At 38.5% G+C, this 57,671-nt stretch carries 57 protein-coding genes, 1 riboswitch and 3 other annotated features (2 of these 61 cut by a window edge); of the genes, 23 read left to right on the forward strand and 34 right to left on the reverse strand.

Translation table 11 applies throughout. The features are described from left to right. Together H5S41_RS08880 and H5S41_RS08885 are read left to right on the forward strand one after the other, a co-directional pair. Positions 1-903 carry the 3' portion of a LysM peptidoglycan-binding domain-containing protein gene (locus tag H5S41_RS08880; RefSeq protein WP_182603022.1) on the forward strand. Its footprint begins 819 nt before the window's first position, so only the last 903 of its 1,722 coding nucleotides appear in the window; the start codon falls outside the window, past its left edge; its stop codon occupies positions 901-903. Positions 904-1,065: 162 nt separating this feature from the next. After that, positions 1,066-1,383 (forward strand): ArsR/SmtB family transcription factor, encoded by a 318-nt coding sequence (locus H5S41_RS08885; protein WP_076460125.1) that lies wholly within the window; start codon positions 1,066-1,068, stop codon positions 1,381-1,383. Positions 1,384-1,484: 101 nt separating this feature from the next. Here H5S41_RS08885 and H5S41_RS08890 read toward each other — a convergent pair whose 3' ends face one another. From H5S41_RS08890 to H5S41_RS08910, 5 genes are all read right to left on the reverse strand, one after another. Continuing rightward, positions 1,485-1,721, reverse strand: a complete 237-nt coding sequence (locus tag H5S41_RS08890; protein ID WP_182603023.1) for a hypothetical protein — start codon at positions 1,719-1,721, stop codon at positions 1,485-1,487. A 105-nt stretch (positions 1,722-1,826) separates the two neighbouring features. After that, positions 1,827-3,809 carry an ABC transporter ATP-binding protein/permease gene (locus tag H5S41_RS08895; RefSeq protein WP_182598528.1) on the reverse strand — a complete coding sequence of 661 codons (1,983 nt, stop codon included), beginning with the start codon at positions 3,807-3,809 and terminating at the stop codon, positions 1,827-1,829. 96 nt (positions 3,810-3,905) lie between these two features. After that, positions 3,906-4,601, reverse strand: coding sequence for an ABC transporter ATP-binding protein (locus tag H5S41_RS08900; RefSeq protein WP_182603024.1), 696 nt, complete (start codon positions 4,599-4,601; stop codon positions 3,906-3,908). A gap of 13 nt (positions 4,602-4,614) precedes the next feature. Further along, positions 4,615-5,673 carry an ABC transporter permease gene (locus H5S41_RS08905; protein ID WP_182603025.1) on the reverse strand — a complete coding sequence of 353 codons (1,059 nt, stop codon included), beginning with the start codon at positions 5,671-5,673 and terminating at the stop codon, positions 4,615-4,617. Between the two features lie 10 nt (positions 5,674-5,683). After that, a complete protein-coding gene (locus tag H5S41_RS08910) occupies positions 5,684-6,196 on the reverse strand; it encodes a TetR/AcrR family transcriptional regulator (RefSeq protein WP_182603026.1) in 513 nt (170 codons plus the stop codon). A 153-nt stretch (positions 6,197-6,349) separates the two neighbouring features. On the opposite strand from H5S41_RS08910, the gene H5S41_RS08915 reads away from it, so the two are divergent. Beyond that, positions 6,350-9,271 (forward strand): LTA synthase family protein, encoded by a 2,922-nt coding sequence (locus H5S41_RS08915; RefSeq protein ID WP_182603027.1) that lies wholly within the window; start codon positions 6,350-6,352, stop codon positions 9,269-9,271. 80 nt (positions 9,272-9,351) lie between these two features. On the opposite strand, the gene H5S41_RS08920 is transcribed toward H5S41_RS08915, so the two are convergent. Then, a complete protein-coding gene (locus H5S41_RS08920) occupies positions 9,352-10,362 on the reverse strand; it encodes a zinc-dependent alcohol dehydrogenase family protein (protein WP_003665087.1) in 1,011 nt (336 codons plus the stop codon). A 522-nt stretch (positions 10,363-10,884) separates the two neighbouring features. Between H5S41_RS08920 and H5S41_RS08925 the strand changes: the two genes are divergently transcribed. The 4 genes from H5S41_RS08925 to H5S41_RS11975 all read left to right on the forward strand — a co-directional run bounded on the left by H5S41_RS08925 (position 10,885) and on the right by H5S41_RS11975 (position 16,006). Beyond that, positions 10,885-12,525: an Nramp family divalent metal transporter gene (locus H5S41_RS08925; RefSeq protein ID WP_182603028.1), complete on the forward strand. Its 1,641-nt coding sequence runs from the start codon at positions 10,885-10,887 to the stop codon at positions 12,523-12,525. A gap of 265 nt (positions 12,526-12,790) precedes the next feature. Continuing rightward, positions 12,791-13,483, forward strand: a complete 693-nt coding sequence (locus tag H5S41_RS08930) for a hypothetical protein (RefSeq protein WP_182603029.1) — start codon at positions 12,791-12,793, stop codon at positions 13,481-13,483. 326 nt (positions 13,484-13,809) lie between these two features. After that, complete coding sequence (gene thrS, locus H5S41_RS08935) at positions 13,810-15,615, forward strand: threonine--tRNA ligase (RefSeq protein WP_182603030.1); 1,806 nt, start codon at positions 13,810-13,812, stop codon at positions 15,613-15,615. A 256-nt stretch (positions 15,616-15,871) separates the two neighbouring features. Beyond that, positions 15,872-16,006 carry a hypothetical protein gene (locus H5S41_RS11975; protein ID WP_259395117.1) on the forward strand — a complete coding sequence of 45 codons (135 nt, stop codon included), beginning with the start codon at positions 15,872-15,874 and terminating at the stop codon, positions 16,004-16,006. 56 nt (positions 16,007-16,062) lie between these two features. Here H5S41_RS11975 and H5S41_RS08940 read toward each other — a convergent pair whose 3' ends face one another. Then, positions 16,063-16,899 carry an AraC family transcriptional regulator gene (locus tag H5S41_RS08940; RefSeq protein WP_182603031.1) on the reverse strand — a complete coding sequence of 279 codons (837 nt, stop codon included), beginning with the start codon at positions 16,897-16,899 and terminating at the stop codon, positions 16,063-16,065. 234 nt (positions 16,900-17,133) lie between these two features. Here H5S41_RS08940 and H5S41_RS08945 point away from each other — a divergent pair, with 234 nt between their 5' ends. Then, entirely contained in the window at positions 17,134-19,107 is a 1,974-nt protein-coding gene (locus H5S41_RS08945; protein WP_182603032.1) for a sugar MFS transporter, read from the forward strand. A 76-nt stretch (positions 19,108-19,183) separates the two neighbouring features. Here the strand turns inward: H5S41_RS08945 and H5S41_RS08950 are convergent, their stop codons facing one another. Next, positions 19,184-20,431 carry an MFS transporter gene (locus tag H5S41_RS08950; RefSeq protein WP_182603033.1) on the reverse strand — a complete coding sequence of 416 codons (1,248 nt, stop codon included), beginning with the start codon at positions 20,429-20,431 and terminating at the stop codon, positions 19,184-19,186. Positions 20,432-20,435: 4 nt separating this feature from the next. After that, a complete protein-coding gene (locus H5S41_RS08955) occupies positions 20,436-21,728 on the reverse strand; it encodes an alkaline phosphatase family protein (protein WP_182603034.1) in 1,293 nt (430 codons plus the stop codon). Positions 21,729-21,954: 226 nt separating this feature from the next. On the opposite strand from H5S41_RS08955, the gene H5S41_RS08960 reads away from it, so the two are divergent. Continuing rightward, positions 21,955-23,331: an APC family permease gene (locus H5S41_RS08960; protein WP_182603035.1), complete on the forward strand. Its 1,377-nt coding sequence runs from the start codon at positions 21,955-21,957 to the stop codon at positions 23,329-23,331. 54 nt (positions 23,332-23,385) lie between these two features. On the opposite strand, the gene H5S41_RS08965 is transcribed toward H5S41_RS08960, so the two are convergent. Further along, positions 23,386-24,342 carry a ketopantoate reductase family protein gene (locus H5S41_RS08965; protein WP_182603036.1) on the reverse strand — a complete coding sequence of 319 codons (957 nt, stop codon included), beginning with the start codon at positions 24,340-24,342 and terminating at the stop codon, positions 23,386-23,388. 56 nt (positions 24,343-24,398) lie between these two features. Beyond that, positions 24,399-24,634: a binding site (T-box leader), on the reverse strand. A 120-nt stretch (positions 24,635-24,754) separates the two neighbouring features. Then, positions 24,755-25,018: a binding site (T-box leader), on the forward strand. An 81-nt stretch (positions 25,019-25,099) separates the two neighbouring features. Between H5S41_RS08965 and H5S41_RS08970 the strand changes: the two genes are divergently transcribed. Then, on the forward strand, positions 25,100-26,236 hold the full coding sequence (locus H5S41_RS08970) for a 5-methyltetrahydropteroyltriglutamate--homocysteine S-methyltransferase (protein WP_182603037.1): 1,137 nt from the start codon (positions 25,100-25,102) through the stop codon (positions 26,234-26,236). 96 nt (positions 26,237-26,332) lie between these two features. Here the strand turns inward: H5S41_RS08970 and H5S41_RS08975 are convergent, their stop codons facing one another. The 5 genes from H5S41_RS08975 to H5S41_RS08995 all read right to left on the reverse strand — a co-directional run bounded on the left by H5S41_RS08975 (position 26,333) and on the right by H5S41_RS08995 (position 28,650). Further along, positions 26,333-26,578: a cytochrome b5 domain-containing protein gene (locus H5S41_RS08975; protein ID WP_182598513.1), complete on the reverse strand. Its 246-nt coding sequence runs from the start codon at positions 26,576-26,578 to the stop codon at positions 26,333-26,335. 18 nt (positions 26,579-26,596) lie between these two features. Next, positions 26,597-26,815: a cytochrome b5-like heme/steroid binding domain-containing protein gene (locus H5S41_RS08980; RefSeq protein ID WP_182603038.1), complete on the reverse strand. Its 219-nt coding sequence runs from the start codon at positions 26,813-26,815 to the stop codon at positions 26,597-26,599. A 123-nt stretch (positions 26,816-26,938) separates the two neighbouring features. Beyond that, a complete protein-coding gene (locus H5S41_RS08985; RefSeq protein WP_182603039.1) occupies positions 26,939-27,379 on the reverse strand; it encodes a GNAT family N-acetyltransferase in 441 nt (146 codons plus the stop codon). Between the two features lie 174 nt (positions 27,380-27,553). Continuing rightward, a complete protein-coding gene (locus tag H5S41_RS08990) occupies positions 27,554-28,210 on the reverse strand; it encodes an NAD(P)H-binding protein (protein WP_182598510.1) in 657 nt (218 codons plus the stop codon). 128 nt (positions 28,211-28,338) lie between these two features. Then, positions 28,339-28,650: a winged helix-turn-helix transcriptional regulator gene (locus H5S41_RS08995; protein ID WP_182603202.1), complete on the reverse strand. Its 312-nt coding sequence runs from the start codon at positions 28,648-28,650 to the stop codon at positions 28,339-28,341. A gap of 103 nt (positions 28,651-28,753) precedes the next feature. Here H5S41_RS08995 and H5S41_RS09000 point away from each other — a divergent pair, with 103 nt between their 5' ends. Continuing rightward, positions 28,754-29,356, forward strand: coding sequence for a nitroreductase family protein (locus tag H5S41_RS09000; protein ID WP_182603040.1), 603 nt, complete (start codon positions 28,754-28,756; stop codon positions 29,354-29,356). 65 nt (positions 29,357-29,421) lie between these two features. Further along, entirely contained in the window at positions 29,422-29,859 is a 438-nt protein-coding gene (locus H5S41_RS09005; protein ID WP_182603041.1) for a winged helix-turn-helix transcriptional regulator, read from the forward strand. A gap of 9 nt (positions 29,860-29,868) precedes the next feature. Here H5S41_RS09005 and H5S41_RS09010 read toward each other — a convergent pair whose 3' ends face one another. The 3 genes from H5S41_RS09010 to H5S41_RS09020 form a co-directional block, all read right to left on the reverse strand. After that, a complete protein-coding gene (locus H5S41_RS09010) occupies positions 29,869-31,182 on the reverse strand; it encodes a hypothetical protein (protein WP_182603042.1) in 1,314 nt (437 codons plus the stop codon). Positions 31,183-31,193: 11 nt separating this feature from the next. Then, entirely contained in the window at positions 31,194-32,375 is a 1,182-nt protein-coding gene (locus H5S41_RS09015; protein WP_182603043.1) for an MFS transporter, read from the reverse strand. Positions 32,376-32,530: 155 nt separating this feature from the next. Beyond that, the gene (locus tag H5S41_RS09020) at positions 32,531-33,853 is read right to left on the reverse strand and encodes a C1 family peptidase (protein WP_182603044.1); all 1,323 of its coding nucleotides are present in this window, start codon (positions 33,851-33,853) and stop codon (positions 32,531-32,533) included. 218 nt (positions 33,854-34,071) lie between these two features. On the opposite strand from H5S41_RS09020, the gene H5S41_RS09025 reads away from it, so the two are divergent. From H5S41_RS09025 to asnS, 6 genes are all read left to right on the forward strand, one after another. Beyond that, positions 34,072-34,713, forward strand: coding sequence for an NAD(P)H-binding protein (locus H5S41_RS09025; protein WP_182603045.1), 642 nt, complete (start codon positions 34,072-34,074; stop codon positions 34,711-34,713). Between the two features lie 149 nt (positions 34,714-34,862). Further along, a complete protein-coding gene (locus H5S41_RS09030) occupies positions 34,863-37,400 on the forward strand; it encodes a M1 family metallopeptidase (protein ID WP_182603046.1) in 2,538 nt (845 codons plus the stop codon). A gap of 117 nt (positions 37,401-37,517) precedes the next feature. Then, positions 37,518-37,613, forward strand: a riboswitch (THF riboswitch). 55 nt (positions 37,614-37,668) lie between these two features. Next, on the forward strand, positions 37,669-38,226 hold the full coding sequence (locus tag H5S41_RS09035; protein WP_182603203.1) for a folate family ECF transporter S component: 558 nt from the start codon (positions 37,669-37,671) through the stop codon (positions 38,224-38,226). 4 nt (positions 38,227-38,230) lie between these two features. After that, positions 38,231-38,632, forward strand: a complete 402-nt coding sequence (locus tag H5S41_RS09040) for a GNAT family N-acetyltransferase (protein ID WP_182603047.1) — start codon at positions 38,231-38,233, stop codon at positions 38,630-38,632. Positions 38,633-38,687: 55 nt separating this feature from the next. Beyond that, positions 38,688-38,942, forward strand: a binding site (T-box leader). A 63-nt stretch (positions 38,943-39,005) separates the two neighbouring features. Further along, a complete protein-coding gene (asnA, locus tag H5S41_RS09045) occupies positions 39,006-40,016 on the forward strand; it encodes an aspartate--ammonia ligase (protein WP_182603048.1) in 1,011 nt (336 codons plus the stop codon). Positions 40,017-40,035: 19 nt separating this feature from the next. Next, entirely contained in the window at positions 40,036-41,334 is a 1,299-nt protein-coding gene (gene asnS / locus H5S41_RS09050; RefSeq protein ID WP_182603049.1) for an asparagine--tRNA ligase, read from the forward strand. Positions 41,335-41,484: 150 nt separating this feature from the next. Here the strand turns inward: asnS and H5S41_RS09055 are convergent, their stop codons facing one another. Beyond that, positions 41,485-42,405: a helix-turn-helix transcriptional regulator gene (locus H5S41_RS09055; protein WP_182603050.1), complete on the reverse strand. Its 921-nt coding sequence runs from the start codon at positions 42,403-42,405 to the stop codon at positions 41,485-41,487. A gap of 78 nt (positions 42,406-42,483) precedes the next feature. Between H5S41_RS09055 and H5S41_RS09060 the strand changes: the two genes are divergently transcribed. Further along, positions 42,484-43,125, forward strand: a complete 642-nt coding sequence (locus tag H5S41_RS09060; RefSeq protein WP_182603051.1) for an FMN-dependent NADH-azoreductase — start codon at positions 42,484-42,486, stop codon at positions 43,123-43,125. A 145-nt stretch (positions 43,126-43,270) separates the two neighbouring features. Here the strand turns inward: H5S41_RS09060 and H5S41_RS09065 are convergent, their stop codons facing one another. From H5S41_RS09065 to H5S41_RS09075, 3 genes are all read right to left on the reverse strand, one after another. Next, a complete protein-coding gene (locus H5S41_RS09065) occupies positions 43,271-43,945 on the reverse strand; it encodes a type 1 glutamine amidotransferase (RefSeq protein WP_182603052.1) in 675 nt (224 codons plus the stop codon). Between the two features lie 100 nt (positions 43,946-44,045). Beyond that, positions 44,046-44,408, reverse strand: a complete 363-nt coding sequence (locus H5S41_RS09070) for a HesB/YadR/YfhF family protein (protein ID WP_182603053.1) — start codon at positions 44,406-44,408, stop codon at positions 44,046-44,048. 49 nt (positions 44,409-44,457) lie between these two features. Then, complete coding sequence (locus tag H5S41_RS09075; protein ID WP_182603054.1) at positions 44,458-45,072, reverse strand: DUF7679 family protein; 615 nt, start codon at positions 45,070-45,072, stop codon at positions 44,458-44,460. Between the two features lie 99 nt (positions 45,073-45,171). Between H5S41_RS09075 and H5S41_RS09080 the strand changes: the two genes are divergently transcribed. Next, the gene (locus H5S41_RS09080; protein ID WP_182603055.1) at positions 45,172-46,161 is read left to right on the forward strand and encodes an asparaginase; all 990 of its coding nucleotides are present in this window, start codon (positions 45,172-45,174) and stop codon (positions 46,159-46,161) included. Positions 46,162-46,248: 87 nt separating this feature from the next. Here H5S41_RS09080 and H5S41_RS09085 read toward each other — a convergent pair whose 3' ends face one another. From H5S41_RS09085 to H5S41_RS09130, 10 genes are all read right to left on the reverse strand, one after another. After that, positions 46,249-47,052: an SDR family NAD(P)-dependent oxidoreductase gene (locus H5S41_RS09085; protein WP_182603056.1), complete on the reverse strand. Its 804-nt coding sequence runs from the start codon at positions 47,050-47,052 to the stop codon at positions 46,249-46,251. A gap of 150 nt (positions 47,053-47,202) precedes the next feature. Next, positions 47,203-47,604: a phosphate-starvation-inducible protein PsiE gene (gene psiE, locus H5S41_RS09090; RefSeq protein ID WP_163705114.1), complete on the reverse strand. Its 402-nt coding sequence runs from the start codon at positions 47,602-47,604 to the stop codon at positions 47,203-47,205. Between the two features lie 21 nt (positions 47,605-47,625). Next, a complete protein-coding gene (locus tag H5S41_RS09095) occupies positions 47,626-48,627 on the reverse strand; it encodes a DUF1002 domain-containing protein (RefSeq protein ID WP_182603057.1) in 1,002 nt (333 codons plus the stop codon). Between the two features lie 99 nt (positions 48,628-48,726). Beyond that, on the reverse strand, positions 48,727-49,326 hold the full coding sequence (locus H5S41_RS09100; protein WP_182603204.1) for an NAD(P)H-binding protein: 600 nt from the start codon (positions 49,324-49,326) through the stop codon (positions 48,727-48,729). A 2-nt stretch (positions 49,327-49,328) separates the two neighbouring features. Further along, positions 49,329-49,874: a PadR family transcriptional regulator gene (locus H5S41_RS09105; RefSeq protein WP_182603058.1), complete on the reverse strand. Its 546-nt coding sequence runs from the start codon at positions 49,872-49,874 to the stop codon at positions 49,329-49,331. 43 nt (positions 49,875-49,917) lie between these two features. Next, complete coding sequence (locus H5S41_RS09110) at positions 49,918-50,457, reverse strand: phenolic acid decarboxylase (protein WP_182603059.1); 540 nt, start codon at positions 50,455-50,457, stop codon at positions 49,918-49,920. A 106-nt stretch (positions 50,458-50,563) separates the two neighbouring features. Next, positions 50,564-51,421, reverse strand: coding sequence for an alpha/beta hydrolase (locus H5S41_RS09115; protein ID WP_182603060.1), 858 nt, complete (start codon positions 51,419-51,421; stop codon positions 50,564-50,566). Next, positions 51,422-51,928 carry a DapH/DapD/GlmU-related protein gene (locus tag H5S41_RS09120; RefSeq protein ID WP_182603205.1) on the reverse strand — a complete coding sequence of 169 codons (507 nt, stop codon included), beginning with the start codon at positions 51,926-51,928 and terminating at the stop codon, positions 51,422-51,424. 182 nt (positions 51,929-52,110) lie between these two features. Beyond that, positions 52,111-52,596 carry a flavodoxin gene (locus tag H5S41_RS09125; RefSeq protein ID WP_182603061.1) on the reverse strand — a complete coding sequence of 162 codons (486 nt, stop codon included), beginning with the start codon at positions 52,594-52,596 and terminating at the stop codon, positions 52,111-52,113. Between the two features lie 83 nt (positions 52,597-52,679). Further along, positions 52,680-53,126, reverse strand: a complete 447-nt coding sequence (locus H5S41_RS09130) for a MerR family transcriptional regulator (protein ID WP_182603062.1) — start codon at positions 53,124-53,126, stop codon at positions 52,680-52,682. Between the two features lie 142 nt (positions 53,127-53,268). Here H5S41_RS09130 and H5S41_RS09135 point away from each other — a divergent pair, with 142 nt between their 5' ends. Next, positions 53,269-54,060 (forward strand): Cof-type HAD-IIB family hydrolase, encoded by a 792-nt coding sequence (locus tag H5S41_RS09135; protein ID WP_182603063.1) that lies wholly within the window; start codon positions 53,269-53,271, stop codon positions 54,058-54,060. 31 nt (positions 54,061-54,091) lie between these two features. Here H5S41_RS09135 and H5S41_RS09140 read toward each other — a convergent pair whose 3' ends face one another. Together H5S41_RS09140 and H5S41_RS09145 are read right to left on the reverse strand one after the other, a co-directional pair. Then, positions 54,092-54,955, reverse strand: coding sequence for an aldo/keto reductase (locus H5S41_RS09140; protein WP_182603064.1), 864 nt, complete (start codon positions 54,953-54,955; stop codon positions 54,092-54,094). A gap of 14 nt (positions 54,956-54,969) precedes the next feature. Beyond that, on the reverse strand, positions 54,970-55,851 hold the full coding sequence (locus H5S41_RS09145) for an aldo/keto reductase (RefSeq protein WP_182603065.1): 882 nt from the start codon (positions 55,849-55,851) through the stop codon (positions 54,970-54,972). Between the two features lie 123 nt (positions 55,852-55,974). On the opposite strand from H5S41_RS09145, the gene H5S41_RS09150 reads away from it, so the two are divergent. Both H5S41_RS09150 and H5S41_RS09155 read left to right on the forward strand, forming a co-directional pair. Next, positions 55,975-56,841 carry a LysR family transcriptional regulator gene (locus H5S41_RS09150; protein WP_182603066.1) on the forward strand — a complete coding sequence of 289 codons (867 nt, stop codon included), beginning with the start codon at positions 55,975-55,977 and terminating at the stop codon, positions 56,839-56,841. Positions 56,842-56,988: 147 nt separating this feature from the next. After that, a protein-coding gene (locus H5S41_RS09155) for an ATP-binding protein (RefSeq protein WP_182603067.1) crosses the window boundary here: on the forward strand, positions 56,989-57,671 show its 5' portion. The gene runs 505 nt beyond the window's last position; 683 of the gene's 1,188 nt are visible here — the first part of the coding sequence; its start codon is at positions 56,989-56,991; its stop codon lies off the right edge, out of view.

The following is a 57,671-nucleotide window of genomic DNA, read 5'->3' on the forward strand; positions in this document are numbered from 1 at the left end:
AGCACCTTAATTCGCTTTGTTCAAACTTACAATTTAAACCAACTAGATGCTGTTGCTCTTTCTGGTAAGGTTGTTACAAACAAGCAAACAAACAGTGCTCAAAATCCAGAAACAAATGTAAATGTTTCCTCAAATACAGGTTATTATACTGTTAAGAGCGGTGATACTTTATCACGCATTGCTGGTGAATTTAGCACAACGGTTAATAAGTTAGCTTCATTAAATGACATCCATAATGTAAACCGGATTTACGTTGGTCAACGGCTCTTGGTTCGTCAACCTGCTGCAACCCAACAGACTTCAACAACTGCACCTGCTAAGCAAGCTGAATCTACAAATACTAACAGCAATACCAATACATACACTGTTCAAAACGGGGATACTCTTTCCGGTATTGCAAATAAGTTTAATACTACTTACACACACTTAGCTCAAGTTAACCACATTAGCAATCCTAATTTGATCCGCGTTGGTCAAGTGTTAACTATTCATCAATCAACTTCAAACCAAAGCAGTAACGCTGCTTCAACTGCACATCAAACAAGCAGTAATACCACAACTAGTCACGGTACTTACACCATTCAACGTGGTGACACCCTTTCTGCTATTGCTGTACGGTTCAACACTACAACAGCTGCTTTAGCTTCAGCCAACCATATCGAAAATCCAAACTTGATTCGGGTTGGTCAACAATTACAAGTTAACGGTACAACAAATTCAACAGTTCGCGTTCGTTCAAACAATAATTATTCAACGGCTAACCGTGGAAGCTACGTTGTACAAAGCGGTGATTCATTATCTAAGATTGCTGCTTACCATGGCTTAAATTGGCGGGCAATCGCTGCTAAGAATAACTTACAAAGTCCATATACTATTTTTGTAGGGCAACACTTAGCACTATAAAACTACCGATAACCCATTTATATTATATAAAGCAAAAGGTATAAGAAAATCTATGCTTTTTGCTTTTTTGTTTTAAAAAAAATATTTTATGTTTTAGAATAAGAGTAAGCAGTTTATTGTTAATATTCACGAACTAATATTTAGGGAGTTTATAGAAAGTAAGTGGTATTTATTGTGGTAAACCGTCGAACGACTGATATTCCAAACGTTAATAAGATCAGCCAACTATTTAAGCTATTGGGTAATCCCAAAAGATTACAACTATTATATTTGCTTATTCAACATTCAATGAGCGTTTCTGAAATTAGTATGAAGTTGAACTGGGAACAATCGGGGGTTTCCCACCAACTGCAACTATTGCGAAAATATAATTTAGTTCAACAACGGCGAGAGGGAAAGACCGTCATCTATCATCTGGAAGATCCACAGGTAATGACCCTAATCGCTGATGTTTTAAGTCATGCTGAAAAAATTATCTAATTTAGTGAATATTAATTGGGATCCCCCAATTGCTATAAAAGAAAGGCGTTTAGAACTCATGCTAAGGCAAACTTAGTAATGACTTCTAAACGTCTTTTTCGTTAATCTATAAATTGAATCTTAAACCGTTCATTTTCTAAAACGCCTTTTACAATAAGCGACTTACCATTATGAAATTGCTCTTTATCCAGCCAAAAGCCCAGATGAGCATGACTGTAAAACTTAAAACTATACCGCGGTGCAACATCAATATTACTAATCCGCATCACACCCTGCGAACCATCGGAACAAATAACTGCCTGTGATTGATTATTATTGTGAACATATACTGTTGTCACTTTTAACACCTCCATAATAATTATACACTATATTTTGGTATGCCTAAAATATTTTTTAAAGAAAAAGTATCAATTTTCAAAAGAATTGAAAACTGATACTTTTGCTTAGTCAGCTGCTAGGGCATCAATTGGGTTTAAATTGGCAGCTCGACGTGCCGGTAGTAAGGCAGCAACAAATGAAATCACAATTGCAATTACAATCGCGAAAATAACGTTGCCAACCGTAATCTGAACAATATTATATTTGATTAAGCCATATAAAGCATGGTTGAGAAGCAATGCCACAATTCCGACAATTACCAATGCCAGTATTGCGGAAAAGAATCCGATAAAGACTGATTCGGACGTAAATAAGCGGCGAATATCTTTTTTCCGTTCTCCAAGTGCTCGTAAGATTCCAATTTCCTTTGTTCGCTCTGACACTGACATATACATTGTCACGATAATCATTAATGCGGAAACAAGTAATGAAATACCAGCTATTGCAGCGAGAACAGTTGAAGCAAGGCTGACATAAGTATTAACGGTCTTCAGAATTGACCCGACAGTAATTGCACCCATCACACGTTTATTGTTAGTGTCACGAAGATTATCAATCTTAGCAGCTACGTCTTGCACATTATCCAAATTATTTACATTAACAGTTGCAAAGTTCGCTGCCGTTGATGCATTAGCTTTATTTAGGCGTTCCACCATTGTTGCATAGGTAATAGCAGTCACACTGCTTGCGCCCTCTGAAATCCCTGAAACCTTAAACCGGCCTTGAACAGGGACTGGGTTATTATTCTTATCAACCCAATTAAATGAAACATCGATAGTTTTACCGATCATTTTCTTATAATTCTTCGCACTGGAAAGTTGAATAGCCTGCTGTTTGGCGAGGACAATTTCACCGTTTCCCGGTTTATGTCCTTGTTTTATCGAACTGCTGGTTACCGATTTGCTCCACGTTTGTAACGATGTTCCGCTTTGCTTATTTCCGTTATACGTTGCCTGATAGGCGCTTACTGTTATTCCCGGTTCAACTGACGAAACGTTCTTAATTTTACTAAGCCGCTTCAAATTATGATCACTTAACGTCATCGACTGTGGATCTGTTGCCATCGTTCGTCCTAATGACGATTGAATCTGTTCTTGCGTCATTTTTTTACCGGTTGGATTTTTAAATACCGTGACAGCTTGCGGATTTGCCAATGAGTTTATCTGATTTTGAATATACCCATTTATTCCATTTCCTAACCCGCTAAATAGCAGCACAGCAAAAATACCGATTGCGGTTCCCAGCATAATTAATGAGTTCCGCCAAAAATTATATATAAAATGCTTAAATGCGGTTCGGTAGCTCGCCATTGCCGGAAGAACACGCGGCGTTATCTTAGTAGGATCATCAGGAATCGGATAGGCGGGATGCAATCGAGTATCACCATCAATCTTTCCGTCCGCCAAGTGAACAATTCGCGTCCCGTTATCGGCCACTTCTTGCGAATGCGTAACCGCAATTACTAATTTACCATCACGGGCAATCTCATCTAATAATGCCAAAACTTCTTTTGTATTTTGGGAATCAAGAGCTCCGGTCGGTTCATCAGCGATAATGATTTGCGGATCACTAGCTAAAGCCCGCGCAATTGCAACCCGTTGCTTTTGCCCCCCTGATAAGTGATTAGGATGCTTTTTTACTTGCTCGCTTAGCCCAACCTTATCGAGAAGCGTCAGTGCTCGTTTTTTTCGCTCTTCTTTCGTTAAAGTGGTCATGTCAAGGGCTACTAAAACATTATCCAGAACTGTCAAATGCGAAATCAGGTTATAAGACTGATAGATATAACCAACTGTTGCTCGTCGATAACTATCAAGCTGCTTTTCTTTCTTATGATCAAGCAGCTTGCCATTCACTAAAACTTCACCTTCAAAATTACGGTCAAGCCCACCAATAATATTCATTAAAGTCGACTTACCACCACCGGATTCACCGAGAATTGATACAAATTCTCCCCGGTTAAATTGAAGATTAATTCCCTTGAGTACCGGGAATTCTTCTTTATCTAAATAATATGATTTATGAATATTTTTCAGTTCTAAAAAAGCCATCTTGTCCTCCTTTTATCATCCGCAAATAGTTAGTTATCTAACTATATCAGGAATAGCTCTAAGTAACAAGAAGTTTTACTAATCCTTTACTATTATTTAGACTATTGCCGGCGATACTTTACTACGTTCTGTAAGCTGACCATCTGCTAATTCATAGATGTGATCCGCATACTTCCTTAAACGTAAATCATGAGTAACAACAATTACGGCCTTTCCCTCATTTTTCGCCATATCTTGAAATAATTGACCAACTGTCTTTACTAAGTTACTATCAAGGGCCGCAGTAGGTTCATCAGCCAGGATTATCTGCGGATCAGTATATAATGCGCGGGCAATAGCTACCCGCTGATTTTGACCACCCGATAGTTCAGCCGGATACTGCTTTAGTAGGTTTTTTATATCAAGTTTCAGTAATAAGTTTTCAAATGCTTTCCGAGAAATATTACCCTTCTTTTTAATTCGATCCACCAACTTAAATTGGTCTGCAATGTTTAAATATGGTAACAGATTATAGGATTGGAGAATAAAACCGATTTTCCTAAGTCTTAACTCGTCCCGTTGCTTAGGAGATAAATGCAGAAGATCCAAACCGTCAATTAGAACTTTCCCAGTTGTCGGTGTTTGTAAGCCACCTGCAATCGTTAAAAACGTACTTTTCCCTGATCCGGACGGGCCAAGAATAAGATTCATCTCGCCAGCATTTGCTTTAAAATTAACATCTTTAAGGACATGAACACGACCAATCCCTTGACCGTAATATTTATTAACATTTTTTAATTCCATCATTGCCATAACTATTACCTCCTTAATTCAATGCTCGGGCTGGATCAATCTTGATAATCATACGTACCGGTAAAAGCGAGCCTAACATTCCTAGTACAATTAACCCGACCGCCATTAAAGCAATTATTGGCCAATTCATAATAACCGGAACGCTCATCGGAACAACTAATTTCGTAATAAACGTTAATAGGATTCCACCAAGAACTCCACTAATCATCAGAATTATCGATTGGGTAATCGTTGCTAAGACTAGGTGACGGGCCGGTATCCCTTGAGCACGCATTACAGCATAATGACTAATTTTTTGCATTGTTAAGATATACAAGAAGACTGCAATAACAATTAACGAAATTACCATTAGGAAGCCAATCATAAAGGTAAAAGTATTATTTTGTGCGGAATAACCCGGTAGCTTATTAATGTATTCCTTAGCAGTATAATGCTGTAATTGGGGATAAGCATCCTTGTCAAGATTGTGGTCAGAGAATACCCCACTGGCAACCGCCTCGTTATTTAATCCACGTAATGCCCGCCAAACAGATATGTCACCGTACACAACCGGTGCAACACTCAGCTTCGCATCATTCACGAATCCAACAATTTTATATTTTTCATTTTGGGAATTGATCGTTACTTTATCCCCTAAACGATAGCCATCTTTTTTCAAGCTCTCATCAACGACAATCTCATTGCTTTTATTTACTTTATGACCACTTGTAACCTTAACCTTTTCCCGGGAAATAAATTGTGACGGTTCCAAGCCAATGAACTGCGCGCTTTCTTTACTAGCACCCTTTGCTTTCAATACAACCGGTGCCTGCCCAACAAGAGCGGTATTTCCCTGTTCTTTGGTTGGAAGCTGATCACGGGTAATTAATGATTGACTGAGGTTATCATTACTATTTTTATTTAAGAAAACTGTCTCTGTCCCCCATTCTTTAATCGCTGCATCGTTTTCGTTTTGCAGTCCTAACATCATGCCCATCAAGAAAAACATCAGATAACTTATCAGAACAATCATTGCAATAATTAATCCATAGTGTAGCTTCTCATGTTTCATTTCTTTTAATGCTAAAAACATATTTTGCCTCCTACTGCAATAAAGCAATCAGTACTTTGGATAACCTTTCAATTGCCTCAGTTTGTTTATCAGGCTGAAGAAGGCAATCTTTAATCGTTTCATGGCTCAAAACCATTACACTCCATTCACGGGCATTATGCGTTTTAATTTGCGGGTTTGTATCATCCCTTAGTAGTCCTTCATTTGTTTGAAAATGCAATCGCATAAAATCACGATATTTACTTCCATTAATCTCATCTACAAAAGACTTAATCTGATTAATATACTCACTAGCTGCTAACATGTGATTAGAACGGGTAATTGGTGTATGAATTTCTTGAATCGCAACTTGGTAAAGATACGTATAAGCTTCGGTTAAGTCTGTAAAGTACTTATAAAATGCTCCACGCGCAATTCCCGCTTGTTTTACAATTCGTGCAACCTGCGCACTTGCAAGGCTATGGTGACTAAATTCTGCTAATAAGGCAGCCGTAATAACTTCTTTTTTCTGTAAATTCAAATTTTCAAACGTTGCACTTGACATTTTTATTCCTCCAATTTTAAGTGACACCGTGTCACCGTTAATTGTAGTTTAAACACTATCATCAAAGTGACACCGTGTCAATAAAGAAATCATTAAATTATATTTAGCGTTATACTTTAATTAGCTTAATTATATTTAGGGGTGCTTTCATTAATGAAAAGAAATATCCATTATCTCTCATGGTCACTGTTAGGGGTCGGTTGGCTATGGGCAGTTAACACGGTCATATGGTCACCAGAATTGCCATACCTTAACTTCAACCATCTCAATTCCCAAATGATGCTTATTCAATTAAGCCATAGTCTTACTATTCTCGGAAGCATAGTAGCGCTATTGATAGTTGGTAATCAGCTCGGACGAAATACTAAACCGCTATTGCCTACTACAATTAAGTATTGGCTATACACGGTCGGCATCTTGTTACTGACCCTCAGCGTTGTCTGGCTGCGTTTCAATCGCTTTATTTATCATGACTTCTATCATGCAATTCTTCCACTAGCAGGTAATACCGTCCCGCTTGCCGGTGCAATTATCATTGGTTCCCTTGTGCTCCCACTGATCAAACCTGTCATTTTACGTGCTCCTCTCAGCTGGAGTACAGCAGTTTTTGTTATCTTGGCAATTGTTACTTTCTTTAATCATGATTCATTTGGTCTCTTAAAAGGTGAGTCGATAACTTACTATCTTCTTATTATGAGTTTAGGGGTCGCCGCAAGTGAACTTAAATTAAAAAAAGCCACTGTTTTGAAATGGACGTTGAGCTTCCTAATCGTTAATAGTTATCTGGTTAGCATTATGCCGGATGCTTCCTTCTTTACCAGGGGAAATTTAGAAACTGCTAATCGTTTTACTACCCCGGCTTCATTCACAATGGTTGCGGCTGCACTGGGCTTCTATCTTCTCATTCACCATAATTGGCAATCATTTTTCAATAAGCTGCATCATCGCATTTACTTTTTACTAACGATTGCATTGCTTATCCAAAATCCGGTCAGTCTTAACATCGCAGTACGCTATGCAAATCACTCATCACTTTTATGGAAACAATTGTTATTCATTACCGGATGGTTTATTTGGATCCTTCTTTTTGCATTTATTCTGCCGCCAGTTTTTAATTACCTGCAATGTCGTTACGCCCTAAATAAACGGCTCACTCGATTTTGGACAACTGACCCTGCTATGCCCCTTGACCAGCGAACTGTAATTCTTGCTCAACGAGTTGAAAATTGGCTCTGGTCTAAGTGGGCGAATATTCTAGCTTTTGGCTGTTCATATGGGCTTGCGCTTTGTTCAATTTATTTAATGGGACGCCCTTCTGTTTTCGTTAAACAATCAATGCTATGGGTTAATACTTTTTTGATTTTTTGTATTTTTAAATTCATCCAAGGCATCTGTAATCGTTACTGGGCTTCGCTTTTCTTAACTGTTATTCTTAACTTTATTTGGATTATTGCCAACATGCAGAAAATGGCATTCAGAAATGAATCAATTCTTCCTTCTGAAACTACAATGATTAATAATATTCCTGCCCTCTTGAAGATGGTCAGCTCTCAATTAATTATTGTCAGTCTGCTAATAATCATTGGCCTAGTCATTTTAATGATTATTCTAGAACGAAAGATTAAGGGACCGCATTTAACCCTTCGGCAACGGTTAATATGGCTCATTATTCCGCTTTGTGTCTTTGGAAGTTCTTTCTTCTGGAATCAACCTCACTCCCGAATTAATACTTTCGTGCGCGGATGGGGAGATATTCCCCACTTTATTCACCAATCAGCCGGTGCATTGCGAAACGGGCCGCTTGTTCAATTTTTAAATAATATTGATATTACGATTATGAACAAGCCAACTGATTATTCGGCCAGTGAAATGAAGCGAATTAGTAAACGATATACTACGGTCGCTAATCAAATTAATCGCCATCGTACCAATGAGCTTAAAAACCAAACAATCATCTTTAATCTTAGTGAGAGTTTTGCTAATCCCAACCGTGTTCCCGGCGTTAAACTTAAAAACAACCCCATTCCAAATATCGAAAAATTAAAAAAGAACACAACATCGGGAATTATGCTCAGTTCAGGGTATGGCGGCGGTACGGCTAACATGGAATATATGGCTTTAACCGGGTTTGCAATGTGTAATTTCGCCCAAACCCTCTCTACTCCATATACACAGCTCGTTCCATATTTACGTCATAATCCAACGATCATCCAAAGTTTTAACTATGCCATTGCCATTCATCCCTACTCAAGTAAGTTTTACGATCGTGGAATTGACTATCCTAAGTTTGGGTTTAATAAGTTCTTTTATCTTGGGAACAAAAAAGCACCAATTACTCAACAAAAGAAAATCGGTGCTAATTCATATTTATCTGATGAAACTGCCTATGACAATACTTTAAATCAGTTAACCCGCCATCCTCAGGGTCAATTCATCAACTTAATTACTATGCAAAACCACTTGCCTTATAATCACCTTTATCATCACATCAGTCACTATAAAGCCACAGTACCAGCAAATGGTACGATTGCGGCTCAAGTTGAAAATTATGCAATGGGGATTCATTATACCGATCAAGCAGTAGCAAAGTTTATCAAAAAAATTGATAATATTGACCGTCCTATTACCCTTGTCTTTTATGGCGACCACCTTCCAGGTATCTACCGTAATAGCATGAAAAAGGATGGCCTCAAACTTCATGAAACGGACTATTTTATTTACTCCAATCCAGCGGCACAAAGGCTGGGGGCAAAGAATCTCACAAAACATAACCATTACGTCGGGCCCAATGATTTTATCGCCATGACAGCCCAACAAACCAACTCAAAGGTTACCCCTTACCAAGCACTTCTTACCCAGCTTTATCAGCAACTACCAGCATATACTGTCAATACCCAAACTAATGGAACTAATTCTTATAACTCCGCGCCAGAATTCATTAATCAACACGGAGAAAAAGTAGATTATGCCAGCTTTACCGCTAAGCAAAAGCAACTCTGGCATGACTACCAACTTGTTCAATACGATTTAACAGCTGGCCATCAATACTTACTTAAATATAAAATGATGCATTAAAAAGAAAAATCCAAGAATCGGCTAAACAGTCAATTCTTGGATTTTTTTACAGCTATTATACTGTGTCAATTTTAGTTAAATTAAGCTTCTTCGCCGCCAACCTTAACAACAGCTTTTGAAACCTTACCTAACTTACCGCTAACAAAGTCTTCAACACCATCAAGATCTAATTCATGGGAGAAGAGTGGTAATGGATCAACAACACCAGAAGAAAGAAGTGCAATTGAATCTTCAAAGGTGTAAGGGTTAATGAAAGCCCCTTGGATTGTAAGCTGCTTTTGGAATACATCGTAAGTGTTTACTGAGAACTTGTCATCAGGGTTACCAACACCAAACATTAATACTTGAGCACCACGAGCCGCAGCTGCAAGTGCTTGTTCTTGAGTAGCTGGTAAACCAACAGCTTCAACAACGATGTCATATGCGTCAGCAGGGATTTCTTCTTTTGTAGTGTTAATAGTTTTAACGCCAAAGTGCTTACGGTTGTTTTCCAACTTTTCGTCTGAGCGACCGGCTAAAGTAACTTCGTGAATACCACGAGCCTTTAAAATTTGAGCGAATAATTGACCTTCAAAACCATCACCTAATACTAAAGCCTTTTGGTATGGGTGAGTTTCAAGCAAGTCAACACCGTGCATTGCACATGAAATTGGTTCAACAACTGCAGCAGCCTTTAATGAAACATCATCAGGAATTGGGTAAACAACCTTTGCAGGAGCAGTGAAGTATTCTTCAAAACCACCATTACGGGTAACACCAACAGCATCAAGGTGTTCACATAATTCTGGGCGTTGAGTCCGGCAATACTTACATTGACCACAGTAGATGTTAGGGTCAACAGTTACCCGATCACCTGGCTTAACGTTAGTAACTTCTGAACCAACCTTTGTAACTACACCTGAGTTTTCGTGGCCTAAAACAATAGGAGGAACAGCAGATGCGGATCCTGGAAGACCAGCATAGAGCGCCTTATCGGTACCACAAATACCAGCGTAGGCAGTATGAATTAAGACTTCATCAGGCTTAATTTCAGGTTCTTTAATATCTTCAATTTCAAGTTGCTTTTTGCCTGTTAAAACAAGTGCCTTCATATTAAAATACCTCTCTTGTGAATTCAATCATTTGTCAAGTGCTAGTATAGTGTGAAAACGCCTTAATTGTCAAACGTCCAGCAATTAGCTCACATTCTTTTAATCATACTAAAACGTTAAACTTCACAAATTAGAAAGGCTAGAAACATTGGTATAAAAGCATTTAAATAAAAATATAAAATTTTTAAGATTTTTTTCTTCACTAACTTTTTCACCTAATCATAAATGGTTTTACCTTTTCTTTCTATACTCAATTTAATTTCACAAAGCTATCCTCAATTTACCTAGTTATTGTTTATTATCCTCAAAGAAAAATTCCTACTATAAATGTATAAAGAACATTACTAATATTTTTAAATTTTTATCAATTTTTCTTGTAAGCGGTTAACTCCTATTAGGCACGCCAAAGTTTATCCCCAACCATTCCTCAATCTACTCAAGGAAGCTGATATAACGGCGATTTTCCATTGCGGGATATATTTTTTTATGTTACCCTAACAAAGTATTCTAACTAAGTTAATTATGATTTCCAGTCTAATTAACAAAAATCAAACGAAAGGTGGATTTGGCGTGGACGACACAAAAAATCAACACCGTAAGCATAAACTAATTGAATATGCAAACGGTAAATCACTAGAGGAAATTAACGGAACAGTTGAAGTTCCTCGTGGAAAAGGTTTCTGGCGAACATTATTCGCTTACTCCGGTCCGGGTGCACTGGTTGCCGTGGGTTACATGGATCCAGGTAACTGGTCAACTTCAATTACCGGTGGACAAAGTTTCCAATATACCTTAATGACTACTATCTTGATTTCAAGTTTGATTGCGATGTTACTTCAATACATGGCGGCTAAACTCGGAATCGTGAGCCAAATGGACCTTGCTCAGGCAACACGGGCACGTACCGGTAAAGCATTAGGTATTATTTTATGGATTATGACTGAGTTAGCAATTATGGCTACTGATATTGCGGAAGTTATCGGTGCGGCCATCGCGTTAAACTTGCTTTTCCATATTCCGTTGATCCCATCTGTATTTATTACTGTCCTTGACGTTTTAGTATTGCTATTATTGACAAAGATTGGGTTCCGGAAAATCGAAGCAATTGTTGCTTGTTTAATCCTGGTAATCTTATTCGTTTTTGCTTACCAAGTCGCATTATCCAACCCTAACTGGGGCGGGGTATTTATGGGTCTTCTCCCATCTGCAAAAGCAATTGCTCAACATCCAGAAATTGGTGGAATCACTCCATTGACTGGGACATTAGGTATTATTGGTGCCACTGTTATGCCCCACAACTTATACCTTCACTCAGCAATTTCTCAAACTCGTAAAATTGACCATAACGATCTTGATAGTATCCGTCAAACGGTTCGTTTTACCACTTGGGATTCAAATATTCAGTTATCCCTTGCTTTCATCGTTAATTCCCTTCTTTTGATCATGGGGGTTGCGGTATTCAAGACTGGTGCTGTTCAAGATAGTTCTTTCTTCGGTTTGTATGATGCTTTGAATAATACGTCGATGCTTAGTAATCCGGTTCTAATTGCCGTTGCTAAGTCTGGTGTCCTATCAACCTTATTCGCTGTTGCCTTACTTGCTTCCGGTCAAAACTCAACTATTACCGGGACATTAACTGGTCAGGTTATCATGGAAGGGTTCATTCATATGCGGATGCCACTATGGGCTCGACGGTTAGTTACTCGGATTATCTCTGTTATCCCGGTTATTGCATGTGTTGCCATGACTAGTGGTGAAAATACAATTCAACAACACACTGCATTAAACCTTTTGATGGAAAACTCACAGGTCTTCTTAGCCTTTGCCCTTCCATTCTCAATGTTGCCATTACTGATGATGACAAACAGTGAGGTTGAAATGGGTGAATTCAAGAACCGTGGCTGGGTTAAGTTCTGTGGTTGGATTTCAGTAATTGCTCTTACTTTCTTAAACCTTTATAACCTTCCTGCAACTTACGAAGGTTTTGATATTTGGTCAAAGGGAACCTCTGACGTCCTTGCCTACGCTACTATCATTATCATCCTTGCCCTCTTAATCTGGACATGTGTTGAACTTTATAAAGGCGACAAGCGCTTTGCTGCTGAAGGTAAAGGATTTGGTCAACGTGAAGCCAAAATGAAAGATTCGGCAGTTGAAGATTAAAATGAAAGGCTGGAATTTATTTCCAGTTTTTTTATTTTTGTAACGGTTCTTTCACAAAATGTTCATACTTGAACGGTATAGTATAGATAATCCCTAATATAAATAAACCCCTATTTTTCTTCTATACTATCCCCCTCAAAATAGCTATGAAGAAATACGAAAAGTGGTCGGCCCGTAATGAGTCGACCATTTTTTAATTCTTCGATGATCTCCATGGTATAATAAGAAATTAGATATATTACTCATTAAGTATGAGGTGAAATCATTGAATAATAAAGATAATAACCAAAATAATAATAAACGTCGGCCAACACGGGTTGAGCTTTATGATACTCCTAAGCCAGGGGAAGAAAAGAAAAAGCGGTCCTTCTTCAGTCGTAAGCCAAAGCAGCCTACACCAAGTCCTAAGCACAAATCTGCGTCCCCGCAAAAAACAGGTACAAAGAAAAAGAATCGATATGGCATTTCTCGGCGGATGTTTAAAGTCATTCTCGGTTGCCTACTAGTAGTTCTAATTGCTACAATTGTTATTTTCCTTGTTAAACAACAGGACCCTGTTAATGTTGATTCTAATGATACTACTGTTTCAACTAGTACTTCTTCCCATAAGAAAAAACATAAAAAGAGCAGTAGTAGTCATAAACACCGTTCTAGTTCTAATAATACTAACGATAGCGATGATATTCAGGATTCTTATAGTTCTCCATCACCATCACATTCAAACAATAACAATAATTCACAAAATAACCATTCAACTAGTCAACAACCTACTGCTGGATCATCATCGGCTCCTCAGCCAAGTCAACCATCATCTGAGAGCCATCATGACCAAGGAAACCAAAACAATAACCAGCAACAATCAAGCAATCAACCATCGTCTAATTCTGGTTCCCAATCTAGTCCAAGTCAAAATAGTTCGCAGGCAACTCCTGTGACACCACAAAATAATAACCATTAATTTACTATAAGGGGTTGTCAATTGAAGTGGGCGTGCTATAATCAAGACAATTGATTGAAGGATATGCACTTTCAACATCCTCTACAGAGAGCGAGTGCCTAGAGTGGAAGCACTTGTGAGTGATAATGACTGTTGTACCACCTTCCCTTATTATTAGCCGACATAAGGCTAGTCGGATCGTGTCCGTTACCGCACCTTAGAGAGGACATTACTAGTGTGTCCTAAAGATGGGTGGAACCACGCTAATTACTGTTAATTAACGTCCCTGATGCTTTTTAGATAAAGGCATCAGGGACGTTTTTATTTATATTAAAGGAGAGATTGATATGGCTCAAGTTGCTGTTATGTCCCCAGATGGATCAGTTAAAAAGATTGATCGGGATTCTCAAGAAGGTTTAGAAGCATTACGTAAGCTTTCAGCATTAATGTTAAAAGCTGCATTAAAGCAAGAATTTAAAGGTATTCGTCTTGGAGAAGCTGTCGCTGATGAAGATGGTTTCCATGTTGATTCTGACAAAGATGACCAACAAGTTTCTGCTGATGAATTAACTGCTCTTGAAGATGTTATTAAGGGTATGGCTAAGGATGACGTTAAGGTTGAATTTGTTGAAGTTCCTGTTGACGACGCCCTTGCCGAGGTTAAAGATGATCGTTTTTCTACTGAATTAATCAAAGAAAACGCTAAAGACGGCAAAGTTGCAATGTATCAACTCGGTGATGTTAAAGCCGTCGCTGATGATGACATTCTTTTATATGGTAACGTTGTCAAAAACTTCCGCCTTCTTTCCGTTGCCGGTGCCTACTGGAAAGGAATGTCCTCAAATCCAATGCTCCAACGGATTTACGGAACTGTCTTCTATAAGAAGGATGCATTAGAAGAAGATTTGAAGAAACGTCAAGAAGCTAAGGAACGTGATCACCGGGTTATCGGTAATCAATTAGACCTCTTCTTCGTTGATCCAAAGGTTGGTGCCGGATTACCATACTGGATGCCTAAGGGTTCTACCATTCGACGGACAATTGAACGTTACATCATTGACCGGGAAGTTGCCGATGGCTACAAACACGTTTACACTCCAGTATTGATGAACCTTGATGCTTACAAGACTTCTGGTCACTGGGAACACTACCGCGACGACATGTTCCCGCCTATGGACATGGGTGACGGTGAAATGCTTGAATTACGGCCAATGAACTGCCCAAGCCATATTCAAATTTACAAGCACCATATCCGTTCTTACCGTGACCTTCCATTGCGGATTGCCGAACTTGGGATGATGCACCGTTATGAAAAATCTGGTGCCCTTTCTGGTCTTCAACGGGTTCGTGAAATGACTTTAAACGATGGTCATACATTTGTTACCCTTGATCAAATTCGTTCTGAATTCGCTAAGATTTTGAAGTTAATCATGAGTGTTTACGAAGACTTTGATATTACTGATTACAGTTTCCGTCTTTCTCTCCGTGACCCTAAGAACGTTAAGAAGTACTACGCTAACGACGAAATGTGGGAAAAGTCTCAATCCATGTTGAAGTCAGCCATGGACGACCTTAACCTTGATTACTACGAAGCAGAAGGTGAAGCTGCATTCTATGGTCCAAAGCTTGATATTCAAACTAAGACTGCCCTCGGTAATGATGAAACAATGTCCACTATTCAATTGGACTTCATGCTTCCAGAACGTTTCGGCCTTACTTATGTGGGTCAAGACGGTAAAGAACACCAGCCTGTTATGATTCACCGTGGTGTTGTTGGTACTATGGAACGATTCATTGCCTACTTAACTGAAATTTACAAGGGTGCTTTCCCTACTTGGCTATCTCCAGAACAAGTTCACATTATTCCAGTTAACGAAGATGCTCATGGCGAATATGCTGATAACCTCGCTAAGAAGATGAAGGCTGCTAATATTCGTGCTGTTGTTGATCATCGTAACGAAAAGATGGGTTACAAGATCCGTGAAGCTCAAACACAAAAGGTTCCATACACTCTTGTTGTTGGTGATGATGAAAAGAATAATAACGGTGTTTCTGTACGTAAGTATGGTGAAAAGGATCAAAACGAAATGAGCCAAGATGCATTTATGAACGAAATTCTTAGTGATATCGCATCCTACTCCCGTGAAAACTAATTAACAAAAAATGGCTTGAATCACTTTGTGAAAGCCATTTTTTTGTTTTAATTTTTTCAAACGTGAAAAAATTATCATTGCCTCAACCACCACTAATAAACCGTTTTCTATCCATTCGTGAATTTTTGGACAGCCTAAAATTAGTGATTGACACTGTTTCCTAAAGGCTTTATAGTAATAAACGCTCGCTTTTGAGCTACTAAATTAACAACTAATTATTCTAAAAACAAAATTACTTATTTTGGAGGTATGGATAATGTCAACTATGAACGATTTATTCAAGGCAATGAACAAAGCTACAGAAAGCCGCCACACTAGCGGTCTTTCATTTGAAACTAAGAATGATACACCTGCTGGTATCGGCCAGGGAATTCTTAACGTTCGCAAGTAATTATAAAATAAGGAAGGGTAACCTGGTAATCATCCTTGATTACCGGTATCCTTCCTTTAATTTTTTCTAATATTGTTACGAAACATTTGCGGACTAAACCCATCGTAACGCTTAAATGCTTTGGAAAACGTAAATTCATCCTTATACCCGACCCGGTGAGCAATATCCTGGATCGGGTTATTTGAATTTAATAGTAATTGTTTAGCATCCTCCATCCGTAACTGCGATAAATACTTCTGCGGGGACAGGTTCATTTCCCGTTTAAATATCGTATAAAGGTAGCTACGTGAAATATTAATATGATGGCATAAGCTGGTAATCGTACAGTCACTATTCCGATAGTTTTCCTGAAGATAATAGATGGCAAGCTGCATTTGTTTATTAGCCTCACTACTATCCTTTTCCCGCTTATTTGGATACTCTGTCACCAAATTATAAAACATTTGGTAAGTCAATGATTCAATAAGAATATCATTGGGCAATGAGCTCGGGGCGCGTAACGCATCATAGAGTTTTCGCAAGCTTGTATAAAAACTACTCTGTTGAACCTGTCGCAGGTAGCGTTTCTTTGCTAATGTTGATCCCTTTAACATCGTGTTTATTTTTGTACCCGAGAAACCAATCCAAAAATATTTCCATGGGTCTTCACCATCAGCCTGATAAAAACACGGAACTCCTTTGGGTAAAATAAATACATCTCCTGCCTGTAAGCTAACCGTATTGTGGTTGGCTGAAGAAAAGCTTCCCTTACCTTCTTGAACGTAATGAATAACGTAATTCTGCCGAACATTATTACCACGATAAAAATAATTTGGTGGACAATCATCCTGACCAATAAATAGAATATTGCTTTCTAAACTTTTCCACGAAATACTTTTATATTCACTATCCATTTTCTTCTCCAATACTTTATGACATTTCAGATGGATATTTGTTTTTACTTACAAAATAAAAATCATTAATCTCAAGCATTCTGAAACTGTAAGATGTCAATATGTTTTATAACGATAATAACAAAAACTAGGTAAAGAAGTCCATGGTTTGACAAACGCTTAGCAAATATAATAGCAATTAATGAAAGCGAATACATAAACTTTTATTGCTATTCAGAGAAAGAAGGAAAAATTATGGGTACTGAGGGAAAAACTAAAATGACCATGCGTGAGCGCCTTGCTTACAGCTTTGGAGCTTTTGGGAATGACTCTTTTTATGGTCTGCTATGCGGATACCTAATTATGTTTATCACATCGCACTTATTCGATACTGGTAACAAAGCTTTAGATAATAAGATGATTAGTATTGTTACCTTAATCATTATGCTTTTGCGGTTTGTTGAATTATTTATCGATCCTTTTATCGGAAATGCAATTGATCGTACTAAGACGCGATGGGGACACTTCCGCCCATGGGTTGTTATTGGTGGGACAATTTCTGCTATTATTCTTCTCCTGCTTTTCACCAATTTAGGCGGCCTTTATAAGAAGAATGCCATTGCATACCTCGTTGTTTTCGGCATCCTATACATCACTATGGACATCTTTTATTCGTTTAAAGATGTTGGTTTCTGGTCAATGCTGCCATCATTAACAACTGATTCTCGGGAACGTGAGAAAACAGCTACTTTTGCCCGGGTTGGTTCGACTATCGGTGGTGGAATGGTCGGAATTATTGTTATGCCAGCAGTCATCTACTTCTCTGCCACTAACACTAGTACCGGTGACAACCGCGGATGGTTTATGTTTGCCTTAATTATCTGTTCACTTGCAATGCTTTCGGCTTGGGGCGTCGGACTTTTTACACGCGAAGTTAACAGTGATATTCGGAAAAATAAAAAGGATACAGTTGGTGTTGTTGGAATTTTTAAAGCTCTTTCTGGTAATGATCAACTGATGTGGGTTGCGTGCGCCTATCTCTTTTACTGTGTGGGAATTAATATCATTAACTCCCTTGAAGTCTACTACTTCACCTACATTATGGGAGCACCAAAAGCATTTTCAATTTTCTCTACTATCAACGTTTTTCTGGGAATCATCGGCACTTCACTCTTCCCGCTATTCTCTAAGCACCTCAGCCGTAAAGCCTTTTTCACTAGTTTAGTAGTCTTTATGCTTTGCGGAATCGCCCTCTTCTCCGTGGCTGGCGATAACTTAGCACTCGTCTTAATTGCTGCTTCGATGTTCGGTTTTCCTCAACCAATGGTATTCTTAATTGTTCTTATGATTATTACTGATTCAGTTGAATATGGACAGTTAAAACTTGGGCACCGTGATGAGTCACTGGCTCTCTCTGTCCGTCCATTGATTGACAAATTTGGTGGCGCTGTTGCTAACGGTGTAGTCGGTCAAGTCGCTATTATCGCTGGTATGACTACTGGTGCCACTGCTTCAACTATTACCGCAACTGGACGAATGAATTTTAAGCTTCTAATGTTTGCGGTACCAGCAGTTTTGCTTGTAATTGCAATTACCGTTTTTGCTAAGAAAGTTATTTTAAGCGAAGAAAAACACGCAGAAATCGTGGCTGAACTTGAAAAAACGTGGGGTAAAAAACTCAACAGTGATAGTTTAAATACGCCAACTAAGACTGTTAATATCCCTACACCAGTCTCTGGTGAATTAATTAAGCTTAGTGATGTCAATGATCAAACATTCTCATCTGGTGCTGTTGGTCAGGGCTTTGCAATCAAACCGAGTGACGGTCGAGTTCTCGCACCATTTGACGCTACTGTGCGGCAGGTCTTTACAACACGACATGCAGTTGGCTTAGTTAGCGACAATGGCGTTGCAATGCTAATCCATATTGGTCTTGGCACCGTCAAGCTAAAAGGTACCGGTTTTGTATCCTATGTTGAGGAAGGTCAGCAAGTTAAGAGGGGGCAAGAATTAATTGAATTTTGGGACCCAACCATCAAAAAGGCAGGTCTTGATGATACTGTCATCGTGACTATTACCAATTCTGATAAATTCGACAATATTACTTTGACTAGTCAAGCCGGGAGTAAAGTTAAGGCTGGTGAGGATGTTTTGAGCTTACAAATTGAACTCAACGAAGACTCGTCTGCTGATGAAATAACAAATACTCCTGTAGGTGATCCGGCTTAAATCGATATTATTTATTCGATAAAAAGGACCTCAGTATTCATACTGGGATCCTTTTTATAATAGAGTATTTACCAACTTAGTCATTTACTGATTTTGATGATGTAATCGTAAAAATGACAAAGCCAATTGCAAACAAGATACTTAGTGAAGCTGCACCGACTGTTGACTTCCCTGTCCATTGAGTGACGAGTCCCACGATAAACGGTCCGAGAATGGCAGAAAATTTACCAAGAATATTATAAAAGCCGAAGAACTCGCTACTATCATTTTTAGGAACAAGACGGCCAAAATAGGAACGACTTAATGCTTGCAATCCCCCTTGGCTCGTTCCAACCAAAATTGCTAAAATCCAAAAATCAGTTAAAGTTTGTAGTCTTAAGGCATAGATGCAGATGAAGAAGTAAATTACAATTCCTAAAATAATAATTCGCCGCGTTGAAAATTTATCGGCCAGCCACCCATATAAAATTGAAAAGGGCACGGCAATTAATTGAACTACAAGCAAAACTACCATCAGCATTGTGGTCTTAATTCCTAAGTCTTTTCCAATTACCGTTGCCATTGTAAAAATTGTATCGACCCCATCAATATAGAAGAAATATGCAACCAAAAACCAGGTCAGCTGTTTATATTGATTAATGTGATATAGCGTCTTCCGCAAACGTCGTAAACTGTCAATAAACGGATTAGACGCATTTTCAACACTATAATGCTGACGCCCGTCCTTTAACAACGGCCACCCAAAAATAATCCACCAGATTGCGGCAAGAATAAAACTAAATCGCGCTACCCCATAGCTGGTTAATAGTCCATTAAAACCATTCGTTAATTCTGCGACTAGGAAAATAATAAAAACAACGACACCGCCAAGGTAGCCCATACTATAGCCAGTTGATGAAACACGGTCCATCCGGTCATTATTAGCGACATCCGTTAAAAAGCTATCATAAAATAAATTTCCACCCGAATAACCAATAATTGAACCAATATAAACAACTAAAAGTAACTGCCAATGCTGAAGCGGAACAAGAGCGAGCCCGATTGTTAGGATAATACCAAGCCATGTAAAGAAATTAAGCCAGCGCTTCTTAGCATGAGGATAATCGGCCAAAGCCCCTAATAATGGTGCTAATAATGAAATAACAAGCGTTCCAAAACTATTTGCATACCCCCATAAGGCCGTCAAATCAGCTGCTCCAACACCAGCTTGGCCTGCTACCGCTTTAAAATAAACTGGTAAGACAGCCGTCACAACTAAAATTCCATAACCAGAATTTGCCCAATCATAAAGAATCCATTGCCACTGTTGTTTTGTAAACTTCACAACCTCACTCCTTAAAGATTGCGTCAATTGCCTGTCCAGCAGTTGGGGCTGGATAATGTAATCCCAAGATTTTGGCAAACGTTGGTCCTTCGTCAACTAACTGTGCACTTTCAACCGTTGCGCCACCCTTAATTTGCGGACCAGCAAAAATAGCCGTTGTATAGTAATTTGCTTGTGTCGGGCCATAACCATGGACACCACGATAACGGTCAGGAGTCCCAATTGATTTAGGATTAACCTGCTCAACAATAGCGGGGCGGTTTACTTCATCAGTAAAATAATATCCGGGTTTAGCTTCGACTAAGAATGTACACTGGGGATCTGCACCACGTTTAATTGCCGTTGCATTATCGTAAATTTTCTCTACCCCTTCAACACCGGCAATCATTTGCTTAAGTTTGCCACGATCAATTGCTCCCCGTGTATAGATATAAGTTTCACCATCGCATGTTTTAGCAGTAACTTGCCAGTTATCCCGATAGGTACTCTTGTGACCAAGGGGGTGAAGGAGGCCGTGGCTGGCAAATAGCATATTTAGGTGAATTATCTTATCAACATTAATCTGATAGTGATCACCGAGAACAACAAAATCTGTTTGATCATAAGTACTTGCATCTTTTGTCGCCTGAATTATCTTAGCCACTCGCTTATCCAAACGTTGTAAGGCTTCCCTAGCTTGGATCGACCGAACTCCATAACGGTGACGCATACTATCCATATCAACTAAATGAATCAGCGTTAAATCAGGCTGTTTATTTTTAATTGTATCAACCGCACATGCCGTTACGAAATCATCAAGCCATGGCTGCTTGATCCCATGCCGCAACTTACCATATTTCTTATTCATTTCATAAAGAAATAATGGACTGCTTGCTTTTAACGAAACCAATACCTGATTGGTCCAAATGCGATTAGGAAAAATTTCCGCAAGATTATAATTAATCTTACTACCAGCAGTTACAGGCCATAAAAATGCAGCAGTCGTTAACCCTTTTTTGCGGGCAATATCATATAACGGCATTGCTTTGATGTCTTTTCGATACCAGAACCAGTCAGGTGATTGGCGGCGCGGTTGTAGTTTTGTGTTATTAATAATTCCGTGAACAGCAGGATATTGTCCTGTAATGATTGAAGTATGAGACGGGTAAGTCAATGTCGGGAAGATTCCCGTAACTTTTTTCACCCAGGTTCCTTGTTTAATTAACTTTGCTAATGTTGGCGTTAATTGCCGCAATTCATTTAGGTCGCGAAATCCCAGTGAATCTAGCGAAATAACGATTAACTTGTGCTGCTTCATTAGTTCATCTGCTTTCTTTTCAAAGTCACCATCTATTTTAAAATAAAATCATGACTAATAAACAACTTTACAAGAGAAATCGGAAAAACATTTTGATAAGTATTACAATTCTCGTTATAAAGGCAGCCAGATCTTACCAAGTTAGCGAGGAGAATTTGATTCACAGTAATTTTTAATGTAAAATTAAGTTTCAGTTTTCTGTATTTTATCGAAAGGAATCATAATCATGCAAAATCAGTTACCAAAGGGAAAAGAACACGAGAAAACTCTCGGCCTTTTTGACCTTTCTATTCTAGGCATTGGCGCAATTATCGGAACCGGAATTTTAGTTTTAACTGGAATTGTCGCCGCGGAAGATTCGGGTCCCGCCATTGTTTTTTCATTTCTGATTGCTGCACTCGCCAGTGGGTTAATTGGTCTTTGTTATTCTGAACTAACAACTAGCTTGCCTAATTCAGGAAGTGCCTTTTATTATGCATGGGTTTCAATTGGTAAGTTCATGGCATTCCTTGCTGGATGGACACTTATTGGGGTTTATGTCACTACAACCGCTACAGTTGCCAATGGATGGACTGGATATGTGCAATCATTCTTAGAAGTTCTTGGAATCAACTTACCGCATAAATTGTTAGTTAATCCGGCAGCAGGCGGCTATGTAAATCTCCCTGCCGTCCTAATGATTCTTTTTATGACAATTATTTTGACGCGCGGTACCAGCGAAAGTAAATTCGTTAATAACTTTTTAGTTGGTGTTAAGATTTTCATCATTATCCTATTTATCGTTGTCAGTGCCCAGCATATTAATCCCGCTAATTGGCATCCATTTTTACCTTACGGATATAAGGGGATTTTCACTGGAGCATCTGCAGTTTTCTTCTCCTTCCTTGGTTTTGATGCCCTAGCTACATCTGCTGAGGACGCTAAGAACGTTGATAAAAATATTCCCCGGGCAATAATCTTATGCTTAGTCATTTCTACCGCCCTTTATATCCTCGTTAGCCTTGTTATGACGGGTGTTATTAGTTACAAAGACTTAAACGTTTCTGAAGCCATGTCGTATGTTCTCTTATCAAAGGGTCATAAGTATGTTGCCGAAATCGTTTCAATAGGTGCCGTTCTAGGAATTATGGCTGTCGTATTTGCCTTTATTTACGCTGGTTCAAATATTATGAAGTCAATGAGCCGGAGTGCCTTTTTACCTCAAGGATTAGCTAAGGTTAACGACAAAACACAAAGCCCTAACCGTGCCATTTGGTTAGTCGGACTGCTCTCTGCCATTTTAGCTGGTGAATTTGACCTGCATTATCTTGCATTAATTGCTAATATTGGGTCATTAGTTGTCTTTGCCTTAATTTCTCTTATTGTCATTATCTCACGTTATCGGTACCCAGAGTTGAAACGACCATTTAAGGTACCATTTGGCAATGTTATTCCAGTTTTGTCAGTATTAATTTGTATTGTTTTGTTAGTAAGCATTTCACTTAATGCTTGGCTAACATACTTATTATGGTTAGTAGTTGGATTAATCGTTTATTTCTGCTACTCGCTTCGTCATGCTAATGAATTTAATTTCAAAGACGAAAGTGACATTCCTGGTAATTAAAATAAGGTTCCAGAGTTCGGGGGTACCGAATACTGGAGCCTTTTATTTTACATATTATTCTGCGCTTCGGTTCTGCCGAGTTGTTTCGGCAAGGTGGACGAGATTCGTCACAAAATTATGCGTTTTAGCTTCATAATGATATTTACGACCAAGCTTAACAAAATAACCATTGATATAGTCAACTTCTACGGGACGATTGTGACTCATATCTTGATACATCGATGGATAATGATGCGGACAGCCAACTTTAGAAACATAGTTAACACTCTCTAATTCTTCCGCACGAGTATTAACTAGCTGAACTCCTGCCCGTTCACAGACGTCGTAAGCTTCATCGATTAATTGGCGGGATAATTCATCTGCTTTTTCAAATGCCGCATATTCACCCATTGTGATTTCAAACATTGTACAAAGGGTATTGACGACCGAATTAAAGACCACTTTTGCCATCAATGTTCCCATAAAGTCATCTTTAAGTGACGGATTAAAGTTTGCCTTTTTCAGTTCTGCCATTAACTCCTCGGTCTTTTCATCAGGCTTTTCTGTATAGTTAGCCCAATTAGTTGTTCCCATTCCACGTTCACCAACAAATTCAACTTCTCCTGGTTTCGTAAGGATAGTGGCAACTAATGCCGTCCCTGCAACAACCTTTTCTTTTGGGAAGTATTTCAATAGTTTTTCAACATGCCCCATCCCATTCATCGCTGTCATCACATATTGATCTTTAAAGAAGTGTTTGCAACGTTCCAACATATCATCTAGTTGCATTTGTTTTAATTCAAAGAAAACAAAATCTGCATCTGTAGCGGTATATTCTTCTGGCGTATAAACGTTAACCGGAACAAGATGTCTATTTTTACGTTCACGTGTTACATAAACCCCGCCTTGTTCTTTCATCTTGTTGTAATGAGGTAACCAGCCCTCAACGAAATCAACATCATTCCCTGCTTCTTGCAATAAAACGCCAAACCGTAAACCCATTGCACCGGCACCAACTACTGTAAACTTCATGATCATCTACTCCTTTGTATGACTATAAAAAAGCGCCCCTAGATTAATTACTTTAATCTAAGGACGCTTTTTGCGCGGTACCACCTTTCTTTGCCAACAACTCACGTTACTAGCCTCATATGTTCAATGCTGCCATTAAACACGTCAGCTATAATGGGCTGATCCCACCATTAATTACTAGTTTCATCATGGCACTCAAAGTGATTTTCGTTATAAGTAGATTATCCTTTTTCATCAGCCAAGGACTCTCTGCCAATCCGCCTATAATTACTCTTCTTTTCAACGTGTTTTATAATCATATTTTAATTTTTATTTAATATAATCTCTTGAATATAAAATGTCAAGAATAATTTTTTATAAAATCAGCTTGACATTCACCTTTTGTCCGCGTATTATAATGACAAATAAATGAGAAACAGCTTAGAAAAGATGAGTAATCTTAAAATCTTATTACAGAGAGTCACAGTTGATGAGATGTGATATAAGAGATTAAGATGAAGATGGTCTTGGAGCTTAACGAACCGCGAGTACCCTGTATAAGCGATTCACGATTGACGACCGATAAAACGTCTGGGTATAGCTTCCATTAGTGTACCTATTGAGGATGGTATTGCGAAATACTATCAAATTAGGGTGGTAACACGTTAATTAATAATGATTAATCAACGTCCCTAGGAAAAGTAGAAATATTTTTCCTAGGGACTTTTTTATTACTTCAATACCTGAACTCACCACAGATAGAAAGGATCGATTTACTATGACTGAATTTACTACACGCACTACTTCACCATTTCGCTACGATATCGTTGGAAGTTTTCTTCGTCCTCAAGAGCTAAAAGAGGCTCGTGCCAAATTTGCAAAGGGTGAAATTTCACAAGCTGACTTAACTGCCGTTGAAGATAAAACAATTATTGAGTTAATTAAACAAGAAGAAGCAGCTGGCCTTAAAGCAGTTACTGACGGTGAGTTCCGTCGTAGTTACTGGCATCTAGACTTTTTCTGGGGACTTCACGGTGTTAAGCACGTTAATTTAAAACATGGCTACTTTTTCCATGACGAAGAGACACGAAATGATTCGGCCCAAATCACTGGTAAAATTTCTGGTGAAAACCATCCCTTCGTTGAGCACTTTAAATTTACACGGGCACATGCTTCCGCTAATGTCCAAGTTAAGCAAACCATCCCCGCACCAGCCCAATTCCTAGAAGAATTTCTTCGACCAGAAAATCAAGCAAATGCAAAAGAGTTTTATCCAAACCAAGACGACTTGGATCATGACGTAGCAGCTGCCTATCACCAAGTTATTGAAGACCTTTATGCTGCCGGATGCCGAACTCTCCAACTTGATGACTGTACCTGGGGAATTTCTGTTAATGCTTTTGCCAACCTAAAGAAGAAAGATCCAAATGCTGATGTTTCACAGCTAGAGGCATTACAAGAGCGGTTCTTAAAAGTAAACAACGCAGCAATTGCTGATTTACCAGCTGATCTGACCGTTAATACCCATGTTTGTCGGGGAAATTATCATTCAACATGGGCTGCTGCCGGAGGATATGGTCCTGTTGCCGACAACCTTTTCACCCAAGAAAATGTCACGGCATTCTACCTTGAATATGACAGCGAACGAGCTGGGGGCTTTGAACCACTTAGCAAGGTACCTGACGATAAGTATGTTGTCCTTGGCTTAGTTACTTCAAAATCAGGAGAGCTTGAAGATAAAAAGGAAATTATCAACCGGATTCATGAAGCTGCCCAATTCCATCCATTAGATCATCTTTGTCTCAGTCCGCAATGTGGGTTTGCATCAACAGAAGAAGGAAATATTCTAACTGAAGAACAGCAATGGAAAAAGGTTGCATTAGTTCAAGATATCGCCAAAGAAGTCTGGAACTAACTACAAAGTTATATAAGCTTTTAAATCATCAAAGGGGATTAAGAGAATTATTATTTTCTCTTAGTCCCCTTATTGTTAACTTTATATCTTCTTATCTTAATTTTCGCCTGCTAAAACGCCGACCTTAGGCAAGTTAGCGAGAACACGATCCTTATGCGGCGAGTCTTTATATAAAGCATCCGTCAAATCGTTTCCTGCTTGGTGCCCATGGTGTTCTCCACCCTTCCATGCAGCAACATTAGTCACATCATATACTGTCCCGCTGACAGCTACATATGCCGGATTACCGTCTTTGCCATTAAACTTGTGTAGTTCGTCTAAAGTAAATGTCTTTTGCGTCATTGTAAAACACTCCTTTACCTAATCAGCCAACTTCCCAACTACCGGCAATTCAGCTAACAATTTTTCTTTGTCAGCTGAACGATCAAACACCAGCTCCATTAATTCCTTGGTACTAATCCCTTTTTTCGGTGCATCAGTAATATCATATACAACTCCACCGATTGCCATATAATGAGGCTTACCGTTATCACCATTATATTTTGCTAATTCCACACGCGAAAATTCTTTTGTAGCCATCAACAGTTCCTCCTAAAGATTATTACCAATTTAAATATAACACTACTATTTAATAAATAAACCTAAAAGCACTCAAATAGTTAAATAATAAGCATCAAAATAACGATTAAATTATAGTTAAATCTAGAAACTTAATACCATGTCTAAATGCGGAATATTGTCCTCAAGATATATAGCGGAAACTGGCTTAAAGCCGAACGAAGCATAGAAATCTTTAAGATATGCTTGCGCTTGGATCTGAATCATTTTATCTGGAAAAAGACGTTTTGCTTCGTCAATTGTTGCTTGAACTAGCTGCCGTCCATAATTATGTCCGCGAAATTGTTTTAATACTAACACTCGGCCAAATGTTGCATGGCGTTCATCTTTATCCATAATCCGTGTATAGCCCACTAATGCACCCTGGTCATTCTTCAGCATTAAATGATATGCCAAGTAATCTTGCTCATCAATTTCTTGATAAGGACATTCTTGTTCAACAACGAATACTTTTACCCGTTCCTCTGCTAATTTGCACCATTCTACAGCTGACATTTCACTTAATTTTTTTATTTCTACATTCATACCAAAACCTCCTGAAAATAAAAGAGTACTAACCAACTTCTTCATGTCATTATGACAGGCCCTAGTAGAAGATGGTCAGTACTCTTATTGCCTATAATCCGGGGACTAAAGGCGAGTTCTTATAAATATTCGAGTTTAGTATACCACTGATATAAAAACCTCTCAAATAGCAAATTAGTACCAAGCTGGTTTATCACCATCAGTACCTGGTTTATTTACCCCAAAGTTTTTACGTGCATACGGCGCGGGGTTATCAATAATTTTCGCTACAAAATTACCAATAGATTTGCGTGAGACCTCGGTTCCTTTGAATGCTTCTCCCTTTTCAGTTGTTTCATAATCAACTTCATCTTTATCTGTTAGCCAAGCTGGGCGGATAATCGTGTAATCAAGGGCAGAATTCTCGATGACATCAGCTGCACTTCGGTAGGTTCCCAAGTAGCTATCTTTTTGACCGCCACCCAGCATTTCATTATTCCATTCACCAAATTTGCCAGGCACTTCATCGTAAATACCGATTGATGAGATCCAGATTAACGGCTTAACAGCGTACTTTTCCATCAAGCTAACAATATTTTTCGCTTGTTGGGTAATTTCAGGGTTACGTAAATTAGCGTAAACAATATCTGCACGTTCAATTGCCGGTTCAAGATCACCGATGTTTAAAACATCCCCCTTAATGATTGTTTCACGACTATCATCGACAACATCTATATTTTGTGGGTGGCGAGTAAATAGTAATAATTTATCATCACCATTAGCTAATAATGCATCAATCGCATATCCAGCAATTTTTCCAGTTGCACCAAGAATTAAAACTTCTTTTGCCATAACTTATAACCTCCTCATAAATTCTACTTTTAGTATACTGTTTTCTTCATTGATTAAAAGTAAGTACTTTTAAGTAAGGTAGTTACATTCAGGTAAGATATTATTGATAGCCATGTGATCAGGGATTTTTAATTTTTTGTGTATTTTTTGCCCCACTGATTAATTGACTTAATTATCGGAATCAAACTTTCTCCTACCTCTGTTAGAGTATATTCAGTCTTAAGCGGAACTTCTGAGTACACTTGTTTCTGAATAATCCCCGCCTTTTCTAAATCTTTTAATTGAAGTGCCAGCAGTCGTTTTGAACAGTTAGGAATCAACTTCTGTAGCTCTGAAAAATGACATGGTCCATGCGTACTAATTTGATATATGATTACGCTTTTCCACTTTCCATTTATTAGCTTAAGCGTATTTTCGATGGGACAATCTTTTCTTATCATTTTTACCCCTTTCACTGGTGAAATAAAATTCACTTCTTGCATCTTTTTATCTTTAGGTTACTATTAGTAAGTAAATAAAAGCGAATATATAGGAGTGATTTTTATGAATTCACAATTTAATCTTTTTACGGCAAAGCGACGTTCAATCTATGCTCTTGGTAATAACCTTTCACAAGCACCAGAAGAGATTTTTGATTTAGTAAAAGAAACAATTAAAAGTTCACCAACCGCATTCAACAGTCAAACAGTCCGCGCAGTCGTTTTATTTGGTCAATCATCTGACAAAGTATGGGACATCGTTGAAGATACCCTGCATAAGATTGTTAAGGGTCCTAATGCTTTTGCAAAAACCAAGGAAAAAATTGCTGCCTTTCGGGCTGGTTACGGAACCATCCTCTATTTTACAGACACTGCAATTGTGCACCAATTAGAAAATGATTACCCATCATATGCTGATAATTTTGCTAACTGGGCTGAACAAGGACTCGGGGGAGCACAACAAGCTGTTTGGACCGCTCTCGCTGAAAATGGGATTGGTGCTAGTCTTCAACATTATAACCCATTAATCGATGATGCTATCCATCAAACATTTAATATCCCCGCCAATTGGCAATTACGTGCTGAAATGCCATTTGGGTCGATTGAAGCTGCAGCTGGAGAAAAAACACATCTTAATGACGAAGAAATGTTTAAATTAATTAAGTGATCTTGTTTTTCTTCACCTCCAATAACGTTATATAATTAAGTAGAGACGCTAAAGGAGGTATTTCGATGGAACAACACCCGAAAATGTATAATACAGGCGCCGATTATGCTCTATCAATTATTGGCGGCAAATGGAAATCAGTTATTCTCTATCTTTTAGCTGGTCACCCCCGCCGAACTAGTGAGCTTGTTAAGCAATTAGGTACCTCGTATAAGGTATTAGGTGACCAACTTCGGGAAATGACAGATGCTGGTCTCGTTGTCCGCAAAAGTTTTAATACTATTCCTCCCCATGTCGAATATCGCCTAACTGCTGAGGGTGAAAATCTTTATGCCGCCCTCCGCTACCTTAACTACTGGGGTGAAAATCGGGCAAGAATAACCGGCGATGCTAAAATTATGTGTACCGACGAAATGAAGCAAAGCGGTGATGATGGTTTGTGCGTTATCACTAAAAAACACCTTAATCATTGGAAACAAGAAATTGTAAAAAGCAAGGACTGAGAGATACTTCTATCTGAGTCCTTGCTTTTTTGAACTATTTAGTTTAAATGCTAACCACATAACGAACAAAATCATATATCCCGCCAGAATGACATGGGTATTCGTGACGATTGGGAAACTCTGAATATTGGTTTTACCTAGTGAAAGGGCACCAAAAATCTTGTTCATTCCTGCTGTGCCGGCAAAGATAAATAAGCTCCCCCACATTACTAACTGTGATACTATCCCTGCAATTGATGCATAGTAATAATTGACAATTAATGAAATATTATAATTATGAGTTGCTTTTTCGTAATCATTAATTGCTATTTTACGTTCGGCACCTGCGAAGCTACGAATAATAAATATGCCAATAAAATATGTCGGCAACCAGAATGTTAAAAGAATACCTATTGTAAGCATCACTAAATTAATTTGATAATTTTCAAAATGAAACAAGTGGTGAGTTTGCTTCACGAGTACCCCACCAAATACAAATGCGAATAAATAAGCAATGATCGTCCATGAATACATTTTTGTTCCATACAAAGCGCCAATAAAAACGGTGCTATATAAGGTCCAATATTGACCGCAGACACCATATAACATTATTCGCAGTCGTAAATGATTCGGATAGTGAAGTAATTGACGACGGTTTAAGATCAACACAAGAATCATTGTAATAAGGAAAATCAACAACAGCGCGCTTCCCCATTCAAGAGGTTGGCCAATTCCTAAGCTTCTTCCTAAGCGCAACAGCAGCATTGCCCCAAGTAACACTAATGCAAGTAAGTAATTAGCCCAGCGTAATTGAACGGGCCAGGGTTGGACTGCGCGTGGGGTGTCCCAAATAGATGCCATCGCACAGATAGTAATAATGAGCATTAAAGCAAAACTAATAGCAGGAGTCTTTATTTCAGCTACTATTCCCACAGCAACTAAAACGATCACCAGCTGAAATATTGGTTTAAGCCGCTTCTTTGGAGGAAGCAGTCCTTGTTTTCTTAAGCGTCCCTGCTGATTGATTGCAGTTGGAAATAATTGAGAAGCAATTCCAGCCCCAACTCCAGATAAATCCCACAAAATAGGCTGAAATCCACCAAATATCCCTAATAAGTAGCCAATAACTCCACTATAGAGGCCAATCCAAGCCAGACGCTGATAATCATACTCTAGGTCACGACAGAATAATAAAATTGTATGACGAAAAGCATAAAAAATAGCAAATGGTAACGCACCTACAAAAATATCAGATTGTCCTTTAGTAAGTGAAATGTACACTATAAAGGGCATTAAATTTAATAATAAGCTACAAACACCCGTGAATTTTTCTAATCTTTTCATTTTCATCGCTCTTAATGATGATCAATTGCGTCATTTAATTTCTTCCGATTTACTAAGAATATAATAATAATTAGCGGAATAATGAATAACATTACCGGATAGAAATATTTAACCGGTAAGGTGCTATCAATAATTCCACCGATAATCGGACCTAATGTCATTCCAATATCGAGTCCAAGGAAAAATGTCGAACTTGCTAATCCACGCTCAGTATCCGGCGCTAACATCATTGCTGTAGATTGACAAACAGAGTAAATAATTCCATAGCCAAATGCCATCCCCGCAGCTGCTAGTCCCATTTCAATATTAGTCTTCATGACAGTTAGCATAATTAAGTAAAAGATGGTTGCAACCGTACTTAAAACTAGCCAAGGCTGAAAACGAACCGTGTCAAACTGATTCCGTAAGAACAACCGACTTAGTAAAAGGACTACTGCATAAATCAAGAAGTAGGCACCAACAGCAATTGATAAATGTCGCTGCTCGGCATATTCAACAATATCTGCTTGCGTTGCAAAATAAGGAATAGCAAATAATGCCACGATCAACGCTACAGGAACTGCATCACGCTGAATAATTTTAATATGCAATTTTTTCTTTTTATCTACTGGCTGTTTAATAACTGGGTTAGCACGATTACCAACAAATTGAACCGTTATTACCACCATTAGTGCTGAAATGGCAGAAACAATAATTGCTGTCCGATAGCCAACCACCTTATATAAATTAATTGAAACAGCCGGCGCACATGCCATCGCTAAGGCGTTCATCAAGCCATAAAAGCTCATCGCTTCACCTACATGCTTAATTGGAACCAAGTAGGCTAACCACGTTGTCATACAAACGGTACATAGCACATATCCCAGCCCATTAACTAGCCGAAACAGTAATAAAAGGCCGCTATTAGGAGTTATTACATAGCCTAATACGCCTAGAAAACATAACGTACCCCCAATAAAGGATAAACGGTATTTTGAAAAGTGATCAGTTAAGTTACCAGCGATCGGCCGCAAGAACATCGCTACAATACTCATCATACCGACAATAATCCCTGCAAAAGCGCTAGATGCGCCTAAGTCTTGAGCATACCCATTAATTAACGGGTTGCAATACATATTACTAAACATAAAAAAGAATGAAGCCGCCATTACTAGCCGAACATCTTTTGAAAAAATTCTCTCTTTTTTTGCCATCAATTCTCCAGCTTTCTCTGCAATTATTGCTGTTTAACTTTTATTTTCTATCATACAACCATTTTCGGTATATCCATAATTTCCCGGGAAATTAACAAAAAAAGAAACAGGTTTTTATTTCCTGTTTCTCAATATTCTCATAACATTCTATTTTATTACTGTAATGAATCCCATGCTGGTAAAATATCTGGTTTGCTTGCAGCTACTTTCTTCACCCGATCACTGAGGTACTTTTTATTAATAACTGCCTCATAAGTATATTCCTCAAACCAGTCTTGCGTCATAACAAAGTAACCATTATCACCGTTATCTTTGCCCCAACTATTTTCGATCTTCCACCGTGTTGGTTGGTCATTCACCATATCGAAGCCAGTTAATGTCATTGCATGTGAAACAACACCCTGTTTAGTTTCTAGACGATGCTTTTTATCCATTACAAAATCAACATCAAGCAGTTCTTCACGGTGATATAGCTTAGCATCCATCAATCCCCGCTTACGATCCATTTGTTGGAGAACATCATTACCAACCCAAACAGTTTCGCCAGCCTTCAATTGCTTAATAGCCCCTTCTTGTAATTCTTCAAAAGGAACATTGACAAATTTAATTGGCAATCCGTCAACAACACTATCTTGGGCCGGCATTAAGTAACTACGATCCATTTCATGATCAGGAGCATTAGTAACTACAATATAATCATTTAAGTTCGTGTCAAAATATTCATGATAGAACTTCAATGGTGTCAAGCCAAGAACTTGATGAAACTTTTTATCATCATCACGGTATTCAAGGTCAAACTTTGCAGGCGGTTCACCAAACGAGTAAGCTGCAATCTTATAAACGTCACCCATCATTCGCTCTTGTGCTTCTTGTAATTCCTTTTCACTTGCATTTGTTTGAACCATCGTCCGTAATTCAAGCGCATCTTTACGCATCAAACTGTCAAATACTTCTGCAACATCCGAGGTATCCTTGGTATTATGGGTATCCGGCATTACATATTCAGGGACGACCCCATATTTTTCAATAATGGAAGCTGCATTAGCCCATTGTCCGCCATCATTTAATGCAAAACTAAAGTAGAAATCAACGGTGCGATCATGCAAGGGCTTATCTGCTGTTGCAATAATCTTTTGGAAGAACATATTTGCCCGTTCAATTCGATCCCAGAAAAACAAGTAATTTTGTGATAATTCAAAGTCCTTAAACTTATATTTTGTTGCAAATTTATGGCGAAGTGTATTTAAGGCCGCAAATGACCAGCAACGTCCACTATGCCGTTGATTTGTTGGCTTACCAGTCTTAATTTCATAGGAAAATGCCCGATGAAGGCGTTCACTTGATGCTGGATCTTCACTTGATGCCTTGATTCCATTCTTTTGTATTGCCCGGGCAATAATTTCTGCATCCTTACGGGAATGGAATTCTTTCTTTAATTTTTCAACCATTTTTGACGTTAAATCATGTTCTTCAGTCACAATAAATCCCTTCTTTGTATAAAATTGTTAAATGACTCATACACTATTAATGATACCGCACTTTATATAAAATTATTGAACTAACGGCCTCTTCCTTGCTTTTTATAATTGCTATTCCTTTCGTACTTATAAAAAGTAAGCTATAATTATGTTAGTAAGTCATCTTTACTTATAAATTGTATCAATTGCGTTAAAATTTTATTTAGGAGGTCGATTTTATGAAAAAAGTATTTGTTGTCGGCGGTTCAGGTCGTGTTGCTACTGATTTAATCAAAGATTTGGTCGCCACTGGCAATGAAGTTACTGCCGGTGCTCGTCATCCAGAAAAAGTGATTAAACTAAATCATGTTACAGCTATTGAATTAAATTTACATGATAGCGTTGAAAAAATTGCTGAATTAATGAAGGGCGTAGATACAGTTTACTTTGTTGCTGGATCACGCGGTAAGGATCTGCTCCAAACAGATGCCATGGGCGCGGTTAAAACAATGCAAGCCGCTGAAAAAAATGGTATTAAACGTTACATTATGCTGAGTTCCCTCTATGCTCTACAGCCTGAAATGTGGTCAAAGGTTCCATCATTAGCAGGTATCATGGACTACAATGTAGCTAAGTTCTTTGCTGATAATTACCTTGTTTCTAACACTGATTTAGATTACACCATCCTTCAACCAGCAAGCTTAGTCGAAGAGCCTGGGACAGGTAAAATTCAGGTTGGTGAGGGATCTGCTACCACTAACCCGATTCCAGATGTTGCACAAACTTTAGCAGATATTTTACAACATGACAATACAATCGGCCATGTAATCATGATGCGGAGCGGTAATACGCCTATTGAAGAAGCATTAGCTAAAATTTAAATTCATTTTACAGGTTGTCGGCTAGTCTAGAATAACGTAAGATTAGTCTACAACTTTTTTCTATCTCAAAGTCAGCTAATAGTTTAGCTAATTTTTCTAATCAGCCGTATAATAAACATTAAAAACATATTAAGAAGGGGACCTTACGTATGGCAGAACTCGAACGTTTTTATAATACTTTTCAACCAGATCATTATGATGTCTTTATTGATGTTAGTCGTGCAGAAAAAACAATTAATGGTAAGACGACAATTACTGGTAATGCAAGTACTCCTAAGATTGCAATTAACCAAAAGAATTTGCAGGTTACCAGTATTCAATCTAATGGTCAAGAATTAAACTTTAGTGTTGATAATGATGCTGAAGCGGTTTGGATTACCCTTCCTCAAACTGGCAAGGTAACTTTTACGGTTACTTATAATACCAAGCTGACCGATTCAATGATGGGAATCTATCCATCATATTACGAAGTTAACGGCGAGAAAAAGCAGATCATTGGGACACAGTTTGAAACGACTTTTGCACGGCAAGCATTTCCTTGTGTTGATGAACCAGAAGCAAAAGCCACTTTTAGTTTAGCAATTAAATTCGATGAACATCCTGGTGAAACCATCATTGCCAATATGCCAGAAGATCACGTTGAAGATGGTGTCCACTACTTTGAGCCAACTGTCCGAATGTCCACCTACCTTGTTGCATTTGCTTTTGGTGAGCTGCAAAGTAAAATGACCACAACAAAGAGCGGTGTTAAAGTCGGTGTCTTTGCTACTAAGGCTCACCAACCAAAGGAACTTGACTTTGCGTTAGATATCGCTAAACGGGCAATTGATTTTTATGAAGACTTTTACCAAACACCATACCCCCTTCCTCATTCATGGCAGCTGGCCTTACCAGACTTTTCTGCTGGTGCAATGGAAAACTGGGGATTAGTAACATATCGTGAAGCTTATTTGCTGCTCGATCCAGATAACACTTCTCTTGAAATGAAACAATTAGTCGCAACGGTTATCACACACGAACTAGCCCACCAATGGTTTGGTGATCTCGTCACAATGAAATGGTGGGACGATTTATGGCTTAATGAAAGTTTTGCCAATATGATGGAATACGTTGCTGTTGATGCCCTCCAACCCGACTGGCATATTTGGGAACTTTTCCAAACTTCAGAAGCTCCAATGGCATTACAGCGGGATGCTACTGACGGCGTTCAATCAGTTCACGTCAACGTTAATAACCCAGCTGAAATTGATGCCTTGTTCGATGGTGCTATTGTTTACGCAAAGGGATCACGGATGTTAGTAATGGTCCGCGCCCTTTTAGGCGACAAAGCGTTGCGTGAAGGTCTTAAGAATTACTTTGCCGCTCACAAATACGATAATGCAACCGGTGCTGACTTATGGAAGGCTCTCGGTGATGCATCAAAACTTAACATTGGCAAGATTATGAATTCGTGGCTCGAACAACCAGGCTATCCCGTGGTAACCGCACAAATCGATCAAAACGGTGACTTAGTACTATCACAGAAACAATTCTTTATTGGTGATGGTAAAGATGTTGGCCGTCAATGGCAAATTCCGCTTAATAGCAACTATGACGCTGCTCCACAAATTATGGCTGATAACTCCATTAATCTTGGTAATTACCAGTCATTGCGAGAAAGTAACGGTCATCCGTTCCGCCTAAATGTCGGCAACAACTCGCACTTTATTGTGAAATATGATGACACATTATTGACTGATATCCTTGACCATACCGATGAATTAGATCCAATTTCACAACGGCAGCTTTTACAAGATCTACGTTTACTTGCTCAAGGACAACAAGTATCCTATGCTTCATTAATCCCATTGATGACTAAGTTTAAGGATAGTAAGTCATCAATTGTTAATGCAGAACTTTATCAAATCGCGAATAACTTAAAAATGTTTGCGGCACCGGGGTCACCTGCAGAACAAGAACTGCGCCAATTCTTTGACTTCTTAAGTAAAGATCAAGTTGCTCGGCTCGGGTGGATGCCACAGGATGGTGAAAGCAATGATGATCAATTAACACGGCCATATGTAATTAGTGCTTCACTATATGCCCACAATACTGATTCAGTTGCCAAAGCACACCAGATTTTTACTGATTATCAAGATAAGCTTGAAAGTCTTTCGGCAGATATACGTGGCTTTATTTTAAAGAATGAGGTTCAAAACTATGGCAGTGAATCACTCTTTAAGAAATTAGTTACTGCCTACCAGCAAACCGCTGATGCTAGTTATAAGCAAGACTTACGAATGGCAATCCCAAGTACAACTGACCCTGCGCTTATTAGTAAGGTTGTTAGTTACTTTGAAGATGCTAATGTTGTCAAACCACAAGATCTCCGTGCATGGTATCGGGGTCTCTTAGTTAACAATGCTGGACAACAAGCTGCTTGGAACTGGCTTCGTGACGAATGGCAATGGTTAAACGATACAGTTGGCGGCGATATGGAATTTGCAACGTTTATTACTGTAACCGCTGGTATTTTCCATACTTCTGAACGATTAAAAGAATTCAAGGATTTCTTTGAGCCAAAAATCGATACACCAGGCTTAACCCGCGAAATTAAAATGGATATCAAAGTAATCGAAAGTAAGGTTGCGCTAATTGAAAAAGAGCAAGATGCTGTAAACGAAATGATTGCCAAAAGCTTAAGCTAAATAATATATCAGCAAAAAAAGAACTATAACTGTGGAATTATTTGTTATAGTTCTTTTTATTTCACTCTCATCATCATTTTTATTGTTTAATATCCGTATTTATCGTATACTTCAATTGTTGGGGTAGGAATCCCAGAGTCATTGTCCAGCGGAACGGAATGTGAACGTTGGAAGGAAGCTTTCGCGCTGCTTTGGTTTTCCGCATTCACCATAAACGGAAACGTCAATGTGTTCCCTGACAAATTTTTTATAAGGGAGTGGATTGATGATGTCTACGTTATCTTTTACCGGACCACGGTTTACAACTAAAAACCTAACCTTAGCAGCGATGTTGATTGCTTTACAGGTTATATTGGAAAAACTCTCAATCGGTGATCCGTCAGTATTAAAATTTAGTTTCGGCTTTGTTGCAACTGCCCTTCTCGGGTACTGTCTCGGCCCATGGATCAGCGCCTGGGCAATGATCGTTGCGGATATAATTAGTAATACTATTCTTAGTTCAGGCAGCTTATTTTTCCCTGGTTTTACTTTATCGGCCTTCATTTCTGGAATAATCGCCGGAATGTTTTTATACCAGCAACGAATTAGTTGGCAGCGAGTATTGGTATATGAATTTTTCCAAATTCTGCTTACAAACGTGATTGGAACAACTCTCTGGCTCTATCTAATGAGTCTAAGTTCTAGTAGTAGCAACCATACTTTTATGGCATTATTATTTATCCGTCTTCCGAAAGAACTTATTACTTGGCCGATTGAATCACTGATCGTTTTAGTCATTCTACGTCAAATATCACGAATGAATTTAATTACAAAGAATCATGATTAGAAAAATGAAACCGACTGACATCGATAATATTATGACTGTTTGGCTAACAGCTAATTTAGAGGCTCATCCTTTTATCGACTCCAAATACTGGTATCAAAATGCTTCCGCTGTTAGAAATGCGATTCTGCAAGCAGAAGTTTATTGTTTTGTCGACAATCTTGATCAAGTTAATGGTTTTATTGGTCTCCAAGGAAGTTATATTGCGGGACTATTTGTCGCTAAGCATTATCGATCGCAGCATATCGGAACCACGCTACTTAATATTGCTAAAGAAAAGCACCATGTTTTAACCTTAAATGTGTATATGAAAAACCAGGCAGCAATTAATTTTTACTGTCACAATGGCTTTAATATTACCAAGCATAGCGATATTGAAGCTGAAATGACATGGTCTAAGATAAAATAATTTAAACAAAGTATTGCATTTTAAAAGAATTAGGTTAAAATACAATTAACAAAATAAAAAAGCGATGAGAAAGAAGAGTAACTAGTTGTATTCGTTCAGTGAACCGATGATAGTGAGAAATCGGTCGACCCTACGCTAGTGAATAACACTTTCGCGAGTGCTGCCAACCCAAATGAGTTTACTTAAAGTAGGCTTGGCCGGATCTGGACCGTTACCTTACCAGCAGAGCATTATAGCGTGTTCTTGAGGAGGTCTAGATATTTCTAGACAATTTGGGTGGTACCGCGGAAAAAAGCCTTTCGTCCCTTAGTTTTAGGGAACGAAAGGCTTTTTTAATTCATTCCTAAATCTAATATTTAAGGAGTTGTCTATTATGGACTTAACTATTCCAGCGGATTACGATCCACGACTTTCAATTCGAGAAACAGAAGCAGCTATTCGATACATTCGTGAAACATTCCAAGATGAATTTGGTAAAGAATTAAACCTTCAACGGATGTCAGCGCCGATGTTCGTTGAAAAAAGCACTGGACTAAACGATAACTTAAACGGCGTCGAACAACCGGTGTCTTTTGAAATGAAGGACATGTCTGGAGAAACAGTCGAAGTTGTCCATTCATTAGCTAAGTGGAAACGGCTTGCTCTTAAACGGTATGGTTTTGGAATGCACGAAGGTCTTTACACCAACATGAACGCTATTCGTAAAGAAGAAGACCTCGATAACTTCCACTCAATTTATGTCGACCAATGGGACTGGGAAAAAGTTATTGCTAAAGAAGAACGGACGGAAGAAACATTAAAAGATACTGTTCGAACGATCTTCAAGGTGATTAAGCATATGGAACATGAGGTTTGGTATAAGTTTCCACAAGCCGTATACCACCTGCCTGATGAAATTCACTTTGTAACCACCCAAGAACTTGAAGACCGCTGGCCAGACCTAACCCCAATGGAACGTGAAGATCGAATCGCTAAAGAACTTGGCGCAGTCTTTGTAATGAAGATTGGTGATAAGCTAAAGCGCAGCGGTAAGCCTCACGATGGCCGGGCACCAGATTATGATGACTGGAGTTTAAACGGTGATATTATTTTCTGGTATGAACCGTTACAACGGCGGATTGAAATCTCCAGTATGGGAATCCGAGTTAGTCCTGAATCAATGAAGTATCAGCTCGAACAGGCTGGTGCAACTGATCGTGAAAAATTACCTTTCCATAAAATGTTGCTCAATGGCGAATTACCATATACAATTGGTGGAGGAATTGGTCAATCACGCCTCTGCATGCTCCTACTCGGTAAGGCCCACGTTGGAGAAGTACAAGCAAGTATCTGGCCAGAAGATATGATTAAGAAGTGTGAAGCAGCACACATTCAGATTTTATAATTTAAGGGAGAGTATAGAAGTGGAAACTATTACAATTAGTCAAGCTCCTCAACACGTTGGGGAAACTGTTAAAATTGGTGTTTGGTTAACTGATAAGCGTTCAAGCGGTAAGATTGCATTCTTACAATTACGAGATGGAACCGGCTTTTTCCAAGGAATTATCCGCAAAAATGATGTTTCAGAAGAAAAATTTGATTCTGCAAAACATGATCTTCACCAAGAAACTAGTTTTTGGGTAACTGGTGAAATCGCTGAAGACAAGCGTTCAAAGTTTGGTTATGAAATCCATATCAAAGACTTTGAGATTGTGGGTGAAAGTGAAGAATACCCAATTGGTAACAAGGAACACGGTATTGACTTCTTACTTGACAATCGTCACTTATGGTTACGTTCACGCAAGCCATGGGCACTAATGCGGATCCGCAGCCGCGTTAAGCTTGCAACAATGGAATTCTTTGACAAGCATGGTTTCACCCAATTTGATGCTCCCGAATTAACCGGTAGTGCTCCAGAAGGTACTACTGAATTATTTGAAACAGATTACTTCGATCGGTCAGCTTACCTTTCGCAATCTGGTCAGCTATATGAAGAAGCTGGAGCAATGGCACTTGGTCGTGTTTACTCAATGGGTCCAACTTTCCGGGCTGAAAAATCTAAGACCCGTCGTCACTTAATGGAATTCTGGATGATTGAACCAGAAATGGCTTGGATGCATGAGGATGAAAGCGAAGAAATTCAAGAACAATACATCGCCTACCTAATTCAAGACTTAATTGACCACTGCGCAACCGAGTTAGAAATGGTTGGCCGAAGCGTTGAAAGTCTGAAGCCGTTTACTGAACTTCCTTACCCACGGATCACCTACAAAAAAGCGATTGAAATGCTTAAGGAAGGCGGCTTTGACGTTGAATACGGCGCTGATTTCGGTTCACCAGAAGAAACCTACCTTGCCGACCAATTCAAGAAGCCAGTCTTCATCAAGAATTATCCAAAAGAAATCAAAGCATTCTACATGCCACAAGACCCAGATGACGCTCGTCAAGTTATCTGTGCCGACTTGTTAGCACCAGAAGGCTATGGTGAAATCATCGGTGGTTCCGAACGTGCATATGACTACGAATACATCACTAGCAAGCTAGAAGAAAATGGTTTAAGCAAAGAAAACTATGGCTGGTATGATGACTTACGGAAGTACGGTTCAGTTCCTCACTCCGGATTTGGAATGGGCCTTGAACGATTCCTTGCTTGGATTACCCTTCAAGATCACATTCGGGAAAACATTCCGTTCCCACGGATGCTTAACCGGTTGAATCCATAAAAGGTTAAAAATTACCACGATAAATATTATTTTAAAATATCAGCCCTCTTCATTTACTAGCGAGAGGACTAAAGAGTTGAGATTTTTTCTCAGCTCTTTTTTCTTTCTTGAAAAGAGTATTTCAATGGCAAAAAAACTTAAATATGATAATTAATCATACCAACTTATAATCTCACGGAGTCGTTGAACGTAATCACGCCGCAGTTGTGCAGGTGCAAGAACTTTGATTTCACTACCGTATGATAATAAATATGTCAACAAATACTGATAATCTTCATGAATATAAGTTCCGATTAACCTATGACCTTTCAATTCCATCCCCGGATAGTGATTTTTCAAAAAGCGCTCACATCCCGCCATGGTTAGTTCACATTCAAAATTCACCTTTTGCTTATTCTTCTGTTCTTGACGAACGCGATGGTCAAACTCGTCGAAAGTATATGGTGCATCTTTGGGTAGTTTCTCATACTGCACTAATAAATCACACCGGTAACGAAAAAACTTGTTAGTCTTTACATCAATTCCTTCAACAAACCAATTTCCGCTACGATATAGTAACCTCCGCAATTGCGCTTCTTGTATTATTTTGTCAGCTTGTTTTGCTCGAAACCGAACTAATTTAAAATCTAAGATTGCCTCTAACAACTGATGCAACAGGTCATTATGATGAACAGGGGGAATCCGATAATAGTCAACAGCTTGTTCTATCCGATTAACTACCTTCCTTTGCTTACCAGGCAACGAATTTAATAGCCGCTTTGCAATTCGGGGATATGATTGCTGAAATGGATTACTTGTAAGAAGACGAAGGGCATCGATAGCAAAAAAGATTGCCGAAATTTCGCTGCTTGTAAAGTTAATTGGGATAAGCGGCTCCTTATTTAGTAAATGGTACCCGCCATACTTTCCCGGCTCACTATATATTGCTAGCCCTACTTCTTCTAATGCTAGTAAATCACGTAGGGCTGTTCGCTTTGAGATCCCAAACTCATGCATTAAATCTTTTAAATTAAAATAATGATGATTATCTAAGTAACTTATCTCTTGCACTAATCGTTCTGCTTTTTTCATTATTTTCCTCTTATCGGTGTCATTTTTTGTCACCTTTAAATTTTATAATAATTATGAAATAAGAAAAGAGGTTTTATAATGAAAACACTAATTATTAATGCTCATCCAGATTTCACTAATATTGGTGACCACTATTCACTGCAACTACAACAACACTTTATAAAAGGTGTTCAAGAAAAATATCCAAATAACGAAATTACTATTTTTAATTTATATCAACAAGAGATTCCACGACTCGATTGTACCGATAAGGGATTGTTTACAGCATGGAATACAGAAGATACTAAAAATGCACAGATTATTTCGACCCAGCAAACACACCAAAAACTACTATCTCAATTTTTAAGTCACCACCGGGTTGTAATCACGCTTCCTGTCCATAATTTCAATATTCCCTCACGACTAAAGGACTATCTCGACAATGTTATGATTGCTGGTAAAGCATTCCGCTATGTCCACAATGGTTCCGTACCATTACTAACTGATGATCGTAAACTCATTGTGTTACAAGCCAGCGGATCCATCTATACTCAAAATGACCGTTATACTAATCTTGATTTTTCCGTACAATACCTAAAAGAAATATTTACTAACATTATGGGATTTAATTCTTTTGAGCTAGTACGAGCACAGGGAACTTCAACGAGTTACTGGAATGAACATTCTCTTAAGGAAAGTTTTGCAAACCTCAATAAAAAGATGGCGGAATTTTATAGTTAGACTAATAACCCCCTTATACTTAGTCTTTTTCTTTCTTGAAAAAAGCCCCCTGGGTATCAGATGACTTTGCTATTTCATCTATACACTCAGAGGGCTTTATAACATAAAGCAGTTCCGCTTTCCTTAGAAAAAATATATTCAATTACTAGCTATTCTTCACCATAAAATCCAACAATTGGTACATAACTCGCTTATTTTCAGCAGGAACACCATGCGCAATAATCTCAGCACCCGTTTGATGCAAGTCATTATGGTCCAATGGGTATTGATCATCGTTAACTGCAATCTCGCGAACATTGTCTGGACCTGGCTCAAAGTGGAATTGGAGGCCAATTACGTTACCATTCATAATAAATCCTTGGTTTTTAACCAAATCACTGCTAAATAACAGGTCTGCTTGGTCTGGAACTTCAAACATCTCTTCGTGCCAATGTAAAGCAGTTAACTTTTCAGGAATGGCAGAGATAAGATTAGTCTTTAGGTATACCGGTGCCCATCCAACTTCCTTGTGGGGTGCTTTTTTAATCGCATACCCTAACGTTTTTGCAATCTGCTGTGCCCCATAACATGCTCCAAAAATAGGTTTATGTGCATCTAACAATTGCTGAATCAATACTCGCTCTTGCTTAATCCATGACAAGTCATCATTAGGACTCATTGGCCCGCCAAGAATAATCAACATATCGGTCTCGGTAGCTGTCGGAAGGTTACCAAACTGATATGGATGATAAATATACATCTCATGACCATGATCCTGTGACCATTGCTGAATTGTTCCGGGTCCTTCATTAGGTGTATGTTGCAAAACATTGATTCTCATCGAATATCCTTTCCGTCGACGGCAATGTTGGGCTAGGTATCGCCTGCAAGTACCTAAGATATTATTGTTATACCATTATAAAGAAGTGTTAACAATGTATTTATTCCCAGTATTCCTCATATTTGCTGGATGCACCAGTAGAAGCATCAACGTCAGCCTTTCCATTATGCTCCCACTTAAAATTGAACGTTGGCTGGGCATCGTTTTCGATGTAATCAACCGTCACGATCATTCCAGAAAAGAACCACCCATCATCAAAATTAATATGATAGTTAATTCCGTCTTTCTCAGTTACAACTGTCGCATTATCTAAGTTATCTTCAACAGCATAGCCCTGCTTGGGACTATGCTTAACATTATGCGGCTGAACTGTTTTGCCGTAAAGCTTTATCCCACTGCCACTTGTCAGATTCAAGTTCTTCTTAAACCACTGACTAGCATTATCTGTAATAATCAGTTGCATTTTAATCGCTCTCCTCTCAAGAACACTTACTAATAATAAGATACAATAATTAAATTATTAACTCAACAGCCAAAATAATAGCCCCTACTATTAACACTAAGCTAGTCCCAGCGATTAAAATGTGGCGCCATACCTGTTGACGCACCTGTTTTACCTTTTGCTGGCGATATTGTGTAAGAATTGCTTTTATCCGTTGTTGGTTTTGCGGTTGAAAATCATGCGTAAGAAAACTTATTTCCCGTGATAATTGGACCTTATTAAAAAACCACTTAACCTGTGAATAATGTGGCTTAATAAACTGACTCCTTGTTATCCACCGCGGATTACTAGTTCGGACTGGCAGAATTAAAATTCTAATAACCATCGCTGGTTTTATTTTTGCTTTTCCCTCATGATAGTGCGAAACTGGTACATTTATTAACGCCCCTAGTAAAATATCTCGCCACTCCCCAGGATGGTGACGACGATGCTGATCCAAGGGCTGTTGAAGATCACGGGCTAATTGATAATTTCCCATCTTGCCATCCATAAATTGTACTTGCACCCAATAATACCATTGGTTAGAGTCGTGGGACCTTTTTCGTCTTTTCACTTTTGGCTTTATTTCTTGATGATACAAAGCCCGCTTTGAAAATGACCAATTCCGTGTATCCGGCTCTCTCATTAACTTTCCCCTTTTCCATGATAATGCCACGTTAAATTGCTTGTGTTTATAAAAACTACAATTTAAAATAATAACAAAAATTGAATCATGGTGACTAAAATGACTAAAAAATTATTACTTCTCTCCACCGGTGGCACAATTGCGTCAGTTGTGTCAGATGAGGGACTTGCTCCCGGCGAATCTGGTGAAGAATTAATCAAGATGCTTGGCCGACTTGAATATGATATTACTGTCCGCGATATTTTAGAATTAGATTCTTCAAATATTCAACCGGAAGAATGGAAAATTATTGCTGAGGCGATCTATGATCATCGAAACGATTATGATGGAATCGTTGTTTCGCATGGTACAGACACGATGGCTTACACTGCATCGATGTTGACGTTTATGCTTCAACACCTTAACATCCCCGTAGTCTTAACCGGAAGCCAGGTACCAATGAATGTGATTCTTAGTGACGCGCCTGATAATTTACGGCTAGCTTTCACAGCGGCCGCAAATTGTGCCCCTGGTGTCTATATCGCCTTTAACCGCAAAGTGATGCGCGGCTGCCGAAGTGTGAAGGTCCGGACAACCGCTTTTGATGCCTTTGAAAGCGTTAATGTCCCACCAGTGGGCGAAGTAACCTCTGATGGTTTTTCCTTAAAAGACCACCGCGTGCCTCAATCTGGCGAATGTCAGTTAAATACAAAGATTGACACCCACGTTTCACTCGTAAAACTTTTCCCCGGCTTTGATCCTGCCCTCCTCCATGCTATGGCTAAAAACGGTTGTCATGGTATTGTTATTGAGGCCTATGGATTGGGTGGAATGACCTCAATCCGTCGTAATATGGTAGCTGCCGTTGGCGAACTTATTCGCAACGGAATTCCAATCATCACGACCAGCCAGTGTCTTTACGAGCGCAGCGATCTGACCAAGTATGAAGTCGGACGGCTAGCATTGCTTGAGGGAGCTATTAGTGCTCGGGATATGACCTCTGAAAGTGCGATTGCCAAATTAATGTGGGGGTTAGGTCAGGGGATGGACGTTAAAGCCATTACTAATTTCTTTGATATGGATGTTGCGGGCGAAGTTACCCTCGACTAACCTTAAATTTTAATAATATAACAAGAAAGTCCTCTAGTGCCCCATAAAAATGGTTGCTGCTAGAGGACTCTTATTATTCACTTTATATTAATTCTGCTTGATCTTACCACTAATAACATCACTATAAATTGGTGTTGGTAAACCAAATCCGCCACAAACAGGGACTAATTCTCCAGTGATATTGCGTGACTCGTCACTTGCGAGAAACGCAACCGCATTAGCAATGTCTTCAGGCTCAACAAATTTGCCAAGCGGAACATTATTTAAGAATGTTTCCATAAAGTCCTTGGATAGATTCTTAATAGCATCAGTATCAACCATTCCAGGTAAGACTGCGTTACAACGAATCTGTTGACGGGCATATTGAACAGCAATATTTCGTGTTAATGAATCAATCGCCGCTTTGGAGGTCGTATAAGCTAGACGCGAGACATCCGGTGTTGTTCCGGCAACCGAAGAAATATTAACAATACTTCCACCAGTTTTTTGTTTCATCATCTGCTCAACAGCGTAACGTGTACCGTAGTAGACACTACCAATATTTTCCTTAATAATCGCAAAGAACTTTTCTGGATCGCCAGTTGTCAGCGTCAAATCATGCGCAATATCAGTTGTTCCAAAATTATTAACCAGGATATCAATTCGACCAGCGTCTTTAACTACTTCATCGACCATTGGCTTGTATGAACTAAAGTCAATCGCATTGTAAACCACCCGCCGATAGCGATCATTTTCTGCATGCAGCTTATTAGTCAAATTAATGTCTTTATCACTATCACGAACTGCCATGTAAACAATCGCACCATCTTCAACAAACTTTTTAACAATCGCAAAACCAATTCCGCGGCTACATGCCGTTACAATTGCAACTTTTCCTGTTAAATCGCTCATATCTGCACCTTCCTTAATTAATAAATTTATAACTGCTTACATTTTTATTATATTGAATTCGTTTTCAAAACTTAAGGATAATGCATTATATTTAATTTTTAACAATATAATTAAAAAAACTGAGAACAAGTTTTATTCCCAGTTTTCGATTTATTTGATAAAACGGTTAAGGATAACCATTCCAATAATTAGCAGTAGAATGGCTAAAGCATACAAGACAATTTCAACCGGATCACCATGCGTTGCAATTAGCCCCCGCAATAAAGCTGTAACTCCTAAACTCATCAAAAAGTTAACGGAAATATGACCATTATGTTTAAGCGCTGAAATAATCATTGCTATAAACTCAAAGAATAGGAAGAAAACAATTACATCATCGAGGATTTTAAAATAAACATTCGCCAGGTTTAAAGTAAATAACTGCGTGCTGAGGTTGAATAATTCAATAAATAATACAACGCTCAAACAAATACCCAATAGGGCCATCGCAATAATTGTCAGTAATTGCAAAAAACGACTAAATTTAACAATAAACTGATTAAACTTTTCCACTTTGATTCTCCATCAACCTAACTAGAACCAACTACGAACCCAGTTAACCAACCGTGTCCACCAAGATTGGGCCTCTTGTTGAATAGCCTGACCATCTTTAGAATTCAAAAATTTCTTAGCTTTATTCATCATGTCGCCAGATGAATTCTTCACATTATTAATAGTATCAGTAACGTGTGAACTATAGTCTTTACTGGAACTGATTGGTGAATTATTAAACTGAACTAAAGCATTAATAATTGGCTGCTCATAATTCTTGGTTTCATTATAAATATTACGAGCTTCTAGTTTTTGATTAAATGTTGTCTGAATATCATTTTGCGTTGGGGTATTCCCCTGTTTCTTTTGCTGGTTAATTTCTTTTGTCGTATCACCAACCGCCGCCATTAATTTACCAGGGTACTTGCTATCATCTTTATTTGCCTCAATCGCACTATTTGTAGCAGTTAGCATTTGGTTAGCTGATTGCGTGTTCTGCTCATTAAGGCCAACCCCATCAGCCGCAATTGCTTTATAAACTCCTGTCAACGCCGATTCACCAGACACAGCACGATTAGCACTAACGGTAATTGTTACATCAGTTACTCCTGCCATCTGGGCAACCATTGCGTATTGCTGGGCGGTGACTTTAGTGATATTATCCTCGCCATTAAACTTTTTGACATTAACCTTTATTCCAGAACCTGGATCGGTCGGAACAATTGCCACTGAACTAACCATTGCAGCATTAGTAGTTGACCCGTTAGGACTGATGTACTTCTGATAGTCGCTTGCCGTTGCTGTCAGGTTAGTAAAATTATCGTCAACTGCTAAAACGTTATCCAGTTCACTCTTATCTGCAGCTCCTGCACCATATACAACATATGACTTATTAAGTGTATGCGTTTGAGTGCTATTACTACTTGAACTTTCACTATTTGTAGTTTCAGCTGCTAATACACTAGTCTGCGTAACCGGAACAGCTAATAGTGAAAATGCTAGCGTTGACGCAAGCAATATCTTTGTTAACTTTTTCGAGTGCATGTATGTTCTCCTTTTTTCACGAAATAAGCTATTTTAATAATAAAAAAATTGTCCTAAAAATACTAGTAATTTACTAACATCTTTAGAACAGTTTAATGATTAATTCGGCGTGTTTATTCCAATGCTATTTCGGGAGTATAATCGATCGTCCTTAACTAGTCGCAGCACTAAATCAGCAATCGAACTTATCGTTGCATATTGACCGCCAAACGGCTGCCCTTTCTGTGTTATTACATAATTAATCGGTCCGCGCATAAACCAACCGGGACGAATAATCGTATAGTTAAGATCAGAAGCTTCAATTGCATCAGCTGCCTGACGATAAGGAATTAAAGCTGGCTTATGCTCCAAGTTGTTAGCTGTCCCGATTGAATTTGGAATCTCATTATAAATTCCCATTGAAGTAATAAAAATTAGCCGTGAAACATGATTACGATTCATTGCGGCAATTACTTGCTCGGCATACACTCCTAAAGGACCACGAAGAGCTACAAAAACTGCATCCTGATTAATCATTGCTTTATCAAGATCAGCAGCATTCATTACGTTGCCTGCGATTATATTTTCCTGGGGGTGCGGATCAATTTGATTTGCGGAACGGGCAAATAGCGTTAAATGATAATCAGTATTTTTTAAGAATTTTTGGCGAACCGCGCTTCCAAGAGTCCCAGTTGCTCCGAGAATCAAGATGTTTTTCATCATTATTTCTCCTCCAACTGTTTTTGTACTTCCTCCAACCACTGAATCTGACCCTGTGTACGTGATATTGCACGCATCAGGATTAAGTAGTGACCATAATTATTTTGGATCATCGTATCATCAGTAAAAAGTTTTTGGCGACGGTGACCTAAATAATTAAGTTCTTTCTTTAATAGTACCAATTGTTGGGAAATTAGTTCAGGAATCCGCTTATCATTCATATCTTTAATAAAAAATAATTTTAGCGAAAAAAGGTCTTCATGTACCGGCAGCTCTGTAACTAATTGGTTTAGCCAATCGTCTAGCGTCTTTTTACCGGCTGCGGTTATTTCGTAATACTTTTCCTTGGCATTATCACTATTCGTTGAAACTTTAATCCACCCATCATTTACCATTCTTCTCAATTCAGGATAAATCTGACTGTGCGATGCTTTCCAAAAATCACCAATTTCAGTACTAAATTCCGCTGTAACTTCACGACCAGTTATCTTAGGCTGGCCATTAATAATCCCTAAAATAATAAAAGGAAGAACTCGTTTTTTTGGCATTATTAGTCCTCCAAACATTAATTCTTCCCTATATTATACTAATTTATTTATTAATCCGCCGATAGTTTTCATCAAAATACCGACCTTCGCGAATATCATCTGTAATTCCATCATAAGGTGCTTCTGAAATAACATCTTCATTATTTTGACCAGCATCCCCGATATAAGTAATATGAGCAAACTCAGGCACTACTAATTTAGGATATGTATCATATTTTTCTCGTGCTTCATGCATTCGGTCAATATGTTCATTTTGAAATGTTACCGTAATTTCAGGATGCTGTTTCACCCAAGCAGGGAAGAAAATCGTCCCATTAAGCTTCTTTTCATTTGGTACAAAATCAAGGGCAACATCTGTTCCTGTCGGCTTCGTCCATGCTACCTTATAAATTCCTTCTGTCAACATAACAATGTTAGCTTCTTGGTCTTTAACCCAGCGACCTGCAACCATACCACCATGAATTCGGTAATCAACTGTATGATCATTTTTTGCGTACCATTCATACTCCCAGCCATTATCGTAAGTATAAATAAAGTGGGTTCCTAAAAAGTCATCGAGAGTCTTAAACTTCTTTTCTGTCATTTTTATCATCCTTTCATCTTCATCAACGATTTTATTTTATGTCGTTATCGACACAAAGTCAAACAAAAAAGAGAAATTTTTGATATTTCTCTTTCGCTTTACTAACTTATTTTTCCCATAAGAACTTAATTAGTGCTTTATTTACTTGGTTATTATTATGTAATTTACTGTGTTGAGCATTTTTACCATGGATTTCGATTTCCTGATAAGACTTAGCCCGGCCAGCAACAAGGTATTTCAATGATTTAGCAGAATTGACTGGCACATCTTCATCAGAATGACTGCCATCACCAACATCACCATAAATATTTAGAACCGCGGTATTCTTAGGAAATGTTTGGCGCAATCCTAATAATCCGCGATATGCGGAATCCTGTTGCTCCGGTTCACCTGTTTGCGCATCTATTTTAGCCTCAGCTTCACGCTCCCCAACTAACCCATTATAATGACCGGCAATTGCGACTAAGTGGGCGACCTTAGGCAAATTTTTATTATTCACATTATCATTAATGTAGTTAATAATCTCTAAGTTTCCCATTGAATGACCAACTAAGTTAATCCGCTTATAATGATGTTGTTTTTGCAAAGCAACTACTACATTTTTTACATAAGTCCCACCGTGACGATACCCTTGAGTATAATCATCCTGGTAACCAGCCAATTTATTATCTTCTAAATTCACTTCAACAATCGGGTTGACTGCATTAGCTGGAATTTGGTGATTAAAGGTAACATTCCCTTTCTTATCAACATTTGCTCGGACAATTGTTTTAGTAACTCCTGCGTCACGAGCAGCATTCGCCATCTTTTCTTCCGCGTGTGAACTACTACCCCAGCCATGGACAAAGATTGTTGGGGTGGGCAATTGAACATAGTGGGTGACTGCATGGGCACTAGCGGTGAATCCTCCTACCCCTAACAGTGCTATTACTAAAGTAAAAAGTAATTTCAAACTTTTTTGCATTTATTTCTCTCCAATTTCCTTAATTATTTTTGCTGGTACTCCTGCCACAACCGCATTAGCAGGAACATCTTTCGTCACAACCGCTCCTGCTGCAACAACGGCATTCTTGCCAACTGTTACACCAGGTAAGATCGTTGAATTAGCACCTAACCAGGCATTTTCATCAATCAGCACCGGCTTCATCTCAACCTCATGCCTTCTCTGCGGATCTAGCGGGTGATTTACTGAAATAATCGTTGCATTCGGTCCAATTAAAACGTTATCAGCTAATGTAATCCCGCCAAGGTCAGTAAACATTACACCGCTATTGATAAAGACGCCTTTTCCAATTCTTAAATTAGCACCATAGTCACTTCGGATTGGTAATCGGATTTCAACCGAATCATCAATTTGTTGACCAGTAATATCACCGATCACTTGGCGAATTTCTCTTTGACTTGCCGCCCTGCTATTCAATTGTTGAAGAAGGTCTTGGCTTTTTAAAGCGGTTTCAGTAATTTCCTTTATCTATTTAAGATCTGCGCGTTGCATTGACATCCCTCACCTTATTGATTTGTTATATTCATCATAACTACTCACGGTAAGAATGTTAAATACTTATATTTTATAGTGAACTATAATCAAAACGAATGGTAAGACTATAAATATAGCTACTGATCCGAAGAGCGTCCTAATCAGTAGCTAATAAATTATGCCAAGCTAAGATTATCTACCCATGAATCGATTTGCCCAGCATTATTTAACACGGCTCCTCGATTAACCTTAGTATCATAATTATTTTCTTTGATTGCTCGTTCAATAAAGCTTTGCGAACGATCATAATTCGTTCCGCCAGAAGTAGCAAACAGTGCTAAGTTCTTGCCGTTTAAATCAAGCTTATCAATTAAATCAGCAATCATCCGTGGCGGAATTGCCCACCAGATCGGGTGTCCAATCACGATATTATCGTAGGCAGTGATATCAGGAAAATCCTCTTTAACAGCTACTCGGCTATTGTGATCGTGCTGCTCGATTGAAGTCCGACTAGTTGAATCATGCCAATCGAGGTCTGCGGCAGTATATGGCTGAGCAGCATGAATTTCCGCAATATCGGCATCTAATTTTTGGGCAACTTTTTCTGCAATTTTCTTAGTTGTGTTTGTTGCAGAGTAATATAAAACAAGGGTTTTTGCCATATAAAATCTCTCCTTTATCATTTTGTTCCTTAAGAATATGGTTAGTATAAGGCTTAAAGTATACTTTAAGTCAAGCGCTAAAATTAATTTTCATTTTCGATTTTTGAAAACACTTCCATAAGCGACATTGACTCTAAAACATTCTTTTCCGTCCCATCTTTAACTGCTTGGTCATAATATGCACATTTAAAATCTAAAATTTGTAGGTTCTTTTGCATTTCTTTCATTTTATTAAGCAGTCTTTGCCGAATTGCGTGAAATAATTTCTGGCGTTCAACAATTGAATCATCACCTTGAGCGATTAGTCGCGTATAATCTTGAATTTCTTTAAGCGTTAAACCAGTCTTTTTCAAGCATTCAATCACCCGAATTGTATCAATATCCCTTTGAGTAAACTTGCGGATTCCGCGAGAACTTTTTTGTAAATAAGGTAAAAATTCTAGGCTATCATAGTAACGAATCGTCGAACTAGGAAGTCCGGTTATCTTTGAAACTTCACCAATTGAGTACACTTTTTCTGTCTCTAGCATTTGTATTCTCCTCCACTTAAAGTTAACTTTAATTTTTGGTTATTATATCGCGCTAATTCCGAGTTTCAACCATTTACCGCCTTGCTTTTTTTACAGGGCTAATTTTAAAATAAACTCAAAATACTTATATGGAGGATACTTTATGATTCGTGCAATTGCCACCGACATTGACGGTACATTTCTGACAACTAAACGGACGTATGACCACCAGCTATTCAATACTGCCTTTCAGCTAATGCAACAGCGAAATGCTAAGTTTATTGTTGCTAGTGGTGACCAATATTACTTTCTCCGGTCACTTTTTCCAGAGATTGCCAACCAAATCGCCTTTGTCGCTGAAAATGGTGTTCTAACGGTTGACCAAGAAGAAGAAATTGCCTGTGGTCAGTTAAAGATAAATGATGTTAGAGACATTATCGCCTATGTTGATGCGGTTCCCGATACTTACTACGTTGTTTGTGGTCGCCAATTTGCCTATGTTAAAGATTCCATGCCTGAAAAATTCAAGCAGGGTCTTCACCGCTTCTATACGCGTACCAAGGTCGTTAAAGATTTTTCGTCCCTCAATGATAAGATATTTAAATTTGCCCTAGTCGTCCCACCAACAAACATGCGGACAATCGCACATAATATTAACACCAAGTTTGCAGGAATTATCCGTGCAACCGCTAGTGGTAATGGCGCAATTGACTTAATCATTCCAGAAATGGACAAATCATACGGGCTAAAAAAGTTACTCAATCGTTGGCAAATTTCACCAACCGATTTAGTAGTTTTTGGCGATGGTGAAAATGACCTTGAGATGTTTGATCTTGCTGGCACCAGTTACGCCATGGGAAACGCACCGACAAACGTTAAGGAAGCAGCTACTCATACGATTGGAACTAATGATGATCAAGCGGTGTTACGTACCATAATTGATATTCTTAAATAAAAAAGCAGGCATCACAGCCTACTCTTAGCTATTAATCATTAGCATGCACATCATATTGACTAAGCATTTCTTCAACGCCCGGTGCATCTGGATCGTGCATCCCTTTACCTTTATCTAAAGCCCGCATTTGATCCATTTCAGCAGAGTTTAATTCAAAGTCAAAGATTTCCATGTTGCTCTTGATCCGAGCTTCATGAACTGACTTTGGAAAGACGATAATACCTTCTTGATGTTCAAAACGGAGAATAATTTGTCCGGCATCCTTCCCGTATTTTTTGACCATCTTGGTAATTACCGGTTCTTTTAATAAATCAGCATTGCCTTGACCAAGTGGTGCCCAGGCTTCTAAGGCAACCCCTTTTTCTGCCATGATCTTCCGAATCGCTGTTTGTTGGAAGTAAGGGTTAAATTCAACTTGGTTAACTGCTGGCATTACATCAAAGTTCGGAACAAACTTATTCCAAATCTTCGGTGTCATGTTAGAAACACCAATTGAACGAATCTTACCAGCCTTTTGTGCTTCTTCCAGTGCCTTCCAGGCTTCATCGACCTTGCCATATGGTTGGTGAATCAAGTACATATCCATGTAGTCCAAGCCAAGCTTCTGCAATGAAAGATCAATAGCCTTCTTAGCATCTTCATAAGCGTAGTCTTGGAGCCAGAGCTTAGAAGTTACCCAGATCTGGTCTCGTGGAATTCCACTGTCCTTAATTGCTTTGCCAACTTCTTGTTCGTTAAAGTAGGCCGTGGCGGTATCAATGTGACGGTAACCAGCGGCCAAGGCGTCTTTAACTGCTTGGTAGGTGGTTCCATCAGCTGGAATTTGAAAGGTTCCAAAGCCAAATGAAGGAATTTCATTACCATCGTTAAGTTTGAATGTTGGAATATTAGTCATTAAATATGTCCCCCTTATTTTTCACTATTTTGCACTTGCTTCAGACTCGAACCAAAAATTTGCTCAATCGTCACAGGATCACGGTGGTCAAAGAATTGACTTTCATTCTTATCCAGGTTAGCCATCTTCTTCATATCGTCATCAGAAAGTTCAAAGTCAAAGACATCAATATTTTCCGCCATCCGCTTTTGGTGCACGGACTTTGGAATTACCGTGATGCCGCGTTGTAAGAGCCAGCGCAGAATTACTTGACCATTGCTCTTGCCATACTTTGCAGCAATTTCGGCAATGGTTTCGTTAGTAAAGATGTTATGCTTACCTTCTGCAAATGGTGCCCAGGCTTCAACCCGAACATCTTGGCTTTGTGCAAACTTTACTTCATCATCTTGTTGGTACCACGGGTTAACTTCGATTTGGTTAACAGCTGGCTTAACTGGCATTGTCAGTATTAAGTCTTGCAACTGGTCAGCGTAGAAGTTAGAAACACCAATTACTCGAATCTTGCCTTCTTTTTGCGCTTCTTCTAATGCTCGCCAAGCGCCCATCGTGTCACCGTATGGCTGGTGAAGCAGGTAAAGGTCCATGTAGTCGAGACCAAGCTTTTGCAAAGAAGTATCAATTCCCTTCTTAGCCCGTTCGTAGTTAAAGTCAGAAACCCATAATTTAGAAGTAACAAAGATATCGTCACGGTTAACTGAACTGTTCTTAATTGCCTTGCCAACCGCCTCTTCATTTTGGTAAGCAGCGGCAGTATCAATTAAGCGGTAACCTGTTTCAATCGCTTCGGAAACTGCTTTTTCTGCTTGGGATAAATCAGGAACTTGGAAAACTCCAAAACCAAGCGTTGGCATTTCGACACCGTTATTTAGTTTTACTGTTGGAACACTATCTGACATCAGAATAACTTCCTTTCGTTTGCTTTTGTGATTGCCTATATCATAACCGTATAACAACGAATTGAAAATTACTTAAAAGGTATGTTAGTATACGCTAAATGTATGCTAAGCGGAGGAATAATAATGATTGATAACTACCTACTAGAGGAACTCGTAACCTTTGCTAAATATAAAACCCTCGCAAGGACAGCATCCGAATTAAATGTTACTCAGCCCACTATCACGCGAGGGATGCAAAAGTTAGAAGGTGAATTAGGCGTGCCATTATTTGATCGGCAACCGAATCGCATTACATTAACCAAAACTGGAGAATTGGCAGCTGAAAAAGCTAGTACCCTTCTCCAGGCTAACCAACAATTTGTTACTGAAATAAAGAACTATGCACGTAACCAACAAGTCTTGAAAATCGCCAGTGTAGCCCCAGGACCGCAGATCGTTTTGACTCGAGAACAACAGCAATTAAACATGAATATTGAAATTGAACACCGCTTACTTCCAAATGATCAAGTTGAAGCTGGACTTTTAAATCACCAGTATTCACTCGTGATTACTAGTCAAGAAATTCAAACTGATTTAATTGAATCCCGCTACTTTGGTCCAGAACATCTTTATGTTAATTTGGATCAATTCATGTACCTTGCTAACCAACGCCAAGTTAGCTTTAAAGAATTGGCTGGTCTCAGCTTTGTTGTGCTCAATGAAATCGGTCCGTGGAAACAAATCATTCAAGATCATATTCCTAACGCGAAATTTCTTTACCAGGCTGAGTACGATTCAATGCAAGAATTAACCAAGTACACCAACTTCCCGTTTTTTACTACCAATATCACTAATCCAAATGAAGTCTATAATACTTATGACAGTGTCATGATTCCGATAACTGATGAAGCAGCTACCATGACTTTTTATGCTGCTTATTTAAAAAGCCAACGAAGTACGATTGCTCCATTGACGAAAAAATTGGTTAGCGTTTGGCCTAAAAAATTATAAAGCTATACATGATGTCCATTTTTCAAAAGTGTAAAATTATTTTCATATTCATCGATAATCTAATTAAAGTGTCAAAGTAATTTTGAACTAATGGTATAATTAGTATAAATAAGAAATTACTTTCAAATTAATAGAGGGGCTTATAAAATGATCAAACGAGATAGTTATATGGAAAGACTAGATCTTGTCCGCAATAAACAAATCATTAAAGTATTAACTGGTGTTCGGCGATCAGGAAAGTCAACTATTTTAGAAATGTACATGCAACGATTAAAAGAGACATTTAACGTTGATGATGATCAAATCCATCATCTTAACTTTGAAGATCTTGGAATTTCTAATCTCCAAGATTATCACAAGCTATATAACTACCTAAACAATCATTTAATTGCTGACAAAATGAATTATATTTTTCTTGATGAGATTCAAAATGTTACTCACTTTGAAAAGGTACTCGATAGCTTATTTATTAAAAAGAATGTTGATCTGTATGTAACAGGTTCAAATGCCTTTATGCTTTCTGGAGAATTATCAACACTGTTATCCGGTCGTTATATTGAAATTCATGTTTTTCCGTTATCATTCGCAGAGTTTTTACCGACTATGGTCAACACCCCTAAAGCCCAAGCATTCGAGCGTTATTTGGAAAGAGGCGGTTTTCCGTTTGCCATTGAATTGAATGATAATCAAACTTATCACGATTATATTGACGGTATTATTAATACAGTGCTAGTTAAAGACATTCTTGCGCGTCGTGAACGTGGTAACGCTACTTTCGTTGAAGAATTAGCTAAGTATTTAACGGATACAACTGGGAATTTGATCACACC

This window comes from Limosilactobacillus albertensis (assembly GCF_014145555.1).
Classification (GTDB): Bacteria; Bacillota; Bacilli; order Lactobacillales; family Lactobacillaceae; genus Limosilactobacillus; species Limosilactobacillus albertensis.

Bases quoted from the DNA above. Each gene is read 5' to 3' on its own strand.
- H5S41_RS09075 (WP_182603054.1), bottom strand. From the start codon at position 45,072: ATGAGAGAGCCGGATACACGGAATTGGTCATTTTCAAAGCGGGCTTTG.
- H5S41_RS09095 (WP_182603057.1), bottom strand. From the start codon at position 48,627: ATGCACTCGAAAAAGTTAACAAAGATATTGCTTGCGTCAACGCTAGCA.
- H5S41_RS09040 (WP_182603047.1), top strand. From the start codon at position 38,231: ATGAAACCGACTGACATCGATAATATTATGACTGTTTGGCTAACAGCT.
- H5S41_RS09125 (WP_182603061.1), bottom strand. From the start codon at position 52,596: ATGGCAAAAACCCTTGTTTTATATTACTCTGCAACAAACACAACTAAG.
- H5S41_RS09105 (WP_182603058.1), bottom strand. From the start codon at position 49,874: ATGCCAAAAAAACGAGTTCTTCCTTTTATTATTTTAGGGATTATTAAT.
- H5S41_RS09010 (WP_182603042.1), bottom strand. From the start codon at position 31,182: ATGAAAAGATTAGAAAAATTCACGGGTGTTTGTAGCTTATTATTAAAT.
- H5S41_RS09065 (WP_182603052.1), bottom strand. From the start codon at position 43,945: ATGAGAATCAATGTTTTGCAACATACACCTAATGAAGGACCCGGAACA.
- H5S41_RS08960 (WP_182603035.1), top strand. From the start codon at position 21,955: ATGCAAAATCAGTTACCAAAGGGAAAAGAACACGAGAAAACTCTCGGC.
- thrS (WP_182603030.1), top strand. From the start codon at position 13,810: ATGGCTCAAGTTGCTGTTATGTCCCCAGATGGATCAGTTAAAAAGATT.
- H5S41_RS09100 (WP_182603204.1), bottom strand. From the start codon at position 49,326: ATGAAAAACATCTTGATTCTCGGAGCAACTGGGACTCTTGGAAGCGCG.
- H5S41_RS09030 (WP_182603046.1), top strand. From the start codon at position 34,863: ATGGCAGAACTCGAACGTTTTTATAATACTTTTCAACCAGATCATTAT.
- H5S41_RS09080 (WP_182603055.1), top strand. From the start codon at position 45,172: ATGACTAAAAAATTATTACTTCTCTCCACCGGTGGCACAATTGCGTCA.
- H5S41_RS08965 (WP_182603036.1), bottom strand. From the start codon at position 24,342: ATGAAGTTTACAGTAGTTGGTGCCGGTGCAATGGGTTTACGGTTTGGC.
- H5S41_RS09070 (WP_182603053.1), bottom strand. From the start codon at position 44,408: ATGCAACTGATTATTACAGATAATGCTAGTCAGTGGTTTAAGAAGAAC.
- H5S41_RS09055 (WP_182603050.1), bottom strand. From the start codon at position 42,405: ATGAAAAAAGCAGAACGATTAGTGCAAGAGATAAGTTACTTAGATAAT.
- H5S41_RS09115 (WP_182603060.1), bottom strand. From the start codon at position 51,421: ATGCAAAAAAGTTTGAAATTACTTTTTACTTTAGTAATAGCACTGTTA.
- H5S41_RS09110 (WP_182603059.1), bottom strand. From the start codon at position 50,457: ATGACAGAAAAGAAGTTTAAGACTCTCGATGACTTTTTAGGAACCCAC.
- H5S41_RS09015 (WP_182603043.1), bottom strand. From the start codon at position 32,375: ATGGCAAAAAAAGAGAGAATTTTTTCAAAAGATGTTCGGCTAGTAATG.
- H5S41_RS09025 (WP_182603045.1), top strand. From the start codon at position 34,072: ATGAAAAAAGTATTTGTTGTCGGCGGTTCAGGTCGTGTTGCTACTGAT.
- H5S41_RS08910 (WP_182603026.1), bottom strand. From the start codon at position 6,196: ATGTCAAGTGCAACGTTTGAAAATTTGAATTTACAGAAAAAAGAAGTT.
- H5S41_RS08895 (WP_182598528.1), bottom strand. From the start codon at position 3,809: ATGGCTTTTTTAGAACTGAAAAATATTCATAAATCATATTATTTAGAT.
- H5S41_RS08995 (WP_182603202.1), bottom strand. From the start codon at position 28,650: ATGATAAGAAAAGATTGTCCCATCGAAAATACGCTTAAGCTAATAAAT.
- H5S41_RS08915 (WP_182603027.1), top strand. From the start codon at position 6,350: ATGAAAAGAAATATCCATTATCTCTCATGGTCACTGTTAGGGGTCGGT.
- H5S41_RS09060 (WP_182603051.1), top strand. From the start codon at position 42,484: ATGAAAACACTAATTATTAATGCTCATCCAGATTTCACTAATATTGGT.
- H5S41_RS08900 (WP_182603024.1), bottom strand. From the start codon at position 4,601: ATGGCAATGATGGAATTAAAAAATGTTAATAAATATTACGGTCAAGGG.
- H5S41_RS11975 (WP_259395117.1), top strand. From the start codon at position 15,872: ATGTCAACTATGAACGATTTATTCAAGGCAATGAACAAAGCTACAGAA.
- H5S41_RS09085 (WP_182603056.1), bottom strand. From the start codon at position 47,052: ATGAGCGATTTAACAGGAAAAGTTGCAATTGTAACGGCATGTAGCCGC.
- H5S41_RS09130 (WP_182603062.1), bottom strand. From the start codon at position 53,126: ATGCTAGAGACAGAAAAAGTGTACTCAATTGGTGAAGTTTCAAAGATA.
- H5S41_RS08920 (WP_003665087.1), bottom strand. From the start codon at position 10,362: ATGAAGGCACTTGTTTTAACAGGCAAAAAGCAACTTGAAATTGAAGAT.
- H5S41_RS09140 (WP_182603064.1), bottom strand. From the start codon at position 54,955: ATGACTAATATTCCAACATTCAAACTTAACGATGGTAATGAAATTCCT.
- H5S41_RS08975 (WP_182598513.1), bottom strand. From the start codon at position 26,578: ATGACGCAAAAGACATTTACTTTAGACGAACTACACAAGTTTAATGGC.
- asnA (WP_182603048.1), top strand. From the start codon at position 39,006: ATGGACTTAACTATTCCAGCGGATTACGATCCACGACTTTCAATTCGA.
- H5S41_RS09135 (WP_182603063.1), top strand. From the start codon at position 53,269: ATGATTCGTGCAATTGCCACCGACATTGACGGTACATTTCTGACAACT.
- H5S41_RS08925 (WP_182603028.1), top strand. From the start codon at position 10,885: ATGATTTCCAGTCTAATTAACAAAAATCAAACGAAAGGTGGATTTGGC.
- H5S41_RS08985 (WP_182603039.1), bottom strand. From the start codon at position 27,379: ATGAATGTAGAAATAAAAAAATTAAGTGAAATGTCAGCTGTAGAATGG.
- H5S41_RS08940 (WP_182603031.1), bottom strand. From the start codon at position 16,899: ATGGATAGTGAATATAAAAGTATTTCGTGGAAAAGTTTAGAAAGCAAT.
- H5S41_RS08990 (WP_182598510.1), bottom strand. From the start codon at position 28,210: ATGGCAAAAGAAGTTTTAATTCTTGGTGCAACTGGAAAAATTGCTGGA.
- H5S41_RS08905 (WP_182603025.1), bottom strand. From the start codon at position 5,673: ATGTTTTTAGCATTAAAAGAAATGAAACATGAGAAGCTACACTATGGA.
- H5S41_RS08970 (WP_182603037.1), top strand. From the start codon at position 25,100: ATGACTGAATTTACTACACGCACTACTTCACCATTTCGCTACGATATC.
- H5S41_RS09000 (WP_182603040.1), top strand. From the start codon at position 28,754: ATGAATTCACAATTTAATCTTTTTACGGCAAAGCGACGTTCAATCTAT.
- H5S41_RS08955 (WP_182603034.1), bottom strand. From the start codon at position 21,728: ATGAAGCAGCACAAGTTAATCGTTATTTCGCTAGATTCACTGGGATTT.
- H5S41_RS08945 (WP_182603032.1), top strand. From the start codon at position 17,134: ATGGGTACTGAGGGAAAAACTAAAATGACCATGCGTGAGCGCCTTGCT.
- H5S41_RS09145 (WP_182603065.1), bottom strand. From the start codon at position 55,851: ATGTCAGATAGTGTTCCAACAGTAAAACTAAATAACGGTGTCGAAATG.
- H5S41_RS09150 (WP_182603066.1), top strand. From the start codon at position 55,975: ATGATTGATAACTACCTACTAGAGGAACTCGTAACCTTTGCTAAATAT.
- H5S41_RS09035 (WP_182603203.1), top strand. From the start codon at position 37,669: ATGTCTACGTTATCTTTTACCGGACCACGGTTTACAACTAAAAACCTA.
- H5S41_RS09005 (WP_182603041.1), top strand. From the start codon at position 29,422: ATGGAACAACACCCGAAAATGTATAATACAGGCGCCGATTATGCTCTA.
- H5S41_RS08980 (WP_182603038.1), bottom strand. From the start codon at position 26,815: ATGGCTACAAAAGAATTTTCGCGTGTGGAATTAGCAAAATATAATGGT.